We start from the raw sequence: 57671 nt of genomic DNA, 5'->3' as shown, positions 1-57671 counted from the left end.
TCGATGGCCTCCAGGAGGTCCGTGTTGAACCGCTTGCCCTTGTCCTGGATGGACACGTTCTTGTAGCGCTCGCGCAGCTCGGCGATCTTCTCGACCGCCGTCTTGATCGTCTGCTCGGTGCGGAACACCATGACGTTGGCGTCCATGGTCTCCTGGAGCTCGCGGCGCAGCGTGGCCACCCGCTCGTTGCCGGTGGAGTTGCGCAGCCGCTCGATCTGCTCGACGACCAGGGACTCCGGGTTCTCCGGCAGCTCGACGAAGTCGGCCGTGTGGGAGTACTCGGCGGCGGCGATGCCCGCGCGGCGCCCGAAGACGTTGATGTCGAGCAGCGAGTTGGTGCCCAGGCGGTTGGCGCCGTGCACCGACACGCAGGCGACCTCGCCGGCCGCGTACAGACCCGGCACGACGGTGGTGTTGTCCGCCAGGACCTCACCCTCGACGTTGGTCGGGATGCCGCCCATCGCGTAGTGCGCGGTCGGCTGGATCGGGATCGGGTCCGTGTACGGCTCGATACCGAGGTAGGTGCGCGCGAACTCGGTGATGTCCGGGAGCTTGGCGTCCAGCTGCTCCGGCGGCAGGTGGGTGAGGTCCAGGTACACGTGGTCGCCCTCGGGACCGCAGCCGCGGCCCTCGCGGATCTCCGTGTAGATGGAGCGGGACACGACGTCACGGGACGCCAGGTCCTTCATGACGGGAGCGTACTTCTCCATGAAGCGCTCGCCGTCCTTGTTGCGCAGGATGCCGCCCTCACCGCGGGCACCCTCGGTGAGCAGGATGCCCATGCGCCAGATGCCGGTCGGGTGGAACTGGAAGAACTCCATGTCCTCCAGCGGCAGGCCCCGGCGGTAGCAGGCGGCCTGGCCGTCACCGGTCAGGGTGTGCGCGTTGGAGGTCACCCGGAAGAACTTGCCGGTGCCGCCGGACGCGTAGATGACCGACTTCGCCTGGAAGACGTGGATCTCGCCGGTCGCCAGCTCGTAGGCCACGACACCGGCGGACTTCCGGACGCCGTCGACCTCGGTGATCAGCTGGTCCAGGACGTAGAACTCGTTGAAGAACTCCACGCCCTCCTTGACGCAGTTCTGGTACAGCGTCTGAAGGATCATGTGGCCGGTGCGGTCGGCCGCGTAGCAGGCACGGCGGACCGGGGCCTCGCCGTGGTTGCGGGAGTGACCGCCGAAGCGGCGCTGGTCGATCTCACCCTTGGGCGTCCGGTTGAACGGCAGGCCCATCTTCTCCAGGTCGAGGACCGCGTCGATGGCCTCCTTCGCCAGGATCTCGGCGGCGTCCTGGTCGACCAGGTAGTCGCCGCCCTTGATCGTGTCGAAGGTGTGCCACTCCCAGTTGTCCTCCTCCACGTTGGCGAGCGCGGCGGCCATACCGCCCTGCGCGGCGCCCGTGTGGGAGCGGGTGGGGTAGAGCTTGGTCAGGACCGCGGTGCGGCTGCGCTTCGTCGCCTCGATGGCGGCACGCATGCCCGCGCCACCGGCGCCGACGATGACGGTGTCGTACTTGTGGATCTTCATGATTCTCGCAGCCCCGTGCCTAGCGGATGTTCGGGTCGAAGGTGAAGATCACCAGCGTGCCCAGCAGGATGGTCCACACCGTGGCGGTGTACAGCAGGGCCTTCAGCCACATGCGGGACGCGGCCCGCTCGGCGTAGTCGTTGATGACCGTGCGCAGGCCGTTGGCGCCGTGCAGCATCGCGAGCCACAGCATGGCCAGGTCCCAGATCTGCCACCAGGGGGAGGCCCAGCGGCCGGCGACGAAGGCGAAGCCGACCTTGGAGACGCCGCCGTCCAGGACCAGCTGGATGACCAGGTGGCCGATGACGAGGACGACCAGCACGATGCCGGACAGGCGCATGAACAGCCACGCCGCCAGCTCGAAGTTGCCGCGGGTGGACTTCGGGGTCTTCTTGGTCCGCTTGCGCGGAGCCTCGATCAGCGGGGCCGGGTTGTCCACGTTGTAGACGGCGGCACCCTCGACGGGGCCGACCCCGGAGGCGGTGGTCTCAGTGGTAGACATCGGCGTCAGCTCCCGAACAGAACACGAGCGGCGTGGCCGAGCACGGGGTAGATCGCGCCGAGCATGAGCACGATCCAGACACCCATCACGGTCCAGAACATCTGCTTCTGGTAGCGCGGGCCCTTCGACCAGAAGTCGACGGCGATGACGCGCAGACCGTTGAGCGCGTGGAAGAGGATTGCGGCGACGAGGCCGTACTCCAGCAACGCGACGATCGGCGTCTTGTACGTGGCCACGACCTTGTCGTAAGCCTCGGGGGAGACACGCACGAGAGCGGTGTCCAGCACGTGAACGAACAGGAAGAAGAAGATGAGGACGCCGGTGACTCGATGAGCCACCCAGGACCACATTCCTTCCCGGCCGCGGTACAGCGTTCCAGCCGGCACGGAAGAACCCTCCGGGAGCGGGGACTAGGGCCGCGCCGGCTTCACTGTCGGTCGGGCCCGGCCGGGTACGGTCCACCGGCCCCCAGCATGGTATCGGTGTGGCGGGGCGAGGCTTACGGGGGGCCTACCTGTGTGATCAAACTGGCACGCGGTTGGGCTAGCCGGGGCGGCTGCCGGGGTGGTTCTGCCCCTTATCTGCCGGGTGCGGGGGTGTTCGGGCTGGTCGCGCAGCACCCCGCGCCCCTCAGATACGTGCCCAATCGGCCCCTTGCGAGGCGGCGGAGTTCGTCCGCGACCATCTCGCGTTCGTCGTCGGGATCGTTCGCCGATCGTGACTGGATGGCTTCCAGGACGTAGTCGGCGCTCTCGGGCGGCGGGACGCCGTCCAGCGAAATGACGAACACATGTCCGAATTTGGATTCGTAGGCCGCGTGGGCGGCGTCGAGAGCCACGAGTGCCGCGGAGTACGTGTTCTCCGGCAGTGCCGGCAGGGCCTCGTGGGACAGCGCCTCCGCGATGTCCGCCGGCGGCAGGTCGTACGCCGCCTCGTCCGCCGCGGCCAGGAGGGCGTCCAGGTCGGGGTAGGGGCGGTGGGCCGCCACGCGGTGGGACCAGCGCGGGCTGTGCAGGCAGTGCAGGAGGAGGGCCCGGGCCTCGGTGGCGGACGCCGCGTTGAAGGCGTCGAGGGGCCGGGGCAGCTGTGGGAGGCGGTGGGAGGGCAGCGTGGGTCCTCGCGTCACAGATCGTGTGTGGCAGGGGTGTGCTGTGAAAGGTGTGTCGTCAGGTTATCGAGAGTGGTAACTCTGTGTCCGCGTGATGCCTGGATTTCACCCGGACGGGAGAGTTTGCGAACGCTCGGGTGACCGTTCGAGCGGCGGAGGGCCTTACGTTGGGCGAGTGACCCAGCACAGGCGCCGGGCGTCGGCGCGACAGGTGAAGCGGAAGCGGACGACGGCGGCCGCCGCGGTGGCCGGGGCCGTCGCCCTCGGGACGGGGATCGGGGTGTGGGTCTCGTCGGGCGGCGGTGACCAGGGCTCCGCCGGGCAGGCGGCCGTCGCCGAGACGAGTCCCTCGCCCACCCGGTCGTATCCGATGTCCACGGCGCCGCGGACGATCCCGGCGGTCCGCTCCCACACCCCGGCGCGCGGGCCCGGCTGGCGCCCGCGGCCCGGCGACCGCGTGGTGATCGCCGACGCGGGCCTCGCCGACGAGGGCAGGCTGATAGCCGGCGAGCTGGGGATGAGCTACGCGGGCCGGAGGAACGACACCCGGACGGGCGATCTGCGGCTGTCCCTGGGCGGCGGGGGCGGCGGGGGCGGCGGCCAGGAGTCGTACACCATGACCGTCCGGGGCGGCCGGGTCGAGATCGAGGGGCCGGGGCAGGCGGGGGTCTTCTACGGCACCCGGACCCTGAAGCAGGAGGTGCACGGGGGCGGTACGGCCCCGGAGGGCGTCGTACGCGACGAGCCGGCCAAGCCGGTGCGCGGCTTCATGCTGGACATCGCGCGCAAGCCGTACTCCGAGTCCTGGATAGAGGACCGGATACGGGAGCTGGGGGATCTGAAGTACAACGAGCTGGGGCTGCACTTCTCCGACGACCAGGCGTTCCGGATCGAGTCCGGCACCCACCCGGAGATCGTCTCCCCGGACCACCTCACCAAGGCGCAGGTCAAGCGGATCGTGGCGCTGGCGGACAGCCGGCACATCACCGTCGTACCGGAGATCGACTCGCCCGGACACCTGGGCGCGGTCCTCGCCGCCCACCCCGACCTCAAGCTGCGCAACGGCAACGGCGTGGTGACCAAGGGCGCCATCGACATCTCCAAGCCCGGCTCGGCCAAGCTGGTCGACGACCTGCTGAACGAGTACGCGGGGCTGTTCACCGGCGGCCGGTGGAACCTCGGCGGCGACGAGTACCAGGCGCTGATGGCGAGCGACCCCCGGACCGCCTATCCGCAGCTGGCCGCGGCCGCCCGGCAGAAGTTCGGCGCGAACGGCAACGTCGCCGACCTCACCACCCGGTGGCTGAACGACCGCGCCGCCACCGTCCGCGCCCACGGCAGGACCCTGCGCGCCTGGAACGACGGCTTCTACCGCAGCTCCACCGCCGTGCCGCCCGCCGGCGATCTCCAGGTCGCGTACTGGACCGGCAAGGAGATCGGCGCCCGGCAGCCGGAGGAGTACCTGAGCGCGGGCCGCAAGCTCGTCAACTACAACGACGAGTTCCTCTACTACGTGCTCGGCCAGCCGCAGACCTTCGTCTATCCGACCGGCCGGCGGATCTACGAGCAGTGGAACCCGCGGGTGGTGCGCGGCACCGCCGCCGTCCCGGCGCGGTACGACGGCCAGATCCTCGGCGGTTCCTTCGCCGTGTGGGGCGACCTCCCGGACGCGCAGACGCCGGACCAGGTCGCGGCCGGCATCCGGATGCCGCTGCGGGCCACCGTCCAGAAGCTGTGGGACCCGGGCACGCCCGCGCTGTCCTGGACGGACTTCACGGCCCTGGCGGACCGGCTGGGCTGATCCCCGGCGGGACTGTGTGAACCCTGTGGACGCGGAGTGATCTTCGGACGTATCTTCCAGTGTTCATATTCCCGGCGGGTGCGTGCATGTCGTGCGCGGCCCGCCGGTCGCCGTTTCGCACCCCGGGGGAATCCACACCATGGCCACGCCCATGCCCGTCCCGCCCCAGCCCGCGCCGCCCCTGGCGCCTTCGTACGGCCACCTGCCGCGCTCGCCCGCCGGGCTCGGCCTGGCCGCGGCCGTCCTGCTGGGGCTGGTCGCCGCCGCCGACCTGTTCGCCTGCCTCGCGGACCAGATGGAGGTGAACGCCGCCCAGGACATGATCGGCGGCGGCATCGGCCGGGGCATGATCGACCGGGCCCACCATGCCGACACGTTCTACAACGCGGCGAGCGTCGCGCAGGGGATCACCCTGGTGGCCACCGTCGCCGTCTACCTGTGCTGGCTGTGGCGGGTGCGGACGAACGCCGAGGTGTTCGCGCCGCAGGGGCACCGCATGAAGCGCGGCTGGGCCATCGGGGGCTGGTTCGTGCCGATCGGGAACCTGTGGCTGCCGCGCCGGGTCGTGGTGGACGTCTGGCGGGCGAGCGTCCCGCCGGGCGCCCGGGTGCGGGCCACCCCGGTCAACGCCTGGTGGACGCTGTGGGTGCTGAGCCTGCTCCTGGGCAGGTTCGCCGGCCGGCAGTACGACGACGCCCACGCCCCCGATGAACTCGCCGATGCCGCCCGGCAGATGCTGTTCTCCGACGCGGTGGACGCCGCGGCCGCGATCCTCGCCGTGCTGGTCGTCGTACACCTGACCCGGATGCAGCGGGCCAGGATTCTCGCGGGCCCCGCCGCCATGCCCGTCTTTGGCTGAAACTCGACCGCTGTGACACTTCCGCACGGTTGCACGCAGTAAGGGGAAGTGCGGGCTCCGTGCCGGTCGGCGCCCAGACCAGGGAGGCTTCATGAGCCTTGAGGAACGGATCGCGCGGGCCGACGAACGGGGGCTCGCGGCCAGTGGGTTGGCCTGTTTGGATCGGTGCCTGCCCCTGCTCGGCGGCGACGAGGAACTGCTGCGCCCGCTGTGGGGGAGCCTGGCCGACGGGTCGGACTGGGACGCTCCCCTGGAGAAGGCGCGGGGCGCGCTGCTCGGTCTCGGCGAGGGGGAGGAGACGGGCGGGGACGCGCACGCGGAGGCCGCGCGGCTCGTCGCCCACATGCTGGACACCGCCCCGGCCGGGCGCACCGCCGAGGCGGTACGGCCCTGGGCCGAGTCCTGTTCCGAGGTCTCCCTGCGCGTCCACCGGCTGCTCGACCCCGCCGCCGAGGGCGCCCCGGACCTCGTCGGGACCGAGGAGCCGGGGCCGCTCGTCGCCGCCGAGCTGCGCCGCCAGCTCACCGTGCTCGAACTCCTCGAAGGCCACGGCAAGCAGGGCCTGCGCCGCGCGCTCGACGTGTCGGGCGAGGGGCGCCGGGTGCTGCGCGCGGTGGTCTCGCGGCGGGCGCGGGGCAGCGCGGAGAGCGGGGTGTGACGGTCGTGCGGTGGCGGTGGGGCGGTCCTGCGACGGTTGGCGAAACGCTTCCTCAGAGGGTGACGAAAGCTCCGCCCCACTCGCTCTTCCTTATGTGAACGCCCATGTGACAGCCCAGGTGAGGGCTCATACGACGACCGCCGCCGCGACCGCCCCGGACGGGACGGCCGCGCGGGAGACCAGGCCCCGTGCCGCCGCGAAGCCCGTGCGCTGGGCGGCGGACGCGGTCGCGACCATGCGCGAGGGCGCCCGGGTGCGGCTCGACTACTCGGCGCGCAGCCTGCGGCGGGTGGACCGCCTGATCGAGGAGATACGGCGCGAGGGGGCGCCCATGGAGGCGGTCGCCCGCGTGCTGCGCGGCTTCGGCGCGTACGCGGGCGAGGTGGTCGTCCGCCGCACCGGTGCCGAGTGGTGGGCGACCGGCGGCGAGCACTGGGTGCGCACCCCCGACGGCCGGCTCTGGGACCCGATGGAGGAGGCCCGGCGCTCCTTCCTGGGCCATGGCTCGCTGCGGCTGCTGTGCCGGGACGCGACGGCGGACGGCTGAGGGCGCGGCGGTCGTCGTCCGCCGGTACCTGACGGGCCGTTCGCCGGGACGCGTCCGCCGGGGCGTTCGCTGTGACACTTCTGTGCGGGCGGACGCTGAGGAGCGTGGAGGGCGAAAGACACGGCCGGAGCGTGTCGCACCGTGCGGACGCGCCGGCGGCCATGAACTCGGCACGACGGGGACGGTCTTGGGCCAGGGAGGGCAGCCCCGCGGCCGGCGGCCGCGGGACGGTGAGCTGGGCGCGGCCGTCGCGCGGGCCCAGGACGGCGACGAGAGCGCCTTCGCGGTCGCCTACCGGATCGTGCAGCCCGGTCTGCTCGGCTATCTGCGCGCTCTGGTCGGCGAGGAGGCGGAGGACGTGGCCGCCGATGCCTGGCTGGAGATAGCGCGGGACCTCGGGCGGTTCAGCGGCGACGGGGCGGCCTTCCGCGGCTGGACCGCGGTCATCGCCCGGCACCGGGCCCTGGACCATCTGCGCCGCCTCCGCACCCGGCCCCGGACCACCGCGCTCGACCAGGACGCGCTGGACCGGGCGGCCCCGCACAGCACCCCTGAGCAGGCCCTGGAGTCGCTTTCCACCGCGCGCGCCCTCGCACTGGTGCGCTCCCTGCCCCCGGACCAGGCGGAGGCGGTGCTGCTGCGGGTGATCGTCGGCCTCGACGGCCCCACCGCCGCGCGCGTCCTCGGCAAGCGCCCCGGCGCGGTCCGCACCGCCACACACCGCGGCCTCGAACGCCTCGCCCGCGTCCTGGCACCGGCCCGGCGCCCGACGACCGAGGCCCCCGGCACACCGGGAGAACCGGAGTGACCACCTCCACCACCGAAGCCCGCCTCGGCGACGACCGGCACCCCGCGGCTTACCGCGCGACCCAAAGTGCGGACAAGTCGGGCGAAAGCGGCACGGGTTCACATCGAGGTGACCGTAAGAAGTGAGCCAAGAAGGCGGGGCGAGCCGATCCGTGGGCCGCCTAGGGCAACGGCCGGGGCCGCCACCCCTGGTCCGTCGGAAACGCAGCAAAGCTCTGAGCAGGCATTTTGACGTCTGGGCTAGTGCCCTCGCCTATTGACTGATCCAGTCGTTGGCCAGGTGTTTCTGCCTGTTTCTGGCCGCTGTTGGTTACACGTTGGTCATACAACCCGGGCGCCGGCTCGCTCTACGAGCGGTACCAGGCATTCTCGGGCCTGCCGCCTGATCGCCAGGATGATTCCTAGTACGACGCTTTCGGTCGAAGTAGACTTAGACGAAAAGCGTCGTACTGAGGATGCGGGAGGGTGAGTGAAGAAGGGACTGCCGGCCAAGCCGGACGATGTGGTCGACCGGGACCGGGAGTGGGGTCTGCTCGCGGAGTTCCTCACCGATGCGGACCCGGCGATGCGGCTCGGCATTGTGTCGGGGCGGCGGCGGCATGGGAAGTCGTACCTTCTGCAGGCTCTGTCCGAGCAGGTCGGAGGTCTGTACGTCACGGCGGTCCGGGAAGAGGGGCGGCTGCCCGCGATCCAACGGTTCAGTGACGCGGTTGCTACGCATGCCGGTCTGAGGCCGGGCAGTCTGCGCCTGACCGACTGGCATGACGTGTTGTCCAATGCCCTTGATGTGACGTCCCGCTCGAAACATCCGCTCCTGGTGATCGACGAGTTGCCCTATCTGCTCCAGCACTCGCCCGAGATCCCGGGACTGCTTCAGCAGCTTTACGACGAACGCCAGCGCGGCGCCCGGCGTGGTGCCGGGCCGGGGCCGCGGCTGATCCTGTGCGGCTCGGCGATGAGCGTCATGCACGAACTGCTCTCGGGAACCAAGCCGCTGCGGGGCCGGGCCGTGGTCGATCTGCGACTGGGCCCCTTCGACTACCGAGACAGCCGGGACTTCTGGCAGATCGCCGATCCGCTGACCGCGCTGAAGGTGCATGCGGTCCTCGGCGGAGCACCCGGCTACCGACCAGTGGCTGGCCGTCCGCATCCGGACGACGGCTTTGACACGTGGCTCACTCGAACACTCCTCGATCCCGGCCGAGCGGTGTATTCGCGTACCGAGACCGAGTATCTGCTGCGCGAGGACCCAAGGATCACGCAGCACACCCTGTACTACGACATCCTCACCGCGATCGCGAACGGCGCCACCACGCCCAGCAAGATCGGTGCCGCCTTGGAGCGCCCGCGCAATGCCGTCGCTCACCCCCTGGGCGTGCTGGAGTCCACCGGCTACATCCGCCGGGAACAGGACATCCTCCGCTCCAAACACCCAGTGATCACCCTTGCCGACCCCGTCATCCGCTTCAACCAGCTCATCACCCTCCCCCAGGCCGCCGCCGTGGAACAAGGCTTCGCCGAGCAGGTCTGGCAGCAGGCCGCCCCGACCTTCAACTCCAAAATCCTCGGGCCGCACTTCGAGGATCTGGTGCGAGATTTCACTCGCCGCTACGCGCACACCTTGCTTCCCGGTGGGCTGCCCGGGCCGGTCGGCACCACCGAGGTTGCCGACCAGGCCGCCCGGACCAAGCACGAGATCGATGTCATCGCGCTGGCAGCGGGTGAGCGCCCGCAGGCACCCCGAGCGAGGATCGCGCTGCTGGGCGAAGCCAAGGCGACCGCCGCGCGCCGTGGGACCGGGGACCTGGAACGCCTGGAACGCATCCGCGGCCTGCTCGCAGATCAGGGGCACGACACCGCTGCCACCACTCTGGCCCTGTACTCCCTGCACGGCTTCTATCCCGACCTGGTCGACCTGGCCAATCGTCGCGACGACATTCTTCTGGTCGATCTGCCAGCCCTTTACGGCAGTTGACCCAGCCGGCCGACGCTCCTGCCCCGCCGCGCGCAGATGCGGCCGGATCGGGCGCCCTCCATGCCAGGGCGGCAGTGTCCTCCTAAGCTGCGTGAGCTATGCCCCTGGTGTCCGCTGCGGACGTTGCCCAGACGGCAGGGGGTGGGCACACATTCGGTTACCGGGGGACGACTGACTGTACCGCCAGGGCTGCCAGACGTGTGAGACTCGCTACGTGGATCTGCATACGGGGGAGGGACGTTGGCGAGCACTCATCCCATCGCGGACCGGCAGGAGAGCGCTGCGGCCATGCGCGTGCTCAAGGCCATCGTCGTTGCACACCTCCGCAACCAGCGCGCGCAGACGCTGAGTCTGACAGTCTCGGTCGCCTTGGCCGTTGCCGGCCTGCTGACCGGCTCGGGTTCGCGGTACGGCACCGCCATCACCCTCAGCGGCACGCTGTGGGCCGCGCTCTACATGGGAGTGATGGCACCCTGGGCCGAGCGGTACCTGCGGATCGCCGCGACTCTTCAGGAGATGTTCGACGCCGATGTACTCGGCCTGCCGTGGAACAGCGTGGCGGTCGGGAACCGGATCGGCGACGACGAGGTGAGCCGGCTCAGTCGGCGCTTTCGCGGCGCTGAGGACCGGCTGCGGGGCTACTACCTCTCGGTGGACGCCGCCGCGCCTTATGACGTGCTCTTCTGCTTGGAACAGAACCTGGCCTGGGGGTCCCGGATCCGGCATCGCTTCGCTCAGCTGATGCTCGGCGTACTGGTGCTGTGGTCCGCGGCGGGTGTCCTGCTGACCCTCGCCACTGGCGGGACGTTGAGCCGACTGGTCACCGGGTGGTTCGTTCCCTCGCTCGGCCTGCTGCTCCTGTGCCTGGAGATGTACCGCACGCAGATGACGAGCATTCAGGAGAGGCTCCGCGTCCTCGGGCTGGTGCGTGGGGTCATCGACGACCCCACGTCACCGGTGATCACCACACCGGACGGGTTGACCTGCTTCGCACGCCAGGTCCAAGACACGCTCTACCAGATGAGACGGCTCCAGCCGCGACTGCCGGCCTGGTACTTCCGGCGGTACCACGACCAGGACAAGGGCGATTTCCAGATCAGGATGCGAGAGCTGGAATCGAGGTTCCCCCGGCCATGACCGTCCTGGAGGAGTTGACCAGTGAGTTCGGAGACGCCGAGGTTGCTTCGGAGATCATCGAGTCGTTGCGCGACAACGGCTTCGAGATCCGCAGCGGCACCATCGAGGGACGCAGCCACGGCTTCAGCGGGGCGCGGCTGGCGAAGGTGCTGGTGGTCCACACCAAGGGCAAGCCCGAACCGCAGTGGTGTGTGATCAAATTCTGTCCTTCGGTGCCGTCGAAGCATCAGCGTGAGAACCAACGGCATTCGGATGCTCTGCAGGAGGCGCCCGAGGAATTCCGCCGACAGCACCTCGCCAAGATCGCTTTTCCGACGGTCAATTGTCCCCAGGACGCTTTCGTCGTCGGTCAGTTCCTGGCCGAGGGCACTCCACTGGGGAAGGTGGATCCAGACCAACTCGCCGACGCCTGCAAGACGATCTGGCGCAAAATGCTCCGGGGCTGGACCGGTGACGACTACGACAGTGAGCCGACGACGGTGGCCGGGTTGCTGACGTGCGAACTGGGGGACGGCTTCAAGACCGGCGGATGGCTGCACAGCTGGGCGCGAAAGCGCGGTCTGCTCACGCCCGACCTCCTGGAACTGCCGGGTGAGAGCGAGCCGTTGCCCAACCCGTGGCGGCTGTTCGCCAAGGACATGCCCGCGACACGGCGAAGGATCCACTGTCTGGTGGGCCGGACACATGGCGACTTGCACGGGGACAACGTCCTCGTGCCCGCGTACGACGAGATCGTCGACGCAGGCCAGTTCCGGCTGATCGACCTGGCCACCTACGACGGACGGGCACCGCTGAGCCGAGATCTCGCCACCTTGCTGATCTCGCTCTGCTGGCGGGAGATCGGGGAGTCCCCTGCTGGCACCCAGTCGACGTTTCTCACCTATCTGGAGCGTGACAAGCGCGACAAGCGCCTCGATAGTGGCATGCCGAGCAGGGTGCGAAAAATCATTGACGCGCTCCGTGAGCCCGCATTCCAGTTCGTCGTGGACAGACACGGGGATCCGGAGCAGTGGCACACGCAGCTGAAGGTGTCCCTGCTCGCCCAAGCGATGCTGCACAGCGCCTACGAGAGCGGTACGCCGGATGGCCGCCGTTGGTGCGCACGGCTGGCTGGGCGGCTCACCCGGGTCCTGCTGGGGCCGCTGGCCACGCAGGCGGGACGGCCGGAGCTCTTCGACGCGGGAGCGGACCTCGAAACGAGCGGCACGGTGGCGACGCGGCAGGCCGGCCGACCGGCGCGGGGCACATCCGCCTTCGTCGACCGCAAGAATCCGCGCAGTGATCTCCGTGCGGCGCTGGACGATCGGACCACCTCCGTCATCGTGGTCAGCGGCCCGGCCGGGATAGGCAAGACGGCGCTTGTGCGGGAGGTGCTGGCCGATCTGGGCTGGACGGATCCGGACTACGAGCCCTCGGTGGTCCGTTGGCACGAGGCCACTCCGTACGGGGAGATCGGCGTGACGACCCTGATCGAGGACATCGAGCCACCCGGGTTGGGCCAGGCAGCCGGTTTGTTCGCACGAGCACGCCTGGAGATCGCCCTGGACGGCCTCGATGCGACCGGCGGCTTCCGGCGGGTGATCGTGATCGACTCAGCGGAGAACCTCCTCAGGGACGGGTACGTGCTGCGTGATTCGGAGCTCGACCTGGCGCTGGAGACTGTGCAAGGCCGGCCTGACCCCCTCGTCAAGATCGTCTTCGTGACGCAGCACATACCTGAGGCGACGACAGGTGTGGCCTGGACGGAGAAGGCGGTCCATATCAGCCTCAGCGGGCTCAAGCCGCCTTGGCTGCGGAAGCATTTCGCCCTACTCGACCCAAATGACATGTATGGCTTGGCCGCCCTGCCGGAGAACGACCTAGGGCGCGTTCACGGTCGTCTGGCCGGTAACCCGCGGCTCGCAGAACTGCTCTCCGCGGTCATTAGCAGTGACCCGCGGACGCTACAGATCCACGAGGTCGGAGCGTGGCTGTCCTCCGTACCGGCGAGTGAAGTACATCTGCGTTTGGTGCACAAGTTCGTCGATCACCTTCCCGCCGAACAGCAGCGGGTGGCCGAGGGGCTGGCGGCGCTTGGCATTCCAGCCTCTACTGAAACCGTCATCGGCATTCTGGAGCCGTATGTACCGGCGCCACGGATCGAGCCGGCCCTGCGAGCGCTCGTGGCGGCCGGTCTCGCCCTGGAACACCGCGACGGCCGCCGGTACCTGCGAAAGAGCGAGGTCGAGGCGGTCCTCAGCCGCTTGGCCCCTGGTGACCGGCGGGCGGACGAAGGCGAACCGCTGACCCGGCGCGCCCTCCTGCTGCGAGCGGCCGTGGTGCTGCAGGGCATGCAGAAGGACGACGACGACGTCCACGGCATGGTCGATCTACACACGCACTTCGCGCGCGTCGATGTCTGGCTTCGGGCCGGACTGTACGACTGTGCATACAGTGTCATCGAGTCGATGGAGGATCTGGTGGACCGCTGGGGCAGCGGGACCGAACTGCGGGCCCAGCGGGAAGCCGTGCGTGGCCGACTCGGTGACGATCGGGAAGCCGAGATGGTGAACCTCGCCGCGCTGGGGGATATCTACTCGTACAGTGACGATTTCGTCTCTGCCCGGTCGGCCTACCAGATCGCGCTCAAGATGGCCCAGGAGGACCAGGACCGTGAGGCGATACGCGGTATCCACATCGGCCTGGGCGCCATGTTCTGGGAACACGGCCACCTTGGGGACGCCGAAAAGCACTATAGGTGGGCGTTGGGGCTGGCGGGTGAGGATGACGACGAAGGTGGCGACCGTGCCGCCGCGTTGACCGGACTGGCCGACTGCCGACAGCGGCAGGGCAACTACCGGCGCGCGATCGAGGCCGCCTTGTCGGCTTTCGAAGCCGCCTACGAGGTCGATCCCGAACTGGCGTCCGGCACCGCGCTGAGGCTGGCCCGGTGGTACGCCGAGCTGAACGAGATCCCGGACGCGCTGACGATGCTGGCCAGGTGCGACGAACTGGTCACGGGCCGCCCCGATCCATCGCTCCAGGCTGACCTGCTCACCGCCACAGCCGAGCTGCACCTCTATCAAGACAGATACGGCGAGGCGCGACGGGTGGTCGAGCGGGCCATCGGCATCGCGCGCGACCACCGGGACCCGATCAGCCTGCGGCGGTCGCTCACCGTGCTGGCCCTCACGCATGTGCACTTGGGTGACCTCTCGGCGGCCCGGAAGGCGATCGAGGAGTCGGCCCGCTACCGGGTGGCGGGCAAGGAGACCGTGGAACTCGCGCTGAGGGGGATCATCGCCCACCGCTGCGGTCTCCCGGGAACCGCGAGAGATCTCTTCCAGCAACTCGACGACGAGACCGGCCAGCGCACCAGGGCGGACGTGCACGACCTGGTCGCGTGGGACTTCACGGGTATCGCCCGGTGCTATTCGGTTCTCGTCGACGACGCGGAACCCTCGCGGGCGCTGGAGGCGTTCCATCAGGCACGCCCTGAGCCGTCCGAGCAGACGCCTGGGCTGGATGGTCTGCTGAGGTTCATGGTGGAGATCCTGGCCAACGGCGACCCGCGCCTCGAACCGGTACTCACCCAGCTGGCACGCATGCGACCGGGCCGTGCCCGCTAGCTAGTTCTCGAACCAGCCCTTGTCCTGCGCCAGCATGATGGCCTCCAGCCGGGTACCGACACCGATCCGCTGGTAGAAGGCCCGGAGCAGCCGGTACATCGCCCGCTCCGAATAGCCGGTGTCTGAGGCCAGCCGGGACACGGTCCAACCGTCGGAGAGCCGACGCAGCCAGGCGATCTGATCCGCAGAGGGGACCGGGCCGCGCGGGGCCCGGCCGCCCCGGCCGGCTACCAGGAGATCGGCCACCTCGGTCGGCATCACCGCTTCGCCCTCGAGGGTCGCGGAGACCGCCCGCTGCAAGGCCGAGACCGTCGCCTCGCGCGCCACTACCGACCGGGCACCGGCCCGCATAGCCCGCACGCCCAGGGAGGCGCTTTCAGCGGACGGCAGCGCGACGACAAGCGGGCGGGGCCGTATGCGGCACAGAGCGGTCAGCTGGTCCAGATCCTCTGCGGTGCGCAGGGTCAACAGAACTACCCCGCCGGGGTGTTCACGCAACCAGGCTTCGGCGTTCTCAGGTTCCTCGACGAGGTGCCCCACGCTCGACAACGACGCTGCGACGCCATGTCGGAACACCGGCAATGGGTCCAGGACCGCGACATGAACGGTCGTCGTGATCTCTGTCCCTCCCTGTGACCGCCGCGCTACCGGCGGGAACGCAGCCGACAGCTTAGGGCGGGGCAGGAACCCGCCAGTAGCGGGTCATGGGTGCGCAAGATCAGTCATGGACCTGCAACGCTCCGCTCCCCTAGCGTCGGATCACCCATCCACGCTTGGGGGGAGGCGCGCGTGGTCTACTCCGACAACTCCGGTCGCCGCATCCGTCGGCGCATCAAGCGCCGCAGGCAACCGGCCGGCAGCAAGCCCGACGAGGCCAAAACCCGGTACATCCGCCAGATTGCTGAGGAAAACCCGAGATTCACGCCCGAAGAGGTGTACCAGTACATCTACTACAACCGGGGCCGCCACGACATTTCCAAAGACATGGTGCGCAGGGTCCTCGGCATGCCTCGCCCTAAATTCCCGTTGTGGCCGTTCGGCCGACGATGATGGCCTGGAAGCCCTACGGCTTCCCGAATGGAGCGGCAGACGCTCGCGACCCGGGTATGGATGTCACTGCACCCGGGTAGGTCGGGGCGAGCAGTGCCTGACGTGCGGCGAAAGCCGCTGACAGCCTGTTCCGATCTTCTGCTACGGGGCTGTCAGTTGTTTGTCGGGTTCACTGGCCAGACCGCACTACTGCCCAGCACCGCGAGCGCCGAGACGAAAGGGCCCGAGAGCCGACATTCCGGGACGGTCCAGTGCCTCGTACTGGACATGATCACGCTAGGCTCGCGCCAGGCGTCCGGCCGGTTGGTCACGCGTTGGCCACGTTGGTCACGGAGTATGTGTATCGCCGCAGTTCAGGGCCCTGAAACCGAAGCAACGGCCGGGGCCGCCACCCCCCACAGGAGAGGCCCCGACCGTCGCTCTGAGGGCCGCTGGGCGACCCGTACTCTCTACAGCGTCGTGGGTGCGTTTTCTGTCACACCTCGGGCGCGTTCTGTCCTCACCCGGTGCTCACCCTGCGCATACCCGCACCCGGTCACGAGTTAGTTGCATCTTCTACAGACATGGACGGGGCGCGGTTTCACGCCGTAACGTGCCATTCGCGCCGACCAGAAGACAGGCGTAAAGGGAGTGCGGTGCTGGGGGACGACGCGGAGCTGACCGCCGCGGTGCGTGCGGCACAGGACGGTGACGAGAGCGCGTTCCGCGCGGTGTACCGCGCGGTGCACCCACGGCTGCTCGGGTACGTGCGCACGCTCGTCGGCGATCCCGACGCCGAGGACGTGGCCTCCGAGGCATGGCTGCAGATCGCCCGCGACCTCGACCGGTTCAGCGGTGACGCCGACCGGTTCCGCGGCTGGGCCGCCCGGATCGCCCGCAACCGTGCCCTGGACCACATCCGGATGCGCGGCCGCCGCCCCGCGATCGGCGGCGACGAGGCCGAACTGACCGGCCGCGCCGCCGAGTCCGACACCGCGGGCGAGGCCATCGAGGCGCTCACCACCGGCAGCACGCTCTCCCTCATCGCCCGGCTCCCGCAGGACCAGGCCGAGGCGGTCGTCCTGCGCGTGGTGGTCGGCCTCGATGCCAAGACCGCCGCCGAGACCCTCGGCAAACGCGCCGGCGCCGTCCGCACCGCCGCGCACCGCGGCCTGAAACGGCTCGCCGAACTGCTCGGCGACGACGCGGAGACGGCGGGCGTCCTCGACGCGCTGCCACCCCAGCGGGACCCCGAGCAGACACCCCGGCCGGGATCGGGACGAGCGGCCCGGCAGGACCCCGAGCGAGAACCGCGTGCCCGCGCGGTGACGTCCGCCACTGTGACGCATACGCGCGCGCGGACGCAGAAGGACATGTGATGGCCGACGAGCAGGACACGTGGCTCAACCCGGCGACGGCGGAACGCCTGTTGGACGGGGAGCCCCTGGAAGCCGTCGACCCCGCCACCCGTGACCAGGCCGAGCGCCTCGGCCGGGTGCTCGACGCGCTGTCCGCGCAGGCCGCCCCGGCCGCCTTCGAACTCCCCGGTGAGCAGGCCGCCCTGGCCGCGTTCCGCAAGGCCCGCGAGGCCGCCGCCGACGAGCGCACGGCCGCGCTCGCCGCGACCGCTCCCGACCACCGGACCGGCACCGGCCCGCACGGACCCGGCGCGGGCACCCGCGGCCATGACGCGGGGCTCGTCCGCATCGGCGCCCCCACCCGGACCGGCGCCGCCGCCCGCCGCCCCCGCTGGGGCCGCCCGGTACGGCTCGCGCTGGCCGCCGTGGTGGCCGTCGGCACCCTCGGCGGGGTCGCCATGGCCGCCGGGGGAGTGCTGCCCACGCCGTTCGACGTGGGGAAACCAGGTCCCGCCGTCACCACCACCGCGGACAACTCCGCCCGTCCGCCCGCCTCGGCCACCCCGCAGGCGTCCGGCAGCCTCAAGGTGCCCGGCGGCGGCGTGGACCCGGGCCCGGGTCCGGGCCCGGGCGACGGCTCCGCCTCCGCCGGTGCGACGGACGGCCGTACGGCTCCGAGCACCCGCCCCGGCACCTCCGCCTCCCCGGGCGGCGGCGGCCGCTGGGACAGTGCCGTCACCGCCTGCCGCGACCTGCGCTCCGGCGGACTGAACACCGACCGCCGACGCACCCTGGAGAACCTCGCGGGCGGCTCCGCCCGGCTCGGCCAGTACTGCAAGCTCCTGCTGGCCGCGACCGATCACTTCACCGGCAACCCCACCCAGGGCAGGGGCCGCGACTTCGGCGGCCGGGGCTCGGACCAGGGCCGCGGCCAGGGTCAGGGCCAGGGCAGGGGTTCCGGCCGGGGCGGTGAGGGAAAGGGCGGCGACGACGAGAGCCACCCCGGCACGGGCCATGGCAAGGGCCGGGGCAAGGGGCACGGCGGCGACCCCTTCGGCAAGGCGCGCCTCCGGCACCACGGCCCGGGCGCACCGGGCCCCGCGCCGACGCACGCCCCCGGACACACCCCGCCGCACGCCCCCGGACACACCCCGTCGCACGCTCCCGGGCACACCCCGCCGCACACCCCGCGCGGCCACGGCCGGACCGTGTCCGTGTCCGCCACCGCCCCCCGGCCGGCTTCCGGCACCCCCGCCGCTGATCGATCTTGATCGCCAGTACCCCTCTGACCTGGCATTTTCAGAAGTCGCGAAAGTTTTTCCGCACAGGGTGTGACACTTTCGGCTCCCTCGACGCAGTACTGAGTGAGCCGACTGGTCATCGGCCGTAGCACTGAGCCGGGGTTCCCCCCGTACCCACGGCTCGTGCACCTGGCGCGGGCGGGACACGTTCCCCCGGTCCCGCCCGCGCCCCAGCTCAGCCGCCCGGCCTCACCGGTACACCACGACCTTGTCGCCCACCCGCACGTGCGCGAACACCTGGGCGATCGCCGCCTCGTCCCGCACGTTCACGCAGCCGTGCGAGCCCCCGGCATAACCGCGCGCCGCGAAGTCGTACGAGTAGTGCACCGCCTCACCGCCGCTGAAGAACATCGCGTACGGCATCGGCGAGCCGTACAGGGTCGACACCTGGTGGCGGGACTTCCGGTACACGGGGAAGGCGCCCTCGCGGGTCGGGCTGCGCCGGGTGCCGAAGCGCACGGCCATCTCGGAGACGGTCCGCCCGTCGACCATCCAGCGCAGCGTCCGGCTGGTCTCGCTGACGCACAGCACCCGCCCGGTCAGACACCGCGGATCGGGCGCGGCGGCGGGCTGGCCGCCCATCAGATACAGCTCCCACTCGCCCGGCGGACGGGTCATCGCCACCAGCCGCCGCCAGGTCGCGGCGTCCGTGACCCCGGTGACCGGCAGCCCGCGCTTGCCCTGGAAGCCCCGTACGCCCCGCTCGGTGAGATCGTCGTACGAACCCGTGGGCCCGTCGAACAGCCAGTCCAGCTGCCGCAGCCGCGCCTGGAGTTCCCGCACGCCCGGTCCGCTGTCGCCCGGCCGCCACGGCGCCCCCGGGCCCACCGCGGACACCGGGCCCCCGCCCGGCGGCCGGCCGTCCGCGCCCAGCGGCCGCACGGTGCAGCCGCAGAGCGCGGCGAGGGCGGCGAGCACTCCGAGCCCGGCGAGGGTCCTGCCCCTGGTCCTCATCCCCGGATGCTTCCCCACGTGACCCCCGCCGAACGACGAGGCATGGTGAGGAGGTACGGAACGTACTGCGGAGGCATCCATGGCGCGTGAGTCGGAGTCGGGCCTGCCGATCGAGCCGGTCTACGGGCCGGACGCGCTGACCGGCTGGGACCCGGCCGAGCGTCTCGGGGAGCCGGGGTCGTACCCCTTCACCCGCGGGGTCTACCCGAGCATGTACACCGGCCGCCCCTGGACGATGCGCCAGTACGCCGGTTTCGGCACGGCGGCGGAGTCCAACGCCCGCTACCGGGAGCTGATCGCCCACGGCACCACCGGACTGTCCGTCGCCTTCGACCTGCCCACCCAGATGGGCCACGACTCCGACGCGCCCCTCGCGCACGGCGAGGTCGGCAAGGTCGGCGTGGCGATCGACTCGATCGAGGACATGCGGGTGCTGTTCGACGGTATCCCGCTGGACCGGGTCTCCACCTCCATGACGATCAACGCCCCGGCCGCCCTCCTGCTGCTCCTGTACCAGCTGGTGGCGGAGGAACAGGGCGTCCCGGCCGGCCGGCTGACCGGCACGATCCAGAACGACGTGCTCAAGGAGTACATCGCCCGCGGCACCTACATCTTCCCGCCCCGGCCCTCGCTGCGGCTGACGGCGGACATCTTCCGCTACTGCGCCGCCGAGATCCCCGGTGGAACACCATCTCCATCTCCGGCTACCACATGGCCGAGGCGGGCGCGTCGCCCGTGCAGGAGATCGCCTTCACCCTCGCCGACGGCATCGAGTACGTGCGCACGGCGGTCGCGGCCGGGATGGGCGTGGACGACTTCGCGCCGCGCCTGTCCTTCTTCTTCGTGGCCCGTACGACGTTCCTGGAGGAGGTCGCCAAGTTCCGCGCCGCGCGCCGGATCTGGGCGCGGGTGATGCGGGAGGAGTTCGGCGCGAAGGACCCCAGGTCGCTGATGCTGCGCTTCCACACCCAGACCGCCGGGGTCCAGCTCACCGCGCAGCAGCCGCAGGTGAACCTGGTCCGGGTCGCCGTCCAGGCCCTCGGCGCGGTCCTCGGCGGCACCCAGTCCCTGCACACCAACTCCTTCGACGAGGCGATCGCGCTGCCCACCGCCGCCTCCGCGCGGCTCGCCCTGCGCACCCAGCAGGTGCTGGCGTACGAGACGGACGTGACCGCGACCGTGGACCCCTTCGCCGGGTCCTACGCGGTGGAGCGGATGACCGACGACATCGAGGCGGCGGCCGTCGGACTGATGGCCCGCGTCGAGGAGATGGGCGGCGCGGAGGCGGCGATCGAGCGGGGTTTCCAGAAGGCCGAGATCGAGCGCGACGCCTACCGCGTGGCCCAGGAGACCGACTCGGGGGAACGGGTGGTCGTCGGTGTCAACCGGTTCCGGCTGGACGAGGAGGAGCCGTACGAGCCGCTGCGCGTGGACCCGGCCATCGAGGCCCGCCAGTGCGCACGCCTCGCAGCCCTGCGCGCCGGCCGCGACCGGGGCGCGGTCGACGCCGCCCTGACCGCCCTGAAGAAGGCCGCCGGGGGCGAGGAGAACGTCCTGTACCCGATGAAGGAGGCGCTGCGGGCGCGGGCCACGGTGGGCGAGGTGTGCGGGGCGCTGCGGGAGGTGTGGGGGAGGTATGTGCCGACCGACGCCTTCTGAGCGGGCGCCCGCGTCGGCCGTCCGAGCTTCCACCCCGGCCCCGACCCGTTGTCGTACCCCCGTGCGACACTCCTTCCCATGTTCGGTGTCATCCATCTCCCCACCTATCTCGCGGGTGTGGCCCTGATCGTGCTGCTTCCCGGGCCCAACTCGCTCTACGTCCTGTCCGTCGCCGCCCGCCGCGGGGTGCGGGCCGGGTACACCGCGGCCGCCGGGGTGTTCTGCGGGGACACCGTGCTCATGACCCTGTCCGCCGCCGGGGTCGCCTCGCTGCTCCAGGCCAACGCGCTGCTGTTCGGGATCGTGAAGTACGCCGGAGCCGGCTATCTGACCTGGCTGGCGTTCGGCATGCTGCGCTCCGCCCGGCAGCTGTGGCGGACCCGGCGGGAGCGGGCGGTGGAGGAGACGGCCGCGGGCGCGGCCGGCGCGGCCGAGGAGCGCCCCTACCGGCGCGCCTTCGTGGTCAGCCTCTTCAACCCGAAGGCGATCCTGTTCTTCGTCGCCTTCTTCGTGCAGTTCGTGGACCCGGGCTATGCCTACCCGGCCCTCTCCTTCGTCGTGCTCGGGGTCTTCGCCCAGATAGCCAGCCTGCTCTACCTGAGCGCGCTGATATTCGGCGGCACCCGGCTCGCCGACGCCTTCCGGCGCCGCAAGCGCCTGTCCGCGACGGCCACTTCGGCGGCCGGCGCGCTCTTCCTCGGGTTCGCGGTGAAGCTGTCGCTGGCCTCGTAGCCCGGCCCCCGGGGCCCGGCGGGGGCGGGGTTCAGCGGACGCCGACGCCGTCGAGGTAGGCCGCCAGGTCCTCCGTCGCCGACTCGCCCGCCCAGCCGACGTAGCCGTCGGGGCGGACGAGGAAGACGCCGGGGCCGTACGACTCGGGGGCGGTCGGCAGGGTCCGTACGCCCGCGCGCGGGGGAGCGGTCGCGCCCAGCAGGGTCCAGTGCGGGCCCCGGAAGAGGTCGAAGAGGCGCCCGCCGGGCACCTCGGCGTCGGGTGCCCGGTCGCCCGCGCGCACCGGCCCCGGCTCGGTCCGGGTCTCGGTGCTGAGCGACGACTCCCAGTAGCCGACGCCGAGTTGGACGGTGGCCCGGCCCCGCTGGACCTCGCCGCGGTGCACACCGGTGGACAGCTCCAGCATGGCCGCGGCGTTCGCCCGCCGCTCCTCCTCGTACGTCTCCAGCAGGGACTCGGGGGCGTCCCCCGTCAGGACGGCCGCCAGCTTCCAGCCGAGGTTGTAGGCGTCCTGGACGCTGGTGTTCAGGCCCTGTCCGCCGGCCGGCGAGTGCACATGCGCGGCGTCGCCCGCGAGGAAGACCCGGCCCACCCGGAACCGGTCCGCGAGCGCCGCCCGGGGCCGGAACTCCGAGGCCCAGCGCACCTCGGCCACGTCCTCGGCGGCCAGGTGGGTGTACCGGGCGACCAGCTCGCGCACGCCGTCCTCGGTCACGTCCGGCTCCGAGCCCTCCGGCAGCCGCGCGGCCAGCTGGAACTCCTCGGTGCCGGCCAGCGGGCACAGCCCGAGGACGCTGCCGTCCGCCGCCGGGAAGGCGTGCCAGTACACCCGGTCCAGGCCCCGCACCCGCAGATCGGCCACCACGAACGGCGCCGGGTCGACGGTCTCGCCGGTCATGCCGACGCCGAGGGCCCGCCGGATGACCGAGCGTCCGCCGTCGGCCGCCACCACATGGCGCGCGCGGACCGTCGTACCGTCGGCGAAGGTCACGTCCACGCCGTCCGCGTCCTGTGTCAGGCCCGTGACCTCGCGGCCGAAGGCGACCTTGCCGCCCAGTTCGGCGAGGCGGGCGTACAGGATCTCCTGGGTGCGCCACTGCGGGATCATCCGCGGCGCGGGGTAGGGGGTGCCCGCGTCCGGCTCGAACCGCTCGAACATGGACTCCTCGCCGACCCGCTCGCCGTCCCGCCACACCATCCGGTCCGGGTAGGGCCCGCTCGACGCGAGGACCGCGTCGATGACGCCCAGATCGTCGAAGACCTCCTGGGTGCGGGGCTGGATCCCCTTGCCGCGCGAACCCGGGAACAGGGCGTCCTCGCGCTCCACGAGCCGGGCCGCGACCCCGCGCCGGGCGAGGTCGATGCCGAGGGCGAGGCCGGTGGGGCCCGCGCCCACGATCAGGACATCGGTCGTATCCATGGCCATATCTCCTTAACGCCGTTAAGTGTCATCGCTCATGAGCGTGCCCTTAACGCTGTTAAGCTGTCAAGTGTGAGTGCGGAACGACGATCGCCCCTGGACCGTGCGCGGGTCGCCGACACGGCGCTGCGGCTGCTGAACGAGGTCGGCCTCGACGGGCTGAGCCTGCGTGCCATCGCGAAGGAGCTGGACGTCAAGGCGCCCGCCCTGTACTGGCACTTCAAGGACAAACAGGCGCTGCTGGACGAGATGGCGACGCAGATGTTCCGGCGGATGGGGGCCGGTGCGGGGCTCGACCCCGCCGACACCTGGCGGGAGCGCCTGCTGAAGGTCAACCGCGGCCTGCGCGCCGCGCTGCTCGGCTACCGCGACGGCGCCAAGGTCTTCAGCGGCTCACGCTTCACCGGCACCGACCACGGCCCCGCCCTGGAGGCGAACCTCCGCCTGCTGACGGACGCCGGGCTGACCCTCGCCCAGGCCGTCGACGCGGGCCGCACGGTCCACGCCTACACCATCGGCTTCGTCACCGAGGAGCAGGGCATGCGCCCGCTCCCGGGTGACGAGAAGGCCCGCACCGACATCGCCGACCGCGCCCGCCGCCTGTCCGACTACCCCCTCGCGGCGGCGGCCGGCGAACTCCTCTTCGACGACTACGACCGCCAGTTCGAAGAAGGTCTGGCGGTCGTGATCGCGGGCGTCGGGGCGCGGTACGGGATCGCGTCCTAGGCGCCGGAGAGGTTCCGGGTCTTCAGGGCCCGCCTGAGCCGGGGGCCGAACGGTTTCTCCACGAAGCGGTGGATGAGCCAGGCCAGGGCCAGCATGGCCAGGACGGTCACCCCGAGGGTCGCCGCCGAGGGGAGTCCGAGGAAGCGGTGCAGGACCCGGATCGCGAACCAGCCCAGGTGCTCGTGGACCAGGTAGAAGGGGTAGGTCAGCGCGCCGGCCGTGGTCAGCCGGCGCCAGGACGCCCAGCGGGTCCAGCCCACGGCGACCGCGGCGACGACGGCGAAGGAGAGGGTGACGATCAGGACGACCACATAGGGGTCGCGGTGCAGATCGGAGTGGCCGGCGCGGTGCCACAGGCCCCGCGTGGCCTCGCTCTGGCCGAGCAGCAGGGACACCGCGACGATGCCCCACAGCAGCAGGTCGCCGCCGAAGCGGTGGATCAGATAGAGCGCGAGACCGCCGATGAAGAAGGGCGCGTACTCGGGCATGAGGACCTGGTCGGTCAGCGCGTTGCCGGTGGTGCGGCAGAGCACCAGCGCCAGGGTCCACACGGAGCAGAAGAGCACCACCCGGCGGTAGGTCACCCCCCGCACCACCACGAACAGGGCGAACAGCGCGTAGAAGCGGACCTCGGCCCACAGCGTCCAGCACACCCCGAGCACCCGGGTGGCGCCCATCGGCTGCTGGAGCATCGTCAGATTGACCAGGAACTCGTCCAGCCGGACCGGCGCGATGACGGCCGGCAGGACGAGGGACGCCCCGGTGACCAGGACCAGCGCCACCCAGTAGGCGGGGTAGAGCCGGGAGACCCGGGAGCGGAAGAAGTCCCCCAGGGTGCGGCCCCAGCTGCTCATACAGATCACGAAGCCGCTGATCACGAAGAAGAGCTGCACCCCGAAACAGCCGTAGACGGCCGCCCGGGACAGGGTCGGGAAGACCACGAACGGGCTCTGGTGCCAGGACTCGGAGATCGTGCCGCCGCGCCCGGTGTAGTGGTAGAGGCAGACCATCAGCGCGGCCACCAGCCGCAGCCCGTCGAGGGCGAGGAGGCGGCTGCCGCGTCCGGTGGGCGCGGGCGCGGCGGTCCCCTCCGGCGTGGGTATCGGGACGTCGTCGAGGGCGGGGGAGGAGGTGGTCATCCGCTCAGCTCCGTACCGTCCTGCGCAGGCTGCGCGCCTTCTTCGCCACCCTGCGCACGGTGGCGTTGCGCGGGATGAACGCCAGCTGCGCGGGAATCCCGCCGGGCAGCGCCAGCGAGGTGAGCCGGCGGCGCTTGAAGTAACGGGACGTCCGCGGGCCGAAGTTCGCCGCGAGCCACGCCTCCGCCTCGGCGCGCAGCCTCGGCAGGATCTTCGGCTGCATCGCGAAGCCCACCGCCCGCACCAGCGCGCCCAGCCGCTCCGCGTCCATGCCCGGGCGCCGCGCGGTGACCGCGGCCCCGTCCGCCAGATCGGGCAGCAGCGCGTCCACGACGGTCACCGGAATCCGGTTGCTGTTCTCGTACGGCGCGAGCCGCTCCAGCAGCAGCTCCGTGCCCACCCGGGCGACCGGCAGGCCGTAGAGCGCGGAGGCCGTCAGCAGGGCCGTGGAGAAGCAGCCCACGACCAGCGCGGGACGCATCCGCTGGTACAGCACCTCGGCGAGCACCGGGGTGTCCACGACGGTCAGTTCGACACCGAGCCGCTCCGCCTCCTGCTCCAGCGAGCGGGTGTAGCGGGCCAGCGCGGTGGGGTGCGGCTTGAACACGACGGTGGTGTGGCCCAGTTCGGCGGCGCCCTTCAGCATCCGCACATGCAGGTCCTCCTCCTGCTCGGCGGTGAGGATGTCCAGCGCCGACAGGTACTGCCCGAGCAGCAGCGCGGGCTCCTCGACGGTCGGCAACTCCTCGGCCACCGGCGCGAGTTCCGCGAGCACCTTGGTGAAGGCGGAGGTCGGCACCAGTTCGCCGGGCACCCCGAACTCGGTCAGCAGCAGCGGGGCGAGGCCCGGCACCAGGTCCAGGTGGAGCACCCGGTCGACCCGGGTGCCGACCAGCGGGTCGATCTTGTTGCGGGTCGGGCCGTAGGACATCAGGCCGTCGGCGTAGACCGTGACCGGCGCGCCGTTGAAGATCTGCCCGAGCGCCAGCGCCGGGTTGACCTGGATCGACTCCACAGCCAACTCGACGTCCTCGGCGCCCAGTTCCCACTCGTGGCGCAGGAAGCGTTCCCACAGCGGCATGTCGTCGACCCGGGGGGCCCAGCCGCCCGGGTGGAACGGGAAGATCGTCTCGTTGTACGAGATCACGTCGTCGAACCGGTCGCGCAGCCGCTCGAACCCGGGCATCTCGTCCGGGCCCGGAGCGGTCTCGGGCGTCGCCGCGTTGTTGCAGACCAGCAGGATCCGCCGGTCGGCGGAGTCGAAGCAGCCGGAGTCCAGGGCGGCGGCGAGGGTGGCGATGCCGTACAGCGTGGACGCCTGGAAGATCTGGGTGGTCACGCGGCGGCTCCCGCGGCGGCGGGGCGGCGGCGCAGCCGGCGCAGCTTGGTGGCGCGCAGCAGGTCCATGGAGTCCAGCGCCTCCTCCAGCACGTCCTGCGGCATGCGGCGCAGTGCGGCGGCACTCAGGGATTTCAGTTTTTTCGCCACCGCAGGCTCGAACCTTTCGATGGATCCCAGATGATGGGAAATGATGGCGCAATAGGTACGGACCGCCTTCGGCAGCAGTGCGTCCGCGTCCCGGTCCTTCGCGGTTTCCGCGATCACCTGGTCGAATGCCCGGATGAAATCGAGCTGGCGCACATCGCCGATCTGGGTGAGTGAGGAGGCGACCCCGCGCCGGTAGAACACGCCGAGCAGGCTCACCGCGGCGAATGATTCCGCCTCCCGGTGCAGCTTCCAGATCCACGGCCGGTCCTCGGCCGTGCGCAGCCCGTCGGTGAAGTGCAGCAGGCCCTGGTCGACCAGTCTGCGGTGGTAGGCGCCCGCCCAGGCGAACGCGTAGTCCACCGAGGTGGAGCGGTCCGCGGGCAGGATCGCCTCCCGCGGGCTGAGCACCTGGCCCCGCCGGCCGACCGGCACACGCTGCACCTGGCGGGCCCGCGCGGTGCACTGCACATGGTCGGTGCGGATGAAATCGACGCCCAACTCCTCGATGGCGCAGACCAGTTGGGAGAAGTAGCCGGGGGCGAGCCAGTCGTCGCCGTCCAGGAACGTCAGATACTCGCCGCGCGCGCGGTCGATACCGGTGTTGCGCGCGGTCGCCAGACCTCCGTTCTGCTCGTGCCGGACGAGGACCGCTCCGGGCAGCTCGCGCTCCGCGCGCGCGAGAATCTGGGGCGTCCCGTCGCGGGAACAGTCGTCGACGAGAATGAATTCGAAGTCCTCACGCGCGTTCGCCTTCAGGCTCCTGAGCGTGTCGGGTGCGTATTGCTGCACGTTGTAGAACGGCACGATGACGGAGAGCTTGACCACGTCAGGGACGTTAGGGGGGATGCCCGTCATTCGTCTTGACGCCTTGCTTGATACTGGGTGAATGGCACGTGGCGAAGCTGTGAACCGGGCCTTTTCCGGGGCCCGCCGCGAGCCGATTCGTCATTCGGCGATGTGCTGTTAACCGTTTGTTGCATTCGGGTTGGGCGGAACGGCGGAATGGCTTCCTAGCGTCTTGGACGTGCCAGCAAGTGCTACGAAGTCCCTGCGGGTCGCCGTCCTCGCGGACTCCGACACCCGATGGAAGTGGGGCGCGCTCACCGCGCGGCGACTCACTCCGGCGGCTGCCGAGGTCCGGCTCGACGGCTACCTCCTGCGCGGACGAGCCACCCCGACCGCCCGCCAGCTCCAGGAGGTCGGCGTCCGCGCCGACTCCCTCAGCGAGGTCACCGGCGTCGAGTTCCTGCACGCGATGAGCCAGGAGCCGTACGACGTACTGGTGGTGGCGCTCGTCGGCGGCGGAGTGCAGGCCATGCTGCACGGCCTGCGAGGCGCGTGGGGCACCGGCCCCCGGCCCGTCGTCGTCACCGGCTACGTCGGCGTCGTCTACGAGAAGCTCGCCGACGGCCTGCTGCTGCGGCACGGCGCCGACCTGGTCCTCGCCAACTCCCGCCACGACGCGGACCGGTTCCGCGCCGTGTACGAGGGGGTCGGCGCGGACGCCGGCTCGGTCACCGAGGTCGCGCTGCCCTTCCTCGGTGGGGCGCCGTACACCGGTGAACACGAGCCGTACACCGTGGTGTTCGCGGCCCAGCCGTCGGTCCCGGACAACCGCCGCGACCGCGCCTACCTCCTCGACCGCCTCATCCGGCACGCCCGCACGCACCCCGAGCGGGAGGTGCTGCTCAAACTGCGCTCCAAGCCCGGCGAACACACCACCCACATCGAGGAGCTGCCCTACCAGAAGCTGGTCCAGGGCAAGGACGTACCCGACAACTTCCGCCTGGTGTACGGCCACATGGGCGAGGTCCTCGACCGCACCGACCTGCTGGTCACGGTCAGCTCCACGGCCGCCCTGGAGGCCCTGCACCGCCGGGTCCCCACGGTCGTGCTGACCGACCTCGGGGTGCGTGAGGCGCTCGGCAACCACCACTTCACCGGCTCCGGCTGCCTCGCCTCCTGGGACCAGCTGGACGCCGGGCACCGGCCCGCCCCCGACGCGGAGTGGGTGGCCCGCCAGGGGGTCGCCGCCGAGGGCTCGTACGAGACCGCCTTCGACGCGGCCCGCGAGCGCATCACCACGCTGCTCGGCCGCCCCGGCGGCCTGCCGCCCCTGACCCCCTACTACACCCCCGAGACCGCGCCCGGCTATCTGCCCGGCATCCTCGCCCGCCACCACCTCGGCCCCGACGGCGCCCCGCTGCCCGGCGCGCCCACCGCCGACAAGGCGCCGGGGCCCGTGCGCCAGATCGTGCGCCGGGCCGCGCGCGGCGCCTACCGGCACGGCGTCCAGCGGGTCGCCCCGGTGATCCGGCGGATGGGGGAGCTGTGACCTCTCAAGGAGATCGGATGTCCCACCCGCAAGCGAGCCAGGGCGCGACGGTGCGCCGGGTGCTCGCGGTGATCCCCGCCCGCGGCGGCTCCAAGGGCGTGCCCGCGAAGAACCTCGCCCCGGTCGGCGGCGTCCCGCTGGTGGCCCGCGCCGTGCGCGAGTGCCGCGCCACCCGTCTGGTGACCGATGTCGTGGTCTCCACCGACGACCAGGCCATCGCCGCCGCCGCCCGCGCGGCGGGCGCCGAGGTGGTGCTCCGCCCGGCCGCCATCGCCGGGGACACCGCCACCTCCGAGGCCGCCGTGCGGCACGCCATGGACGCCCACGAGGCACTGCACGGCGCGGCCGTCGACGTCGTCCTCCTCGTGCAGTGCACCAGCCCCTTCATCGTCCGCGAGGACATCGACGGGGTGGCCGGCGCGGTGGTGGAGAACGGCGCCGACACCGCGGTGACGGTGGCCCCCTTCCACGGCTTCGTCTGGCGCGAGAGCGACACGGAAGGCGGGAGCGGCACGGGAGGCGAGCGGGGCACGGGAGGCGAGCGCGGCACCGCGGGCGAGGGCGGCGTCGGGGTGAACCACGACAAGTCGTACCGCCCCCGCCGCCAGGACCGCCCCCAGGACTTCCTGGAGACCGGCGCCGCGTACGCGATGGACGCGGCCGGCTTCCGCGCGCACGGGCACCGCTTCTTCGGCCGCACCGAACTGGTGCGCACCGACCCCGCGCGGGTCCTGGAGATCGACGACCCGCACGACCTCGCGCGCGCCCGCGCCCTGGCCCCCTCTTCGACGCGGACCGCCCCGGTTCGCTCCCCACGGCCGACGACATCGACGCGGTCGTACTCGACTTCGACGGCACCCAGACCGACGACCGGGTGCTGATCGACTCCGACGGACGGGAACTCGTCTCCGTGCACCGCGGGGACGGACTCGGCATCGCCGCGCTGCGCAGGAGCGGCCTGCGGATGCTGATCCTGTCCACGGAACAGAACCCTGTGGTCGCCGCCCGCGCCCGGAAGCTGAAGCTCCCCGTGCTGCACGGCATCGACCGCAAGGACCTCGCCCTCAAGCAGTGGTGCGAGGAGCAGGGCATCGCGCCGGAGCGCGTGCTCTACGTCGGCAACGACGTCAACGACCTCCCGTGCTTCGCCCTCGTGGGCTGGCCCGTGGCGGTCGCGAGCGCTCACGACGTCGTACGCGGCGCCGCACGCGCGGTCACCGGCCTGCCCGGCGGCGACGGCGCGATCCGAGAGATCGCCAGCTGGATCCTCGGCCCCTCTCTCGATTCCCTCCCCAAGTAAGGACCCCCTGATGAGCACCAACTCCCGTCTGCGTACGTTCGGTTCGCGCGAGGTCGGCCCCGGTCGTCCCGTCTACATCTGCGGCGAGATCGGCATCAACCACAACGGTGAGCTGGAGAACGCCTTCAAGCTGATCGACGTCGCCGCCGAGGCCGGCTGCGACGCCGTCAAGTTCCAGAAGCGCACCCCCGAGATCTGCACCCCGCGCGACCAGTGGGACATCGAGCGCGACACCCCCTGGGGCCGGATGACCTACATCGACTACCGCCACCGCGTGGAGTTCGGCGAGGACGAGTACCGCCGGATCGACGCGTACTGCAAGGAGAAGGGGATCGACTGGTTCGCCTCCCCGTGGGACACCGAGGCCGTCGCCTTCCTGGAGAAGTTCGACGTCCCCGCCCACAAGGTGGCGAGCGCCTCCCTGACCGACGACGAGCTGCTGCGCGCCCTGCGCGGCACCGGCCGCTCCGTCATCCTCTCCACCGGCATGTCCACCCCGAAGCAGATCCGCCACGCGGTCGAGGTCCTCGGCTCGGACAACATCCTGATGTGCCACGCCACCTCCACCTACCCGGCGAAGGCCGAGGAGCTGAACCTCCGCGTGATCAACACGCTGGAGAAGGAGTTCCCGAACGTCCCGATCGGCTACTCCGGCCACGAGACGGGCCTGCAGACCACGCTGGCCGCCGTCGCCCTCGGCGCCACCTTCGTCGAGCGCCACATCACCCTCGACCGCGCCATGTGGGGCTCCGACCAGGCCGCCTCCGTCGAGCCCCAGGGCCTGACCCGCCTGGTGCGCGACATCCGCACCATCGAGTCCTCCCTCGGCGACGGCGTCAAGAAGGTCTACGACTCCGAGCTCGGCCCGATGAAGAAGCTGCGCCGCCACGCCGGTGTCGTCGCCGAGGCGGAGATCGCGGCCGCCGCCGGCGAGCCGGTCACGGTGTGAATCCAGGTCACTGACGACGGGACGGTCGCACCCCGATGAGCCCCCGCACCGGCCGCACCGGCCACCCCACCCGCACGCTCGCCTTCGTGGAGAGCCCGGTCCAGCTGCTCAACGTGCTGGAGTGGGCGCATCTGCACGGGCTGCGCGGCGCGGACGCCCGTCCGGTACCGGGTGGGAGCGCCCGGCCGGGGGCGGGGCGCCGGGGGGTGCGACCGCCCCGCCGGACCCCGGCCCACCGGCCTCCGACGGGCCACCGGCACCGGGACCATCCCAGGGACCGGCACCATCCCAGGGACCGGCACCGGCGCGGGACCAGACACCGGCGTCCGTACCGGCCTCCGGCCCGCTCTCCTCCGTCCCCGCGCAGGTGCGGCGGACGGTTGCCGGGGCCACCGCCGTCCCGGCCGACGCCGATCTCACGGTCGTCGTCCTCGCCCCGACCGACCCCATGACCCGGGGCCAGCTGCGCCGCATGGCCGATCTGGCCCGGGACGAGGGGCACCGGGTGCGCTGGGAGGAGGCCCGCGGCGGCCCGACCGCGCCCTTCGCCACCATCGGCGGCCTCAGCGGCCTGCTGCGCCGCGCCGACCGCGTGGTCATGGGCGACCCCTTCTCCCGCTACGTCCAGCTGCTGCTGACCATCACCCGGGCGCGCGACCTGGTGGTGGTGGACGACGGCACCGCGACGATGGAGTTCGTCGCCCAACTCGCCCGCGGTGAACGCCTGGTGCGCTGGCACCGCAAGGGAGGCCGCCCCGGCCCCCGCGATCTGCTCTTCGCGCCGGTGTCCTCCTCGGCCCGCCGCCGGCTGACGCCCAGCGCGCGCCGCCGGGTGGAGGTCTTCTCCTCGATGCCGGTGCGCGAGACCCCCGAGGGCGTCACGGTCACGGCCAACGACTTCTCCTGGACCCGGGCCCGCTTCGGGCCGCCGCGGATCACCAGGAGCGCCGACATGGTGGGCACGTCCCTGGTGGAGACGGGCGTGGTCGACGGCGATGCCTATCTGGAGGCCGTCCGCACCCTGGCCAAGGCGCACGGCACCACCCGCTACTTCGCCCACCGCCGTGAGAGCACGGAGAAACTCCACCGCCTGGCCAGGGAGACCGGCCTGGAGATCGTCCGCCCGGACCTGCCCCTGGAGCTGATCGCCCGCCGCGGCCCCATCGGCCGTACGATCCTCAGCTTCCCCTCCACCGTCGTCCACACCCTCCCGCTGGCCCTGGCCGGCACCGGTGTCCGCGTCGCCGTGTGCGACATCGACCCGGCCTGGCTGACGGAGAACGCCTCCCCCCGCGCCCAGGGCTTCCTGTCGGGCGTGACGGGAACGGCCCGCGACGTCCACCGGCTGACATCGGTGAGCCTCGCGTAGCCCGCTCAGGGTGAGAGCTCGTTCAGAACCCCTACCCACCGCCCCGCCGCCTCACGGCCGCCTGGCCAGGATGAACGTCCGTGCCCTGCTCTCCCCCCCCCACGGGCTCCCGACACACGGGCGCGGCCAGCACCGGACCCGGTGACTCCTGTGCCCGCGGGAAGTCCTCGCTCGTCTCGGGCCCGGCTCGCGACCCTAGTGGCTGCGGGCCGAGTGGAGGTCCGGTTCGTGGACATGGCGAGCGTGACCCGGCCACGGCGTGGTATGCGTGGAAGAAGAAAAAAGTGGTTTTACCCAACACAGTCCACAGTCATGCGTCCAGCGGTCAGATTTTCTTCCCCTAACGGGCTGAACTTTTGTTGATCCAGGGGCAGTTGACCACCCGGGCGTCCTACCCTTCAGAGGGTGAAGCAATTGATGTCCCTAGAGCCCGAGTCCGGCCTCCCGGGGGATGTGCTCCCCGGCGTGCTGAGCGAGTCCCTGCACGCCGAACTGGTCGCCTTCCGCCGCGACTTGCACATGCACCCCGAGCTGGGCAACCAGGAGTTCCGCACGACCGCCGCGATCAAGGAGCGGCTGGAGAAGGCCGGGCTGCGCCCCCGCGTCCTCGCCACCGGAACCGGGCTCGTGTGCGACATCGGCGTAAAAGAGGGCGAGCGCCCCGTCGTACCGGTGCTGGCGCTGCGGGCCGACATCGACGCGCTGCCCATCCCGGACACCAAGACCGACTGCCCGTACCGCTCCACCGTGCCCGACCGCGCGCACGCCTGCGGCCACGACATGCACACCACCGTGGTGCTCGGCACCGGCCTCGTCCTCGCCGACCTGCACGAGAAGGGGCTGCTCCCCCGTCCCGTACGGCTGATCTTCCAGCCCGCCGAGGAGGTGCTGCCCGGCGGCGCCCTCGCCGCCATCGCGGACGGCGTGCTGAGCGGGGTCGGCCGGATCCTCGCCGTGCACTGCGACCCCCGCGTCGACGCCGGCCGCGTCGGGCTGCGGCACGGGCCCATCACCAGCGCCTGCGACCGCCTGGAGGTCGCCCTGGACGGCCCCGGCGGCCACACCGCCCGCCCGCACCTGACCACCGACCTGGTCACCGCCGCCGCCCGCGTCGCCGTCGACGTCCCCGCGTTGATCGCCCGCCGTGTCGACACCCGCGTCGGCCTCGCCCTCACCTGGGGCCGTATCGAGTCGGGCCACGCCCCGAACGTCGTACCGCAGCACGCCGAGCTCTCCGGCACCGTGCGCTGCCTGGACCTGGAGGCGTGGCGGCAGGCGCCCGACATCGTGCACGCGGCCATCGACGAGGTCGCCACCATGCACCGGGCCAAGTCGGAGATCAATTACGTACGGGGGGTGCCGCCCGTCGTCAACGACAAGGGCTCCGCCGACCTGCTGCGCCGCGCGATGGCCGCCCGCCGGGGCCGGGACTCGGTGGAGAGCACCGAGCAGAGCCTCGGCGGCGAGGACTTCTCCTGGTACCTGGAGCACGTCCCCGGCGCCATGGCTCGCCTCGGCGTCCGCCGCCCCGGCGAACGCACGGTGCGCGACCTGCACCAGGGCGACTTCGACGCCGACGAGCACGCCATCACGGTCGGCGTGGAGATGTTCACCGCGGCCGCGTTCCTGGACGACAACGACGGCTGACGGGACCGACGGAGCCGGCCCCGGGGAGACAGCCCGCGGCGGTGGCCGGCCCAGGCGGCGGGCGGGCAGCCCCGCCTGGGCCGGACGCTTCCACGGGTCCCGGCCCACCGCCGCCGCTCCGGCCCGCGTCTCGGCCGCACTCCGGCCCGCACTCCGGCCGCTTGCCCCGGCCTACGTCCCGGCCGCATCCCGGTCGTGCCCCTGCCGCCCCGCGCCCTTCCGTGCCCGTCAGCCCCACCGGTCCTGCCCCGCCGCCGCGCCCCCGCCCGCGCCTCGGGCCGCATCTCTGCCGCACCCCTCGCCCTGCGGTCTTCCCCGCCCGCCGGCCCCACAGGCCCGCCCGCCGCCGCGTCCCGGCCGCCACTCCGGCCGCGCCCCCGCACCCCCCGGGCCTTCCCCGCTCTCCCGCTCTCGCGCCCTCCCGTCCCAGGCCAGCCCTAGCCTCCCGCCCCGGCCCGCGCAACAGACCCGCAAGCCAATCGTTCGCCGGACGCAGCAGCCGCGTGAGAGGACTCGGGGAGCGAGTTCAGATGCTGTTTGCCTCGAATCGATAACGGCTTCGAGAGGGGGTTTTTTGCGACATCTACGCGCGTTACGATGCCGCGAAGCCGACGCCGCCGGGGTGTTCGGCTCAAGCGCCGACATGGCGCTCAGGTCAGGTGAAGGAGCCTTCCCGTGCGCCGGGTAGCCAAGCTTTCCGCTGCGTGTCTCGCCACCGCAGCCCTCGCCCTTTCCGCCACCGCGTGTGGCAAGACGTCCTCCGACGACGCCAGCTCTTCCTCTTCGGGTGGCGCCAAGGGCGGAATCAAGATCGGTCTCGCCTACGACGTCGGCGGCCGTGGTGACCGGTCCTTCAACGACTCCGCCGCGCGCGGTGCCGACAAGGCCGAGAAGCAGTTCGGCAGTTCCATCAAGGAGCTGACCGCGAAGACCTCGGACACCGAGGCCGACCGCGAGCAGCGCCTCCAGGACCTCGCGGATGCCGGTTACAACCCGATCGTCGCCGTGGGTTACGCCTACGCCCCGTCGGTGCAGAAGATCGCCGCGAAGTACCCGAAGACCAGCTTCGGCATCGTCGACTCGGTCGTGGATGGCAAGAACGTCGACAGCATCACCTTCACCGAGGAGCAGAGCTCCTACCTGGCCGGTGTCGCCGCCGCGCTGAAGACCAAGAAGACCCACGTGGGCTTCATCGGCGGCGTCGACAACCCGCTGATCAAGAAGTTCCAGGCCGGTTACGTGCAGGGCGTGCACGACACCAACCCCAAGGTGAAGGTCGACGTCCAGTACCTGAGCCACGGCCAGGACACCTCCGGCTTCTCCAGCCCGGACAAGGGCCAGCAGGCCGCCCAGGGCATGCTCGACAACGGCGCCGACGTCGTCTACTCCGCGGCCGGCTCCTCCGGCACCGGCGCCATCGAGGCCGTCAACGGCGTCAAGGGCGCCTGGGCGATCGGCGTGGACTCGGACCAGTACAACATCCCGGGCATGTCGAAGTACAAGAGCTCCATCCTGACCTCCGCGGTCAAGAACGTCGACGTCGGCGTCTTCGACTTCATCCAGTCCGTCAAGAACGGCAAGCCGCTCGCGGGCAACAACGTGTACTCGCTCGCCAAGGGCGGTGTCTCCCTGGCCACCAGCGGTGGCTACCTGAAGGACATCCAGCCCAAGCTGGACGCCGCGAAGCAGAACATCGTCGACGGCAAGATCAAGGTCAAGACCACCCCTTGATCCGGCCTGAGTGCCAGGCATCCGGCCTGAGCAGCAGGTAAGGGTCCGGCCCGACCGGACCTCGGCTCGGCGCGGGGAGCCGTTCGCGCTCCCTTCGCCGGGCCATAACAATGTGTCAACTCTACGCGTGTAGCTAAGAGTTGCCGCGCTAGCGTCGCCGACGCCTGCCCTCCCTCCCCTTACGCAGCCCCTTTCCCCGAGGAGAGTGCGCCATCAACGCGTCCAGCCCTCCCGCTGCCGTCGAACTGCGCGGCATCACCAAGCGTTTCCCCGGCGTCGTCGCCAACCGAGACATCGACATCACCGTCGCCAAGGGCACTGTCCATGCCCTGTGCGGTGAGAACGGCGCCGGCAAGTCCACCCTGATGAAGATCCTCTACGGTATGCAGCAGCCGGACGAGGGCACCATCACGATCGACGGCGACCGGGCCGTCCTGAGCAACCCCGGCGACGCCATCGCGCGCGGCATCGGCATGGTCCACCAGCACTTCATGCTCGCCGACAACCTCACCGTCCTGGAGAACGTCGTCCTCGGCGCCGAGAAGCTCCACGGCATCGGCGGCAAGGCCCGCGCGAAGATCAAGGAGATCTCCGACGCGTACGGCCTGAACGTGCGCCCCGACGTCCTCGTGGAGGCACTGGGCGTCGCCGACCGCCAGCGCGTGGAGATCCTCAAGGTCCTCTACCGCGGCGCCCGCACCCTCATCCTCGACGAGCCGACCGCCGTGCTCGTGCCGCAGGAGGTCGACGCGCTCTTCGACAACCTGCGCGAGCTGAAGGCCGAGGGCCTCACGGTCATCTTCATCTCCCACAAGCTGGGCGAGGTGCTGTCCGTCGCCGACGAGATCACCGTCATCCGGCGCGGTACGACGGTCGGCACCGCCGAGCCGGCCTCCACCACCCCCCGCCAGCTCGCGGAGATGATGGTCGGCAGCGAGCTGCCCACCCCGGAGACCGAGGAGTCCACGGTCACCGACGTCCCGATGCTCACCATCGAGGGCCTGCACCTGGGCCAGACCGACCTCGACGGCATCGAGCGCGTCATCCTCGACAAGGTCTCGCTGACCATCCACAAGGGCGAGGTCCTCGGCATCGCCGGTGTGGAGGGCAACGGCCAGTCCGAGCTGGTCGAGGCCATCATGGGCATGCGCCACCCGGACGCCGGGACCATCACCCTGGACGGCGCCGACATCTCCCAGCGCGCCACCCGGCAGCGCCGCGAGGCCGGCATCGGCTACATCCCCGAGGACCGCCACCGCCACGGCCTGCTGCTTGAAGCCCCGCTGTGGGAGAACCGCATCCTGGGCCACGTCACCGAGAAGCCCAACTCCCGCGGCGTCCTGCTCGACAACAAGGCCGCCCGTGCCGACACCGAGCGGATCGTGGCGTCGTACGACGTCCGCACCCCCGGCATCGACGTCACCGCGGCCTCGCTGTCCGGCGGCAACCAGCAGAAGCTGATCGTCGGCCGCGAGATGAGCCACGCCCCCAAGCTGCTCATCGCCGCCCACCCCACCCGCGGTGTGGACGTCGGCGCGCAGGCGGCCATCTGGGACCACATCCGCGAGGCCCGCCGCGAGGGCCTGGCCGTGCTGCTGATCTCCGCCGACCTGGACGAGCTGATCGGCCTGTCCGACACCCTGCGGGTGATGTACCGGGGCCGCCTGGTCGCCGACGCCGACCCCGCCACCATCACCCCCGAGGAGCTGGGCTCCGCCATGACCGGTGCGGCCACCGGCCACCTGGAGCACGCGGAGGACGACGCCCGATGAACAAGCTGACCTCACGGATCGACAAGGAGCGGCTGCTCCTCGGGATCGCGGCCCCGCTGCTCGCGATCGTCGCCGCGCTCGTCATCACCGCCCTGGTGATCCTCGCGACCGGCAAGAACCCGGGCCCCGCCTTCAGCGACATGATGACCTACGGCTTCGCCAGCGACAGCCAGGTCTACATCCTGAACAAGGCGACCACGTACTACCTCGCGGGCGTCTCGGTGGCCATCGGCTTCCGGATGAACCTGTTCAACATCGGTGTCGACGGCCAGTACCGGCTCGCCGCGTTCTTCGCCGCCGTCCTCGGCGGGGCGCTGACCCTGCCGGGCTGGCTCTCCATGCTGCTCATCCTGATCTGCGCCATGGCGACCGGCGCGGTGTGGGCGGCCATCGCCGGTGTCCTCAAGGTGACCCGGGGTGTCAGCGAGGTCATTTCGACGATCATGCTGAACTCGATCGCCACCGCGATCATCGGCTACCTGCTCCAGCCCGGCAAGCTCGCCCACCTCTACCAGGGCGGCACCGTCGTCGCGACCAGGCCGCTCCCGTCGGCCTCGCACTTCTTCCTGATCAACACCGGTCCGGGCGGCGACCTGGATGGCTTCATCGTCGTCGCCGTGCTCGTCGGCATCGCCTACTGGTTCGTCCTCGGCCGCACCCGCTTCGGCTACGACCTGCGCACCGTCGGCCAGTCCGAGAGCGCGGCCACCGCGAGCGGTGTCTCGGTGAAGAAGATGGTCGTCACCAGCATGATCATCTCGGGTGCGGCGGCCGGTCTGATCGGCATGCCGACCCTGCTCAACGAGAGCTACCAGTTCAGCAGCGACTTCCCGACCGGTATCGCCTTCACCGGCATCGCCATCGCGCTGCTCGGCCGCAACAACCCGATCGGTATCGCGCTCGGCGCCCTGCTGTGGGGCTTCCTGGAGCGCACCACCAACCACCTGGAGTTCCAGGGCTACGACAAGGAGATCCTCGGCGTGATCCAGGGCGTCATCGTCCTGTGCGTCGTGATCGCCTACGAGGTCGTGCGCCGCTACGGCCTCAAGCGCCAGCAGCAGAAGGTCGGCGCCGAACTCGCCGCCCAGGCCGCCGCCCCGACGAAGAAGCTGGAGGTGGCGTGATGACTGCCACGATGACCGACGCGCCGCCGCCGGCGGCGCCCAAGGCCGCGGGCGCCGGGGCGCCCAAGGGTTCGAGCCGCTCCCTCGGCCAGATCCTGGTGCTCGTCGCGGGCGGCCTGCTGCTCCTGGCCGCGGTCCGGGTGATCACCGGCTCGCAGGACCTGGACTCCGCGGGCCAGGTCAGCGCCGCCCTCGGGCTCGCCGTGCCGATCGGCCTCGCCGGTCTCGCCGGTCTGTGGTCGGAGCGGGCCGGCGTGGTCAACATCGGCCTCGAAGGCATGATGATCCTCGGCACCTTCGGCGCCGGCTGGGCCGGCTGGCAGTCCAGCCCCTGGCTCGGCCTGCTGTGCGGCATCGGCTTCGGTGTCCTCGGCGGTCTGGTGCACGCGGTCGCCACCATCACCTTCGGCGTCGACCACATCGTCTCCGGTGTCGCGCTCAACCTGCTCGCGCTGGGTGCCACCCAGTACCTCGCCAAGCTGAGCTTCACCGGCGACGCCGCGGCCAACGCGGGCGGCAACCCCAAGCAGTCCCCGCCCGCGGACGCCCTGCCGGACATCACGATCCCCGGTCTGTCCGACGGCCTCCAGACGCTGGAGCAGCACCACTGGTTCCTGGTCTCCGACCTCGCCGGCGTCATCGGCGGCCTGGTCACCCACCTGTCCGTGGTGACCATCCTGGCCGCGGCCCTGTTCGTGGGCAGCTGGTGGCTGCTGTGGCGCACCCCCTTCGGGCTGCGGCTGCGCTCCTGCGGCGAGAACCCGGTCGCGGCGGAGTCGCTGGGCGTCAACGTGTACACCTACAAGTACGCGGCCGTGGCCGTCTCCGGCGGTCTCGCCGGTCTCGGCGGCGCCTTCCTCGCGCTGGTCACCTCGCACACCTACCTGGAGGGCCAGACCGGCGGCCGCGGCTACATCGGTCTCGCCGCGATGATCTTCGGCAACTGGCGGCCGGGCGGCCTCGCGATGGGCGCGGGCCTGTTCGGCTACTCCGACGCCCTCCAGCTGCGCAACGGCGGTACGACCGTGCACGCGCTGCTGCTCCTGCTGGTCGTCCTGCTCGTCGCCCTGGCCGCCTGGAAGGTGTACCGCAAGGCCGCCTGGCACGGCGCGATCAGCCTGGTCGTGGCGGCGGTCGTCCTGGTCTGGTACCTGTTCACCGACGAGGTGCCGAGCGACTTCGTGGGCGCCACGCCGTACGTCGTCACGCTGCTGGTGCTGTCGCTGTCCGCGCAGCGCCTGCGGATGCCGAAGGCGGACGGCATGCGGTACCGGAAGGGCCAGGGCAAGTGACGAAGAACGCGGCCGGATTCGACTGGGAGGCGCTGCGCGCCGAGGCCCGGGAGGCGATGGCGCACGCCTACGCCCCCTACTCCGGCTACCCGGTCGGCGCGGCCGCCCTGGCCGACGACGGCCGCACCGTCACCGGCTGCAATGTCGAGAACGCCTCGTACGGCCTCGGCCTGTGCGCGGAGTGCGGCCTGGTATCGCAGCTCCAGCGCACCGGCGGCGGCCGGCTGACGCACTTCACCTGCGTGGACGGCGAGGGCGCGCTCCTCGTGCCGTGCGGGCGCTGCCGTCAGCTGCTGTTCGAGTTCGGCGGCCCGGAACTGCTCCTGGACACCCCCGCGGGCGTCCTGCCGCTGTCCGAGATGCTGCCCCAGGCGTTCGGCCCGGACCATCTCACCAAGTAATTCCCGTACGGCCCTCCTGCCGCGCCCGCGCGCAGGGGGGCCGTACTCCTTGCACCTCCCGGAAGGAAGCCACCAGCCATGGCCATGGACGCCATCTCCGTCATCCGCACCAAGCGGGACCGCGGCGAGCTGACCGACGCGCAGATCGACTGGGTCATCGACGCGTACACGCGCGGCGAGGTCGCCGACGAGCAGATGTCCGCGCTCGCCATGGCGATCCTGCTCAACGGCATGGACCGGCGGGAGATCGCCCGCTGGACGGCGGCCATGATCGCCTCCGGCGAGCGCATGGACTTCTCGGCGCTGTCCCGCCCGACCGCCGACAAGCACTCCACCGGCGGCGTCGGCGACAAGATCACCCTGCCGCTGGCCCCGCTGGTCGCGGCCTGCGGCGCGGCCGTGCCGCAGCTGTCCGGCCGGGGTCTCGGCCACACCGGCGGCACCCTGGACAAGCTGGAGTCCATCCCCGGCTGGCGCGCGCTGCTCTCCAACGAGGAGATGCTGAACGTGCTCGACGGCGTCGGCGCGGTGATCTGCGCGGCGGGCGACGGTCTCGCCCCCGCGGACAAGAAGCTCTACGCCCTGCGCGACGTCACCGCCACGGTCGAGGCCATCCCGCTGATCGCCTCCTCCATCATGTCCAAGAAGATCGCCGAGGGCACGGGCTCGCTGGTGCTGGACGTGAAGGTCGGCACCGGCGCCTTCATGAAGAACCTGGCGGACGCCCGTGAACTGGCCTCCACCATGGTGGGCCTGGGCACCGACCACGGCGTGCGCACGGTCGCGCTGCTCACCGACATGTCCACCCCGCTCGGCCTCACCGCGGGCAACGCGCTGGAGGTCCGCGAGTCGGTGGAGGTCCTCGCGGGCGGCGGCCCGGTGGACGTCGTCGAGCTGACCCTCGCCCTGGCCCGGGAGATGCTGGACGCGGCGGGTCTGAAGGACGCCGACCCGGCGAAGGCGCTGGCCGACGGCTCGGCGATGGACGCCTGGCGCCGGATGATCGCGGCCCAGGGCGGCGACCCGGACGCGGCGCTGCCCACCTCCCGCGAGCAGCACGTGGTCACGGCCCCCTCCTCGGGCGTCCTGACCCGCCTGGACGCCTACGACATCGGCATCGGCGCCTGGCGCCTCGGCGCGGGCCGCGCCCGCAAGGAGGACCCGGTGCAGGCGGCCGCCGGCATCGAACTCCACGCCAAGCCGGGCGACACCGTCACCGCGGGCCAGCCCCTGCTGACCTTGCACACGGACACCCCCGAGCGCTTCGACTACGCCCTGGAGGCCGTGTCGGGCTCCTACGACATCGCCGCCGAGGGCACGGCGTTCTCGGCGACGCCGGTGGTGCTGGAACGTATCGCCTGACCTGCGATTCCCTCATAAGGGCGAACGGGACCGGTGGACCTGCACCGGTCCCGTTCGGCATGCCGGGACCGGTGACGCACCGATAGGAGATCGCCAACGACATCGCTGACCTTGTGCAGCGGAGCCTGTACGAGGTGATCCCCAAGAACGAACTCGTCGTGGAAATCACCTCCAGGGCGAATGCCGGGAACGATCGGATCAAGAAGGCGGCCGGGTACGCGCAGGCGGGAGTTCCGCTCTGTCTCCTCATCGACGACTGGGCCCCGGGCGGACCCACGATCACGCTGTACGGCGAACCGCGGGGCGACGTCTACCGAGTCCCGCGCGCTGTGAAGTTCGGGGATCGGATCGCTCTGCCCGAGCCGTTCGACGTGACCATCGACACCGCCGAATTCCCGGTCGGCCGACCCTTACCCCAGCACCGCCGCCACCCCCACCAGCACCGGTACCGAGACCACCGTCGACAGCAGGATCGACTCGCGGGCCAGGGACTGGGCGACGTGGTAGCGGTTGGCGTAGGTGAAGAGGTTCTGGGCGGCGGGGAGGGCGGAGGTGACGACGACGTCGAGGAGGGGGGCGCCGTGCAGGTGGAAGAGGCAGACGGCGAGGGTCCAGGCGGCCAGGGGCTGGCCCAGGGATTTCAACGCCACCGAGAGCAGGACCAGTTGGCGGTCCCGGCCGCGCCAGGGGGCCGCGCTGCCGTGCAGGGACATGCCGAAGGTCAGCAGGGCCGCGGGGACGGACATGTTGCCGATCAGGGTGAGCGGGTCCATCACCGGGCCGGGCAGCTTCCAGCCCGCCGCGGCGACCACCACGCCGGACAGTGAGCCCACCGCGATCGGATTGCGCAGCGGGGTCAGCAGCCGCTGCCCGAGTGTGCCCTTCTCGCCCGTGCCGGACAGGTCGAGGACGGTCAGCGCGATCGGCGTGACCAGGACGACCTGGAAGAGCAGCACCGGCGCCACCAAAGACGCGTCGCCCAGCACGTACGCGGCGATCGGGATGCCGAGGTTGCCCGAGTTGACGTAACCGGAGCACAGCGCGCCGATCGTCGTACGGCCGACCCCCCACCCGCGGACCACCCCCGCCGCCACGAACACGGCCGAGACCGCCGCCGTGGCCAGCGCCGTCACCAGCAGGCGGGCGGAGAAGAGCACCGACAGGTCGGCCCTGGCCAGGGTGGTGAACAGCAGCGCGGGACCGGCCACCGTGAACGCCAGCCGGGTCAGTACGTCCATGCCCTGCGCGCCGAGCGTGCTGCGCCGCCCGAGGACGTAGCCCACCCCGATGACGATCGCGATCACCGCGAACCCGCTCAGTACCCCCGTCACGGCCTCAACCCTCCAGCGTGGCGGAAGAGTTGGTCAATGTGATTCATGTGATGCCGGTGGTTTCCGGCGGGGCGCGGCGGTGCGATGAGTTGTGCCCGCGGCGGCCGTCTATCCCGGTGTGGACACCGAGGAACCTCCCGTGCTGGTGCTGCCCCGGGCCGCCGGCCGCGGCGAGACACCGGCGCTCTGCGACGCCGTACGGTCCGCGCTGGAGCGCACCGGCGCCCGCGTCGTCATCTGCGACACGGCCGCGTTCGGACCGCCGGGGCTCGCCCAGGTGGACCTGCTGGCCCGCCTGGATCTCGCCGCCCGCCGCTCCGGCGGCCGCATCCGGCTGCGCGCCCCCGCCCCGGCGCTACGCGCGCTCCTCGCCGCCGTGGGACTCCGCTTCCAGCTGGAGGGGCAGCCCGAAGAGGGGGAACCAGCGCCGGGTGTCGAGGAAGCAGTGGAAACCGGTGATCCGGCCCTCTGACAGCTCCAGCACCTGCACCGCCCACGGGCTGAACCCGCCGTTCTCCGGGTCCGGCTTGTAGTGCGCGAAGGCGGGCAGTCCGTTCGCCCGCACCGGCACCAGCCGGGAACCGGCGCAGGACGCGCCGATCGTGGACATGAAACCGGTGATGTCGGCCGGGCCGCGCAGCCAGAGGTCGAACGGCGGCATCGTCATGGCCGCGTCCTCGTGCAGCAGCGCCGTCAGCGCCGCCATGTCGTACCCCTCGAACGCCTTCACATAGCGTTCCAGCAGCTTCTGCTGCTCCTCGTCCAGCGGATCGCAGACCTCGCCCGCGGTGCCCGCGGCCGCCCGCTCGGCCAGCGTGGCCCGCGCCCGCTGCAACGCGCTGTTGACCGAGGCGACCGAGGTGTCCAGCAGCTCGGCGACCTCGCTCGCCCGCCACGCCAGCACCTCGCGCAGGATCAGCACCGCCCGCTGCTTGGGCGGCAGTTGCTGGAGCGCGGCCATGAACGCCAGCCGGATCGACTCCTTGGCCACCGCCGCCTCCGCCGGATCGTCCACCGCGGGCAGCACCCGTGCGTCCGGCACCGGCTCCAGCCAGGTGTGGTCCGGACGCGGGGACAGCGCCGCCCGCGCGAGCGGGGTCGCGTCGGTCAGATCCATCGGCCGGGCCCGCTTGCCGCCCGCCGTCAGCATGTCCAGGCATACGTTCGTCGCGATCCGGTACAGCCACGAGCGCAGCGAGGACCGCCCCTCGAACCTCTCGTGCCCCCGCCAGGCCCGCACCAGGGTGTCCTGCACCGCGTCCTCCGCCTCGAAGGCGGAGCCGAGCATCCGGTAGCAGTACCCGGTCAGCTCGGTCCGGTGCTTCTCCAGCGCGACATCGATCCCCGCCGTCGCGGTGTCCTCACCCATCGCCCACCCACCCTGCGGCCGTCCCGTACGCGCCTTCACGCCCAGTACGTCGCAAGCTACCGCAGCCCACTGACAATGACCGCCGGAGCGAGAAGGAGCGAGAAAGTGACCGGATTGGGTCCGATCGTGATCGGTTCTGGATGCGCCGGAGGGGCACGGGACCGTACGGCCCGTACCCCTCAGGGACGCGTCAGATACGCGGGAGACTCAGTGCGCCGCGACCGGCCGCGCCGCCACCCGTGCCGCCCGCGAGCCCAGCACCGTGATGGTCACGACGCCCAGCACGGCCAGCAGGCCGACGGTCACCGTGCCCGGCCAGCCGTTCGCGTGGAAGGCCAGGGCGCCGACCGTGCTGCCGACGCTGGAGCCGATGTAGTAGGCGGACTGGTAGAGCGCGGACGCCTGGGCGCGGCCGTGGGTGGCGGTCTTGCTGACGGCCGAGGAGGCGACCGCGTGACCCGCGAAGAAGCCCGCGGTGATCAGCACCAGGCCGAGCAGGACGAGAGGGAGGGACGCGGCGAGGGAGAGCAGCAGGCCCGCCGTCGTCGTACCGCCCGCCAGGTACAGCGCGCCGCGGCGGCCGAGCCGGCCCACCAGGCGGCCCGCCGTGGACGCCGAGACGGTGCCCACCAGGTAGACCAGGAAGATCGAGCCCACGATGCCCTGCGGCAGTCCGAACGGCGCGCCCGTCAGGCGGTAGCCGATCACCGTGTACACACCGCCGAACACCGTCATGAACAGCGCGCCGATCGCGTACAGGCGGCGCAGCAGCGGGTCGGAGAGGTGGGTGCGGACCGTGCCGAGCAGCACCCGCGGGCGCAGCGAGCCCGCCGTGAAGTGCCGCGGCGCCGGCAGCAGCAGCCGGAACGCCACCGCGCACCCGACCGCGATCACCCCGATGACGCCGACCGACACCCGCCAGCCCCACATCTGCGCCACCCAGCCGGTGATCACCCGGCCGCTCATGCCGCCCACGCTGTTGCCCGCCACGAACAGGCCGATCGCGGTGACCAGCGCGCGCGGGCGCACCTCCTCGGCCAGATACGCCTGCGCCGAGGCCGGCAGCCCGGCGAGGGCCGCGCCCTGCACCGCGCGCAGCGCGACCAGCGCGCCGATCGACGGCGCGAAGGGCACCAGCAGACCGACGGCCACCGCGACCGCCAGCGAAGCCGTCATCACCGTACGACGCCCGAAGCGCTCCGACAGGGCGCTCATCGGCAGCACGAACAGCGCGAGCCCGCCGGTCGCGGCCGCCACCGTCCAGCTCGCCTCGCTCGCCGCGACCCCGAAGTCGTCGGAGATCAGCGGCAGCAGGGCCTGGGTGGAGTAGAGAAGGGCGAAGGTCGCGACCCCGGCGAGGAAGAGGGCGAAGCTCATCCGGCGGTAGCCGGGGCCGCCCGGGGTCAGCCGGGTGTCGGGGGAGGGGGTGCTGACGGGGGACGCGGCGTCCAGGGTGGCGGACGCCCCGGTACTTGCGGGAGACATGCTTCGACCGTAGGGACACTCCCCTCATCCGTCCAATGCATGGAATCGCCATAATCGTTCCCATGGAGCATCAGCGAAGGTCAGCGGCCCGCCTGTCACCATCCGGTGACACAGAAGACATGGCGCTGTTGCTGGCGCCCCGCCTCGCCTGCTTCGCCGGCGTGGCCCGCCACGAGCACGTCACCCGCGCCGCCCAGGAGCTGAACGTCCCCCAGTCCACCCTCTCCCGCGCGATGGCCCGCCTGGAGCAGGACCTCGGGGTGGAACTGTTCGCCCGCCGCGGCCGCACCCTCGTCCTCACCACCGCCGGCCGCACCTTCCTCGCCTCCGTCGAACGCGCCCTCGGCGAGGTGGAACGCGCCGCCGAGGAGGTCCGCGCCGACGCCGACCCCGCCACCGGCAAGGTCGCCTTCGGGTTCCTGCACACCATGGGCGCCGAGACCGTGCCCGGACTGCTGGGCGCCTTCCGTGCCGAGCACCCGCGCATCCGCTTCAGCCTCGTCCAGAACTACGGCGAGGCCATGCTGGAGGGCATGCGCGCGGGCCGCCTCGACCTCTGCCTGACCTCGCCCGTCCCGGACGCCCCCGACCTCGTCGTCCGCCGCCTGGACGAGCAGAAGCTCCGCCTCGTCGTGCCCGCCGAGCACCGGCTCGCGGGCCGCCGCCGGATCCGGCTGGCCGAGGCCGCCGAGGAGAACTTCGTGACCCTGGAACCCGGCTACGGCCTGCGGCGGATCACCGACGCCCTGTGCCGGGAGGCCGGATTCGCGCCCCGGATCGCCTTCGAGGGGGAGGAGGCCGAGACGCTGCGCGGCCTGGTCGCGGCCGGGCTCGGGGTCGCGCTGCTGCCGCCGCCGACGGTGCCGAGACCCGGCGTGGTGGAGCTGACCGTCACCGCGCCCCGCGCCGTGCGCGAGATCGGCGTCGCCTGGCCGGCCGACCGCCCGGACACCCCGCCGGTCGCCGCCTTCAAGAAGTTCCTGCTGTCGCGGCGCGGCAACCTGCTCCTCTCCTGAACCCCCTTACGGGGCCAGCTGGTTCACCGCCGCCGCAGCGACGTGCCGAACCCCACCGCCAGCGGCATCCGCAGCCCGATCGGCGGCGGCGCCGCCAGCGCGTCCTCGACCGGCCGGGACACCGGGTGCCCGAACAGCGCGCCCCGCATGAAGTCGGCGGCCAGGCACTCCACTTCGTCCCGGTGGCCGTGCAGCCGGTGTCCGTCGGAGTGCACCTCGAACCGGCACACCTCCCGGTTCACCTTCTTCGCCCGCGCCGCGAGCCGGAACGACAGCTCCGGGTCGCTGCGCTCGTCGTTCGTGCCGTGCACGATCAGCACCCGCCGCCCCACCAGCTGCTTCACCGGCTCGACGGGCGCGGCCACGTCCTCCTCGGGCAGCCAAGGGGCGAGCGCCACCACCGAGTTGACGGCCTCGTGCCCGCCCGCGCGCAGCGCCGCCCGGCCGCCCATGCCGACGCCGACCAGGCACACCGGGACATCCCCGTACCGCCGTACGATCTCGTCCGCCGCCCATTGAGCGTCGGCGGCCAGATGCGCCTCGCTGCCGTTCCAGCCCCGGTACCGGTAGCGGACGGTGTGGACGGCCAGCCCCTCGCCCTTTCCGGTACGGACCAACCGCCGGCCCAGCGAGCGCACGAACACCGTCGTCCCCATCGGAGACGGCCTGCGCGCGGAGACCTCCTCCCCGCCGGGCAGCAGCAGCACCGCCCCGCACACCGAGTCCGGTACCGTCCCGACCGCCCTGCCCAGCCCGGCCGTTCGGACCGGCGTCGCTTGCTGTCCCATGACAGAACAGTGTCAGAAGCCGCGGTGTACGAAACCCGTCCGCGCGGTCACCGTTGGGTCTCGACGTAAAGGAGACGGAAAGCAGACGGAAAACGTCCGGCCGCGTCCGCTCACCGGGCCGGAGCTTTCTACGCGCGTAGGCAGTACAGTGCGGAAATGACGAGCCAGACTGCACCGAAGGGGACCGTCCCGGCGAATGCCGCCGGGCATGTACCGACGCCGGACCAGATCCGCCGGGCGCCCAAGGTTCTGCTGCACGATCATCTGGACGGCGGGCTGCGGCCCAAAACCGTCGTCGAACTCGCCCGGGACGCCGGGTACCCGGAGCTTCCCGAGACCGATCCCGAAAAACTGGGGATCTGGTTCCACGAGGCCGCCGACTCAGGGTCGCTGGAACGCTATCTGGAGACCTTCCGGCACACCGTCGGCGTGATGCAGACCCGGGAGGCCCTCGTCCGGGTCGCCCGGGAGTGTGCCGAGGACCTCGCCGAGGACGGGGTGGTCTACGCCGAGGTGCGCTATGCGCCCGAGCAGCACCTGGAGCGGGGGCTGACCCTGGAGGAGGTCGTCGAGGCGGTCGACGAGGGGTTCCGGCAGGGTGAGCGGCTCGCCCGGGAGAACGGGCACCGGATCCGGGTCGGCGCCCTGCTCACCGCGATGCGGCACGCGGCCCGCTCCCTGGAGATCGCCGAACTCGCCAACCGCTACCGGGACTCCGGCGTCGTCGGCTTCGACATCGCCGGCGCCGAGGCCGGGCACCCGCCCACCCGGCACCTGGACGCCTTCGAGTACCTCAAGCGCGAGAACAACCACTTCACCATCCACGCCGGGGAAGCCTTCGGACTGCCGTCCATCTGGCAGGCGTTGCAGTGGTGCGGCGCCGACCGGCTCGGGCACGGGGTGCGGATCATCGACGACATCGAGGTCGGGCCGGACGGGTCGGTGCGGCTCGGGCGGCTCGCGTCCTACGTCCGGGACAAGCGGATCCCGCTGGAACTGTGCCCCAGTTCCAATCTCCAGACGGGGGCCGCGTCCTCCTACGCCGAGCATCCGATCGGACTGCTGCGCAAGCTGCTGTTCCGGGCCACGGTTAATACCGACAATCGTCTTATGTCGCACACCAGCATGAGCCAGGAGTTCGAGCATCTTGTCGACGCGTTCGGTTATACGCTCGACGACCTTCAATGGTTCTCTGTCAATGGGATGAAATCAGCGTTCATTCCTTTCGATGAACGTCTTGCGATGATCAATGACGTCATCAAGCCCGGATACGCCGAACTGAAATCCGAATGGCTGTTTCGCCACACGCCTCCCACCAGCGGTTCTGTGAGTTCCGGGGGGTGAGCTGACGCCGCTCGCGGTACGGAATGCGGACGCGCTTTCGCGAGGCGTCCGCATTTTGGTGATTGCGGGTCGGGGTGCGGCGCGTTTACGGTCATGGACCGCTCCTGAAGTTTTCCGTCTCCGCATTCAAGGACGCATTCACCATGAAGCAGTCTGCCGTCAAGACCCTCGGTGTCGCCGCCCTCGGTGCCGCCTTCGCCGCCGTCGGCGCGGGCGCCGCCAACGCGGCCCCCGCCGCTCCCGACGCCACGCAGGTCGCCAAGGCGCTGCCGGGGACCGTCGAGGGGCTCACCCAGGGGCAGGGCGCCGTGGCCTCCGGCGTGGCCGCCGCGAAGCCGGCCGTGCAGCGTGTGCTCGCGCAGGGGCCGACCGGGCTGCTCGGCGGACTGCCGCTCGGCAGCACGGGCCTGCCCACCCACGGCATGGGCGTCAACGGGATCCCGCTCGGCTGACGCCACCACCCCGACGCCGCCGCGGTGTTCCGGCTCCGACCGGAGCGCCCCGGCGGCGCGGTGCGTCACCAGTTGCCGACGCGGGCCTTGTCCTCGGACGGCAGCAGGATCCACAGGGCTATGTAGAGCAGGAACTGAGGACCCGGCAGCAGACAGGACAGCACGAAGATCACGCGCATCGTGGTGGCGGAGGTACCGAAGCGGCGGGCCAGGCCCGCGCACACTCCGCCGATCATGCGGCCGTGGGTGGGTCGGGCAAGGGCGGTCATGGTTTCCTCCGTGGTCGTCGGCCTGATCGTCGGTCTGCTCGATCAGCTGTCTACGACGATACGGACACGAAGGGGATGAAGCGTCACTCTAAGGAGCGATTCCGACCCTGGGAATCGTCGGGGTCCGCCCCTGAGAAAGCCCCTCCTGAAAGCTGACCGGCTCCGCCTCCAGACCCTCGTGCACCCGCTCCCACCTGCGCAGACGCGCACGGGCCGCCGGTACGACGAGCAGATGGGCCAGGATCGCCCCGGCCGTGTTCAGCAGCAGCGAGTCGACGTCCACCACCCGGCCCGGCACCCCGGTCTGCAGCAGGGCGATGCCGAGCGAGATCAGGCAGACCGCGGCGGCGGTGCGCAGCAGCGAGGCGAGCGGGGAGACGGTGAGCCGTCCGTGCGCCATCGGCAGCAGCACCCCGAGCGGCGCGAGCAGCGCGAGCCCCTCACCGAGCGGCTTCACCGCGCCCGGCCACCCGAGCGCCAGGTCGGCGCGGATACCGGCCAGGGGGTGCAGGTTGGGCGGTGTCACCCAGGGCACGTCCAGTGGCCGCAGCATCAGCCAGGCGACGAAGACGATGTCGGCGAGGAGGAGGATGCCCCCTGCCGTCCGGACGCGGATGGCGGCGACGCCGCCGAAGTCCTCTTGACCCTGCACGCCCCCCAAGACGCGCGGGTTCGTACGATCGGTTCCGCATCCGGATGTGAGCCGGTCCTCGAACGTCCGGTCGAGTCGAAGAAAGGGCCGCGCCGCGCGCCGCATGAAGCGCCCCGCCGCCTTGAGCCGGGCCACGGCGCCGATGAACTCCCCCCACGCCGATTCCCCCCGGCACCGGGCCGTCACTTTGCCCCCCCCGGACGGGTACGGCACCGGGGACGCGGCCGGTGACCTCGACGCAGGCGCCGCCGCCGAACGCCTTCGGTGAGCACGACAGGGGCGAGCCCGGTCGGGTCGGCCTAGCCCCTTCCCTCCGGGACCGCGCTCGTCGGTGGGGCTGTTGTGGCCGGGTGGTTGCGGACGTCGTCCGTGCAGGCGTAGCGGCGTAGCGGGGCGGGGGCGGGGCCGCCCAGGATGACGGAGCCGTCGCCCTCCGTCGCGGCCGAGTCCGAGAGGGTGCAGACCAGTTGGGCCAGGGCGGACGCGGGGAGGCGGGAGGGCGGGGTGCTCAGGCGGAGGGTGTCCTCGGGGTCGTGCGGGGCGGGCCCGGAGACGGTCAGGCCGCCCGGCACGTAGGTGGCGTAGCCCGCGGAACGCTCCGCCGAGGAGGGGGCCGTGGCCAGCTGGTCCAGCAGGCCCTGGGCCACCATCACCCGGCGGCGGGCGTCAGGGGTGCCCTCCGGGACCCGTACCGTGCGGTCCATGGTCACCAGGGACGCCCCGCACAGCAGGAAGACCTGGACGGGAACGCCCTGCTGCGTCGCCTGGCCCGAGCCCGTCAGGGAGCACGGGACCCGTGAGGGCGCCGGGCCGAAGTCGGTCGGCACCTGGGTGGCGCGGATGCCGCAGCCGGTGAGCAGGGCGCCCAGGAGGGGCAGGGCGAGCCAGCGGCGCCCGTGTCGTGGTCGTCGTACCGTCGTCATCGCCCCTCCTTCCCCCGCGTCGTGCTGCCGTCGCCGTCCTTCTTCGCATCCTTCCCGCCGTCTTCGTCCGGTTCCTCCGTCAGCTCCGACGCGTCCCGGGGCAATCGGAGGGTGAACACCGCTCCGCCCTCGGGGGAGTTGGCGGCCGTGATCTCGCCGCCGTGGATGTGCGCGTTCTCCATGGCGATGGACAGGCCGAGGCCACTGCCCTCCGAACGGGGGCGCGAGGCGCTGGCCTTGTAGAAGCGGTCGAAGACGTGCGGCAGGACGTCCTCGGGGATGCCGGGGCCGTGGTCGCGGACCTGGATGACCACCGAGTCGGACGCCTCGCGCACCGCGACCCGGACCGGCGAGCCGCCGTGCTTGAGGGCGTTGCCGATCAGGTTGGCCAGGATCACGTCGAGCCGGCGCGGGTCGAGGCGGGCGTGGATGCCGCGCGCGGCGTCCAGCTCCACCGCGTCCAGCCAGGCCCGGGCGTCGATGCAGGCGGTGATCTGGTCGGCGACGTCCACGTCGTCCAGGACCAGCCGGGCGGTGCCCGCGTCGAAGCGGGTGACCTCCATGAGGTTCTCGACCAGGGTGTTCAGGCGGCGCGTCTCGCTGACGACCAGGCGGACGGCGGGCTCGATCATCGGGTCCATGCTGCCCGCGTCCGCGTCCAGCTCCTCCTCCAGCACCTCCGTCACGGCGGTGATGGCGGTGAGCGGCGTCCGCAGCTCATGACTCATGTCGGCGACGAAGCGCCGGGAGGCGTCGTCCCGCGCGGCCATGTCCGCGACCCGCTTCTCCAGCGCCTCCGCCGCGTTGTTGAACGTCCGGGAGAGATCGGCGAGTTCGTCCGTCCCGGACACCCGCAGCCGGGTGTCCAGCCTGCCCTCGCCGAGGCGGCGGGCGGCGACGCCGAGGCGGTGCACCGGCTTCAGCACGGTCGTGGCGGCGGCCTGCGCGAGCAGCGCCGCGCCGATCAGCGCGAGGCCGGTGGCGATGCCCAACGACCAGGCCAGCGAGTCGAGATCCTTCGCCTCCGGCTCCAGGGACTTCGCCATGTAGCCGGTCGGACCGCCGCCGATCACCCGCGTACCGGCGACCAGGAACGGCGTGCCGTGCTCCACGACGCGCTGCCAGTACAGGTGGTACGACTGCTTGTCGGTGTCGCTGGTCTCCTGCTGCCGGCCCACCGCCGTACGCAACGACGCGGGCACGTCCTCCAGGGAGAACCCGTTGATGCCACCGGAGTTGCCGTACACCGTCTTGCCGTGCGCGTCCTGGCCGACCAGGAGCACGCTGAAGCTCTGGCTGCTGGACGCCATCTGCCCGGCGGTGCGCTGGAGTTCGTCCTGGGTCGGATGGACGGGCAGCGCGCCCGCGCGGTTCTGCATCTCCTGGCGGAAGTCGCGCAGCACCGCGTCCTGGGCGCGGGTGAGCACCGCCTCGCGGTTCAGCCAGTAGGCGATGCCCGACGCCGACACCGCGGCGGTGAGCGCGACCAGGCCGAAGACGACGACCAGCCGCAGCCGCAGACTGGTGAACCTGAGCCGGGACAGACCCCCCTTGCGCCCCGCGGACCAGCCGCGCGGCCCCCCTCGCGTATCGCTCACGAAGGAGTATCCAGGCGGTAGCCGACACCACGGACCGTACGGATCAGGGTCGGGGACGAGGGCACGTCCTCCACCTTGGCGCGCAGCCGCTGCACACACGCGTCCACCAGGCGGGAGTCACCCAGGTAGTCGTGCTCCCACACCAGCCGCAGCAGCTGCTGGCGGGACAGCGCCTGGCCGGGCCGCCGGCTCAGCTCCAGCAGCAGCCGCAGCTCGGTCGGGGTGAGCTGGAGGTCTTCGCCGTTCTTCGTCACGGTCATCGCCGAGCGGTCGATGACCAGGCTGCCGAAGCTCGCCGAGTCGCTGGACTCGCGCTCGCCGCGCCGCAGCACGGCCCGGATCCGGGCGTCCAGCACCCGGCCCTGGACCGGTTTGACCACATAGTCGTCGGCGCCGGACTCCAGCCCGACGACCACGTCGATGTCGTCGCTGCGCGCGGTCAGCAGGATGATCGGCAACTGGTCCGTGCGCCGGATGCGCCGGCACACCTCGAACCCGTCGATACCGGGCAGCATCACGTCCAGCACGATCAGGTCCGGCCGCTGCTCGCGCAGCAGCTTCAGACCGTCCTCGCCGCTGGCAGCGGTGGCCACACGGTGTCCCTGGCGCGTCAGTGAGAGCTCCAGGGCCGTCCGGATGGCGTCGTCGTCCTCGATCAGCAACAGGGAAGGCACCCGCTCATTCTGGCCCATGGACGGGCTGTCGTACGACCTGTCGGCCACAGCCCCGCAGTATCCCCACGACCTGCCCCGCACCACCGTCACCCCCCTGCCCCCTGTCCGCGCTAGCGCGACCGGCTGGGCACTTCCTGTGACGGCGCCGAGGGCCGGGGGCCCTGTGACAGGTCTGTGACAGTCGGGGGACACACCGATGAAGTCACCCCGGCAGGCTTTTCGTCACGGGCACGGCGAGCAGCCGGATCCGGCCGAACTGGCCGGAACGGCCCGGAGCACGACCGGGCGAAGGCCCGGAGCAGGACCGGGTGAAGACCCGGAGTACGGCCGGGTGAAGACCCGGAGCAGGACAGAAGCACCGGAAGTCCACGACGGGGAGCGCGAGATGAACACGCTGCACAGCATCAGCACCAGCGCAGTGGTCACGCGTCTGCACGACGTGCACCGGGGGTCGGAGAAGTCCGGTGCCGATGGGGGTACCTCCCGCGCGAGTGCGTTCGAGCGCGGGGGAGCACGGGGGTGTGCTCGCGGTGCCGGGCGTCAGCACGGCGGGTACGGGCAGCAGCCCTACATGTCGGTGATCGACGCGCGCACGGGGGACACGCACGGGGGAAGCGCGTACAAGGAGGGCACGGGGGAGCGTCGCTCGCTGACGGAGGCGGAGTTCACCGCCTACGTCCGGGAGCGCCGCGCCTCCCTGTACGCCACCGCCTACCACCTGACCGGCGACCGTTTCGAGGCCGAGGACCTGCTCCAGAGCGCGCTGTTCTCGACCTACCGGGCGTGGGAGCGGATCAGCGACAAGGCGGCCGTCGGCGGCTACCTGCGGCGCACGATGACGAACCTGCACATCAGCGCCTGGCGGCGGCGCAAGCTCAACGAGTACCCGACCGAGGAACTGCCCGAGACGCCCGGCGAGACGGACGCGATGCGCGGCACCGAGCTGCGCGCGGTCCTGTGGCAGGCGCTGGCGCGGCTGCCCGAGCTCCAGCGCACCATGCTGGTCCTGCGCTACTACGAGGGCCGTACGGACCCGGAGATCGCGGACATACTCAACATCAGTGTCGGCACGGTGAAGTCCAGCATCTGGCGCTCGCTGCGCCGGCTGCGCGAGGACGAGGTCCTCAGCTTCGGCCGTGACGAGGAGAACGCCTTCGGCGAACTGGTCGCCTGAGGTACGGGGGAAGCACGGGGGACGTAGGGGGAACACGGGGAACGGGGACCCGGGCCGCTGGGGGCGGCTCGGAAAGCACGGGGGAACGACGGGGGAACGACGGGGGAGTACGGGGCGACGGGGAGCACGGGGTAGCCGCTGTGGGGGTGGTGGCCCGTGGCCCGTCGGTCCGTCGGCTCATGGGGGAGGAGCGACGGGGGAATCAGGGGGATACGGGGGAAAGCGGGGAATCACGGGGGAGGAACCGGAGAGGGGCTGATCGGACCGGGGGGTCCGGGCGGCCCCTCTTTGCCGTTCCCCTTCGCCGTTCCCCGCGCTCTACCGTCCCGCTTCCCGGTGCCGTCGCCCGGCGGTGGTGTACTTGCCGGCCCACTCGGCGACCGTGAGCCGGCGCAGGGCCTCGTCCCGGTCGCACGGGTAGGCCCCCAGGGCCACCTGGCGGGCGACGATCGTGCGCTCGGCGCGCATCAGCCGCCAGCCGCGGCGCAGCAGGAACGGCACCGACTTGCGGCCCTCCTTCAGGTCGCGCACGAAGCGCCGCCGGAAGGTGGTGACCGCGCCGCGGTTCAGGCAGAGCGCGTCGGCGAGGACGCCGAGTTCCCGGCAGCGTTCGACGATCTCCGCGGCGAAGATGCCCTCCGCGATGAACAGGGGTGTACGGTCCAGCCGCAGCGTCTCCTCGCCGGTACGGGCGCTGAGCGAGATGTCGTACACCGGCACCGGCGTCGAACCCGTGGCGCACAGGCGGCTGATGGCGTCGAGCGCGACCTGCGCGTCCCAGGATTCCGGGTGGTCCCAGTCGATGTCCGAACTCCCCTCCACCAGAGGCAGAGTCGGGTCGTCGGCCTCTTTGTAGAAGTCGTCCAGGCGCAGGACGGGCAGCCCGGAACGGGCGGCGACCAGGGACTTGCCCGAACCCGAGGGGCCGCACAGCAGCACGACACGGGCGGGGGGCGGGGGATGAATGCTCACGGAACACCAGTTTGACGCATGGCGTGGCACCTGCCGACCCCGCGGTTCGCTTTTGAAGCGCGGGTCACTTCTCAACTACCCTGTGTCGCGACATCATTACCCTGCGCACCAGAAGGTGGCACCAGCGATGGCCCGACACAGCAAGCCCCAGCACCCCACCGCGCGCCGTGCCCTGTTCGCCCTCGTGACCGCCGGCGCGGCGCTGGGCGCGGGCGCGGCGACGGCCCACGCGGACACGGGCGCACCGCTCGTGCACGTGCCGTGGCGGCCGACCTCCCTGGGCAACATCGACCCCCAGGCGGGCCTCACGGTCCTCACCGGCACGCTCGGCTACGTCACCGGCCCGGTCGCCGGCCTCAAGCCCAACCCCCTCGCGGGCACCGGCGTCGACCCCCTCGACAACGGAGTGGGCACCCAGATCGCCGACTTCAAGCCGGTGGGCTCCCAGATGCTGACCGCCCCGATCGCCGAGGCCCAGTCCCTGGGCAGCCTCCCGGTGGTGGGCCAGGTGCTGTCGGGGCTGAGCCACTAGGGCGCCTTGCAACGGGGCGCGGGGAACCGCGCGATCGGCCGAGTGCGACCCGCACCCGGCCGACGGCGACGGTTCCCCGCGCGGACCCCGTCAGCAGCCAGTCGGTAGTCCGTCACCAGTCCGTCAGTACGACGAACCCGCGGCGCCCAGTGCGCCCGTCGTGTGCCACACGGTCTTCGTCTCCAGGAAGGCCGTCAGGCGTTCGGTGCCGGGGGTCGCCGTGAAGTCGACGTCCCGGGGGCGCAGGACGCGCTTCAGGTTGTCGGCGGCGGCGATCTCCAGTTCCTTGGCCAACTCCTCGTCCGCGCCCGCGAGATCGATCGCGTTCACGTCCTGGTGCGCGGCCAGCGAGGGGGCGATCTCGGACGGGCGGCCGGAGAGGATGTTCACCACGCCGCCCGGGACGTCGGACGTGTCCAGCACCTCGGCGAGGGAGAGCGCCGGGAGCGGGGCCTTCTCGGCGGCGATGACGACGGCCGTGTTGCCGGTGGCGATCACCGGGGCGAGGACCGAGACCAGGCCGAGGAACGACGACTCCTGGGGGGCCAGTACGGCGACCACGCCCGTCGGCTCCGGCGAGGAGAGGTTGAAGAACGGGCCCGCGACCGGGTTCGCGCCGCCGACCACCTGGGCGATCTTGTCGGTCCAGCCGGCGTACCAGACCCAGCGGTCGATCGCGGCGTCCACGACGGCGGCGGCCTTGGACTTCGACAGGCCCTCCGCCTCGGCCACCTCGCGCACGAACTGCTCGCGGCGGCCCTCCAGCATCTCCGCGACCCGGTACAGGACCTGACCGCGGTTGTACGCGGTCGCGCCGGACCAGCCGCCGAACGCCTTGCGGGCCGCGACCACCGCGTCCCGGGCGTCCTTGCGGGAGGACAGCGGTGCGTTGGCCAGCCAGTTGTTCTTCGGGTCCGTCACCTCGTACACCCGGCCGCTCTCGGAACGCGGGAACTTGCCGCCCACGTACAGCTTGTAGGTCTTGAAGACGGAAAGTCGTGCGTCAGACATCGAGGTACGCCTCCAGGCCGTGGCGACCGCCCTCGCGGCCGAAGCCCGACTCCTTGTAGCCGCCGAACGGCGAGGTGGGGTCGAACTTGTTGAACGTGTTGGACCAGACGACACCGGCGCGCAGCTTGCTCGCGACGGCCAGGATGCGGGAGCCCTTCTCGGACCAGATGCCCGCCGACAGGCCGTACTGCGTGTTGTTCGCCTTGGCGACCGCCTCGTCCGGGGTGCGGAAGGAGAGGACCGACAGCACCGGGCCGAAGATCTCCTCGCGGGCGATGGTGTGGGCCTGGGTGACGTTCGTGAAGAGCGTCGGCGCGAACCAGTAGCCGGCGTCCGGCAGTTCGCAGGCGGGGGACCAGCGCTCGGCGCCCTCCGCCTCGCCCGCGTCGGCCAGCGCGGTGATCCGGGCCAGCTGCTCCGCGGAGTTGATCGCGCCGATGTCGGTGTTCTTGTCCAGCGGGTCGC

General features: G+C 71.5%; 51 protein-coding genes and 3 pseudogenes (2 of these 54 only partly in view). 32 read left to right on the top strand and 22 right to left on the bottom strand.

Translation table 11 applies throughout. The annotated features are described in order from the left end of the window. From sdhA to GHR20_RS14270, 4 genes are all read right to left on the bottom strand, one after another. Positions 1-1526: the 5' portion of a succinate dehydrogenase flavoprotein subunit gene (gene sdhA, locus GHR20_RS14285; protein ID WP_111586700.1), read on the bottom strand. It extends 229 nt beyond the left edge of the window; only the first 1526 of its 1755 coding nucleotides appear in the window; it begins with the start codon at positions 1524-1526; the stop codon falls past the left edge of the window. Between the two features lie 19 nt (positions 1527-1545). Continuing rightward, entirely contained in the window at positions 1546-2028 is a 483-nt protein-coding gene (locus GHR20_RS14280) for a succinate dehydrogenase hydrophobic membrane anchor subunit (RefSeq protein WP_037656035.1), read from the bottom strand. A gap of 5 nt (positions 2029-2033) precedes the next feature. Continuing rightward, a complete protein-coding gene (sdhC, locus tag GHR20_RS14275; protein ID WP_145483083.1) occupies positions 2034-2414 on the bottom strand; it encodes a succinate dehydrogenase, cytochrome b556 subunit in 381 nt (126 codons plus the stop codon). A gap of 191 nt (positions 2415-2605) precedes the next feature. Next, the gene (locus GHR20_RS14270) at positions 2606-3154 is read right to left on the bottom strand and encodes a 2-oxo-4-hydroxy-4-carboxy-5-ureidoimidazoline decarboxylase (protein WP_153813388.1); all 549 of its coding nucleotides are present in this window, start codon (positions 3152-3154) and stop codon (positions 2606-2608) included. Positions 3155-3347: 193 nt separating this feature from the next. On the opposite strand from GHR20_RS14270, the gene GHR20_RS14265 reads away from it, so the two are divergent. The 8 genes from GHR20_RS14265 (at position 3348) to GHR20_RS14230 (ending at position 14528) form a co-directional block, all read left to right on the top strand. Further along, a complete protein-coding gene (locus GHR20_RS14265) occupies positions 3348-4937 on the top strand; it encodes a glycoside hydrolase family 20 protein (RefSeq protein ID WP_243878349.1) in 1590 nt (529 codons plus the stop codon). Between the two features lie 139 nt (positions 4938-5076). Next, positions 5077-5796: a DUF4328 domain-containing protein gene (locus GHR20_RS14260; RefSeq protein ID WP_153813386.1), complete on the top strand. Its 720-nt coding sequence runs from the start codon at positions 5077-5079 to the stop codon at positions 5794-5796. A gap of 91 nt (positions 5797-5887) precedes the next feature. Beyond that, positions 5888-6454, top strand: a complete 567-nt coding sequence (locus tag GHR20_RS14255) for a hypothetical protein (RefSeq protein WP_153813385.1) — start codon at positions 5888-5890, stop codon at positions 6452-6454. 118 nt (positions 6455-6572) lie between these two features. Next, on the top strand, positions 6573-7001 hold the full coding sequence (locus GHR20_RS14250; protein ID WP_241670906.1) for a hypothetical protein: 429 nt from the start codon (positions 6573-6575) through the stop codon (positions 6999-7001). A gap of 187 nt (positions 7002-7188) precedes the next feature. Next, entirely contained in the window at positions 7189-7809 is a 621-nt protein-coding gene (locus GHR20_RS14245; RefSeq protein ID WP_153813384.1) for an RNA polymerase sigma factor, read from the top strand. A gap of 468 nt (positions 7810-8277) precedes the next feature. After that, positions 8278-9783 carry an ATP-binding protein gene (locus GHR20_RS14240; protein WP_153813383.1) on the top strand — a complete coding sequence of 502 codons (1506 nt, stop codon included), beginning with the start codon at positions 8278-8280 and terminating at the stop codon, positions 9781-9783. Between the two features lie 240 nt (positions 9784-10023). After that, positions 10024-10920 carry an S-4TM family putative pore-forming effector gene (locus GHR20_RS14235; RefSeq protein ID WP_275549663.1) on the top strand — a complete coding sequence of 299 codons (897 nt, stop codon included), beginning with the start codon at positions 10024-10026 and terminating at the stop codon, positions 10918-10920. Then, positions 10917-14528 (top strand): hypothetical protein, encoded by a 3612-nt coding sequence (locus GHR20_RS14230; RefSeq protein WP_153813381.1) that lies wholly within the window; start codon positions 10917-10919, stop codon positions 14526-14528. The genes GHR20_RS14235 and GHR20_RS14230 overlap by 4 nt, the downstream gene beginning before the upstream one ends. Here GHR20_RS14230 and GHR20_RS14225 read toward each other — a convergent pair whose 3' ends face one another. Further along, a complete protein-coding gene (locus GHR20_RS14225) occupies positions 14529-15068 on the bottom strand; it encodes a response regulator transcription factor (protein WP_208446849.1) in 540 nt (179 codons plus the stop codon). 249 nt (positions 15069-15317) lie between these two features. Here GHR20_RS14225 and GHR20_RS14220 point away from each other — a divergent pair, with 249 nt between their 5' ends. The 3 genes from GHR20_RS14220 to GHR20_RS14210 all read left to right on the top strand — a co-directional run bounded on the left by GHR20_RS14220 (position 15318) and on the right by GHR20_RS14210 (position 18186). Then, positions 15318-15578: a hypothetical protein gene (locus GHR20_RS14220; protein WP_153813379.1), complete on the top strand. Its 261-nt coding sequence runs from the start codon at positions 15318-15320 to the stop codon at positions 15576-15578. A gap of 635 nt (positions 15579-16213) precedes the next feature. After that, a complete protein-coding gene (locus tag GHR20_RS14215) occupies positions 16214-16936 on the top strand; it encodes an RNA polymerase sigma factor (RefSeq protein ID WP_148026633.1) in 723 nt (240 codons plus the stop codon). Next, positions 16936-18186 (top strand): hypothetical protein, encoded by a 1251-nt coding sequence (locus GHR20_RS14210; RefSeq protein WP_194858881.1) that lies wholly within the window; start codon positions 16936-16938, stop codon positions 18184-18186. The genes GHR20_RS14215 and GHR20_RS14210 overlap by 1 nt, the downstream gene beginning before the upstream one ends. Before the next feature lie 219 nt (positions 18187-18405). On the opposite strand, the gene GHR20_RS14205 is transcribed toward GHR20_RS14210, so the two are convergent. Next, on the bottom strand, positions 18406-19170 hold the full coding sequence (locus tag GHR20_RS14205) for a L,D-transpeptidase family protein (protein WP_153813378.1): 765 nt from the start codon (positions 19168-19170) through the stop codon (positions 18406-18408). A gap of 79 nt (positions 19171-19249) precedes the next feature. Here GHR20_RS14205 and GHR20_RS14200 point away from each other — a divergent pair. Together GHR20_RS14200 and leuE are read left to right on the top strand one after the other, a co-directional pair. Beyond that, positions 19250-20829: pseudogene (locus tag GHR20_RS14200) on the top strand (methylmalonyl-CoA mutase family protein). A 78-nt stretch (positions 20830-20907) separates the two neighbouring features. Continuing rightward, positions 20908-21561, top strand: a complete 654-nt coding sequence (leuE, locus tag GHR20_RS14195; protein WP_111586684.1) for a leucine efflux protein LeuE — start codon at positions 20908-20910, stop codon at positions 21559-21561. 31 nt (positions 21562-21592) lie between these two features. On the opposite strand, the gene GHR20_RS14190 is transcribed toward leuE, so the two are convergent. After that, on the bottom strand, positions 21593-22981 hold the full coding sequence (locus GHR20_RS14190) for an FAD-dependent monooxygenase (RefSeq protein WP_153813377.1): 1389 nt from the start codon (positions 22979-22981) through the stop codon (positions 21593-21595). Positions 22982-23053: 72 nt separating this feature from the next. On the opposite strand from GHR20_RS14190, the gene GHR20_RS14185 reads away from it, so the two are divergent. Then, entirely contained in the window at positions 23054-23707 is a 654-nt protein-coding gene (locus GHR20_RS14185) for a TetR/AcrR family transcriptional regulator C-terminal domain-containing protein (RefSeq protein ID WP_153813376.1), read from the top strand. Here GHR20_RS14185 and GHR20_RS14180 read toward each other — a convergent pair. The 3 genes from GHR20_RS14180 to GHR20_RS14170 are packed head-to-tail and all read right to left on the bottom strand — an operon-like array spanning position 23704 to position 27159. After that, on the bottom strand, positions 23704-24846 hold the full coding sequence (locus GHR20_RS14180; RefSeq protein WP_153813375.1) for an acyltransferase: 1143 nt from the start codon (positions 24844-24846) through the stop codon (positions 23704-23706). The two genes, GHR20_RS14185 and GHR20_RS14180, sit on opposite strands and share 4 nt — an antisense overlap. Positions 24847-24850: 4 nt before the next feature. After that, entirely contained in the window at positions 24851-26185 is a 1335-nt protein-coding gene (locus GHR20_RS14175; protein ID WP_153813374.1) for a polysialyltransferase family glycosyltransferase, read from the bottom strand. After that, a complete protein-coding gene (locus tag GHR20_RS14170; protein WP_153813373.1) occupies positions 26182-27159 on the bottom strand; it encodes a glycosyltransferase family 2 protein in 978 nt (325 codons plus the stop codon). Before GHR20_RS14170 ends, GHR20_RS14175 begins: the two co-directional genes overlap by 4 nt. A gap of 199 nt (positions 27160-27358) precedes the next feature. Between GHR20_RS14170 and GHR20_RS14165 the strand changes: the two genes are divergently transcribed. From GHR20_RS14165 to GHR20_RS14110, 12 genes and pseudogenes are all read left to right on the top strand, one after another. Beyond that, positions 27359-28669: a DUF6716 putative glycosyltransferase gene (locus tag GHR20_RS14165; RefSeq protein ID WP_153813372.1), complete on the top strand. Its 1311-nt coding sequence runs from the start codon at positions 27359-27361 to the stop codon at positions 28667-28669. Positions 28670-28686: 17 nt separating this feature from the next. Further along, a pseudogene (locus GHR20_RS14160) lies at positions 28687-29969 on the top strand (N-acylneuraminate cytidylyltransferase). Between the two features lie 10 nt (positions 29970-29979). Beyond that, the gene (locus GHR20_RS14155) at positions 29980-30918 is read left to right on the top strand and encodes an N-acetylneuraminate synthase family protein (protein ID WP_153813371.1); all 939 of its coding nucleotides are present in this window, start codon (positions 29980-29982) and stop codon (positions 30916-30918) included. A gap of 367 nt (positions 30919-31285) precedes the next feature. After that, positions 31286-32287 (top strand): hypothetical protein, encoded by a 1002-nt coding sequence (locus tag GHR20_RS14150; protein WP_243878022.1) that lies wholly within the window; start codon positions 31286-31288, stop codon positions 32285-32287. 417 nt (positions 32288-32704) lie between these two features. Further along, on the top strand, positions 32705-33934 hold the full coding sequence (locus GHR20_RS14145) for an amidohydrolase (protein ID WP_181516668.1): 1230 nt from the start codon (positions 32705-32707) through the stop codon (positions 33932-33934). 675 nt (positions 33935-34609) lie between these two features. Next, positions 34610-35665, top strand: coding sequence for a BMP family ABC transporter substrate-binding protein (locus GHR20_RS14140; protein ID WP_153813370.1), 1056 nt, complete (start codon positions 34610-34612; stop codon positions 35663-35665). Positions 35666-35910: 245 nt separating this feature from the next. Further along, positions 35911-37437 carry an ABC transporter ATP-binding protein gene (locus tag GHR20_RS14135; protein ID WP_243878347.1) on the top strand — a complete coding sequence of 509 codons (1527 nt, stop codon included), beginning with the start codon at positions 35911-35913 and terminating at the stop codon, positions 37435-37437. Then, positions 37434-38561, top strand: coding sequence for an ABC transporter permease (locus tag GHR20_RS14130; protein WP_148026645.1), 1128 nt, complete (start codon positions 37434-37436; stop codon positions 38559-38561). The genes GHR20_RS14135 and GHR20_RS14130 overlap by 4 nt, the downstream gene beginning before the upstream one ends. Continuing rightward, positions 38561-39853 (top strand): ABC transporter permease, encoded by a 1293-nt coding sequence (locus tag GHR20_RS14125; RefSeq protein WP_153813368.1) that lies wholly within the window; start codon positions 38561-38563, stop codon positions 39851-39853. Before GHR20_RS14130 ends, GHR20_RS14125 begins: the two co-directional genes overlap by 1 nt. Beyond that, on the top strand, positions 39850-40254 hold the full coding sequence (locus tag GHR20_RS14120; RefSeq protein ID WP_111586671.1) for a cytidine deaminase: 405 nt from the start codon (positions 39850-39852) through the stop codon (positions 40252-40254). The genes GHR20_RS14125 and GHR20_RS14120 overlap by 4 nt, the downstream gene beginning before the upstream one ends. A 78-nt stretch (positions 40255-40332) precedes the next feature. After that, positions 40333-41616: a thymidine phosphorylase gene (locus GHR20_RS14115; RefSeq protein ID WP_153813367.1), complete on the top strand. Its 1284-nt coding sequence runs from the start codon at positions 40333-40335 to the stop codon at positions 41614-41616. Positions 41617-41765: 149 nt separating this feature from the next. After that, a pseudogene (locus GHR20_RS14110) lies at positions 41766-42017 on the top strand (Uma2 family endonuclease); the annotation flags it as partial. Between the two features lie 9 nt (positions 42018-42026). Here GHR20_RS14110 and GHR20_RS14105 read toward each other — a convergent pair. Further along, entirely contained in the window at positions 42027-42947 is a 921-nt protein-coding gene (locus GHR20_RS14105; RefSeq protein ID WP_153813366.1) for an AEC family transporter, read from the bottom strand. A gap of 139 nt (positions 42948-43086) precedes the next feature. On the opposite strand from GHR20_RS14105, the gene GHR20_RS14100 reads away from it, so the two are divergent. Next, entirely contained in the window at positions 43087-43419 is a 333-nt protein-coding gene (locus GHR20_RS14100) for an STAS domain-containing protein (protein WP_243878346.1), read from the top strand. On the opposite strand, the gene GHR20_RS14095 is transcribed toward GHR20_RS14100, so the two are convergent. Beyond that, entirely contained in the window at positions 43303-44316 is a 1014-nt protein-coding gene (locus tag GHR20_RS14095) for a sigma-70 family RNA polymerase sigma factor (RefSeq protein ID WP_153813365.1), read from the bottom strand. The two genes, GHR20_RS14100 and GHR20_RS14095, sit on opposite strands and share 117 nt — an antisense overlap. 207 nt (positions 44317-44523) lie before the next feature. Beyond that, complete coding sequence (locus tag GHR20_RS14090; RefSeq protein WP_153813364.1) at positions 44524-45801, bottom strand: MFS transporter; 1278 nt, start codon at positions 45799-45801, stop codon at positions 44524-44526. Positions 45802-45863: 62 nt separating this feature from the next. Here GHR20_RS14090 and GHR20_RS14085 point away from each other — a divergent pair, with 62 nt between their 5' ends. Continuing rightward, positions 45864-46817, top strand: a complete 954-nt coding sequence (locus GHR20_RS14085; protein WP_153813363.1) for a LysR family transcriptional regulator — start codon at positions 45864-45866, stop codon at positions 46815-46817. A 23-nt stretch (positions 46818-46840) separates the two neighbouring features. On the opposite strand, the gene GHR20_RS14080 is transcribed toward GHR20_RS14085, so the two are convergent. Beyond that, positions 46841-47605, bottom strand: coding sequence for an alpha/beta hydrolase (locus GHR20_RS14080; protein ID WP_148026650.1), 765 nt, complete (start codon positions 47603-47605; stop codon positions 46841-46843). A 156-nt stretch (positions 47606-47761) separates the two neighbouring features. On the opposite strand from GHR20_RS14080, the gene GHR20_RS14075 reads away from it, so the two are divergent. Then, positions 47762-48949 carry an adenosine deaminase gene (locus GHR20_RS14075; RefSeq protein WP_153813362.1) on the top strand — a complete coding sequence of 396 codons (1188 nt, stop codon included), beginning with the start codon at positions 47762-47764 and terminating at the stop codon, positions 48947-48949. A gap of 143 nt (positions 48950-49092) precedes the next feature. Beyond that, positions 49093-49401 carry an ATP-binding protein gene (locus GHR20_RS14070; RefSeq protein WP_153813361.1) on the top strand — a complete coding sequence of 103 codons (309 nt, stop codon included), beginning with the start codon at positions 49093-49095 and terminating at the stop codon, positions 49399-49401. Positions 49402-49466: 65 nt separating this feature from the next. On the opposite strand, the gene GHR20_RS14065 is transcribed toward GHR20_RS14070, so the two are convergent. The 5 genes from GHR20_RS14065 to afsQ1 form a co-directional block, all read right to left on the bottom strand. Then, a complete protein-coding gene (locus GHR20_RS14065; RefSeq protein WP_153813360.1) occupies positions 49467-49670 on the bottom strand; it encodes a PspC domain-containing protein in 204 nt (67 codons plus the stop codon). A gap of 88 nt (positions 49671-49758) precedes the next feature. Further along, positions 49759-50322 (bottom strand): VanZ family protein, encoded by a 564-nt coding sequence (locus GHR20_RS14060; protein WP_241670894.1) that lies wholly within the window; start codon positions 50320-50322, stop codon positions 49759-49761. Between the two features lie 299 nt (positions 50323-50621). Continuing rightward, positions 50622-51245: a hypothetical protein gene (locus GHR20_RS14055; protein WP_153813359.1), complete on the bottom strand. Its 624-nt coding sequence runs from the start codon at positions 51243-51245 to the stop codon at positions 50622-50624. Continuing rightward, positions 51242-52843, bottom strand: coding sequence for a HAMP domain-containing sensor histidine kinase (locus GHR20_RS14050; RefSeq protein WP_153813358.1), 1602 nt, complete (start codon positions 52841-52843; stop codon positions 51242-51244). Before GHR20_RS14050 ends, GHR20_RS14055 begins: the two co-directional genes overlap by 4 nt. Continuing rightward, complete coding sequence (afsQ1, locus tag GHR20_RS14045) at positions 52840-53517, bottom strand: two-component system response regulator AfsQ1 (protein ID WP_086809919.1); 678 nt, start codon at positions 53515-53517, stop codon at positions 52840-52842. Before afsQ1 ends, GHR20_RS14050 begins: the two co-directional genes overlap by 4 nt. A gap of 385 nt (positions 53518-53902) precedes the next feature. Between afsQ1 and GHR20_RS14040 the strand changes: the two genes are divergently transcribed. Beyond that, entirely contained in the window at positions 53903-54691 is a 789-nt protein-coding gene (locus GHR20_RS14040) for a SigE family RNA polymerase sigma factor (protein WP_153813357.1), read from the top strand. Between the two features lie 318 nt (positions 54692-55009). On the opposite strand, the gene GHR20_RS14035 is transcribed toward GHR20_RS14040, so the two are convergent. Further along, the gene (locus tag GHR20_RS14035) at positions 55010-55663 is read right to left on the bottom strand and encodes a uridine kinase (RefSeq protein WP_153813356.1); all 654 of its coding nucleotides are present in this window, start codon (positions 55661-55663) and stop codon (positions 55010-55012) included. A gap of 127 nt (positions 55664-55790) precedes the next feature. Here GHR20_RS14035 and GHR20_RS14030 point away from each other — a divergent pair, with 127 nt between their 5' ends. Next, positions 55791-56195, top strand: a complete 405-nt coding sequence (locus GHR20_RS14030) for a hypothetical protein (RefSeq protein WP_111586475.1) — start codon at positions 55791-55793, stop codon at positions 56193-56195. A gap of 123 nt (positions 56196-56318) precedes the next feature. Here the strand turns inward: GHR20_RS14030 and GHR20_RS14025 are convergent, their stop codons facing one another. After that, positions 56319-57206, bottom strand: coding sequence for an aldehyde dehydrogenase family protein (locus GHR20_RS14025; RefSeq protein WP_153813355.1), 888 nt, complete (start codon positions 57204-57206; stop codon positions 56319-56321). Then, positions 57199-57671, bottom strand: partial view of an aldehyde dehydrogenase family protein gene (locus tag GHR20_RS14020; RefSeq protein ID WP_111586477.1) — the 3' end only. It continues 970 nt past the right edge of the window; only the last 473 of its 1443 coding nucleotides appear in the window; the start codon falls outside the window, past its right edge; its stop codon occupies positions 57199-57201. Before GHR20_RS14020 ends, GHR20_RS14025 begins: the two co-directional genes overlap by 8 nt.

The sequence above is a fragment of the Streptomyces sp. SUK 48 genome (assembly GCF_009650765.1).
GTDB lineage: Bacteria > Actinomycetota > Actinomycetes > Streptomycetales > Streptomycetaceae > Streptomyces.
The sequence above is the reverse complement of the archived record's forward strand: the minus strand, read 5'-3'. Positions and strand labels throughout refer to the sequence as shown.

Excerpts from the sequence above, each read along its gene's own strand:
- GHR20_RS14210 (WP_194858881.1), top strand. The coding sequence starts at position 16,936 with ATGGCCGACGAGCAGGACACGTGGCTCAACCCGGCGACGGCGGAACGC.
- GHR20_RS14115 (WP_153813367.1), top strand. The coding sequence starts at position 40,333 with ATGGCCATGGACGCCATCTCCGTCATCCGCACCAAGCGGGACCGCGGC.
- GHR20_RS14155 (WP_153813371.1), top strand. The coding sequence starts at position 29,980 with ATGAGCACCAACTCCCGTCTGCGTACGTTCGGTTCGCGCGAGGTCGGC.
- GHR20_RS14025 (WP_153813355.1), bottom strand. The coding sequence starts at position 57,206 with ATGTCTGACGCACGACTTTCCGTCTTCAAGACCTACAAGCTGTACGTG.
- GHR20_RS14125 (WP_153813368.1), top strand. The coding sequence starts at position 38,561 with ATGACTGCCACGATGACCGACGCGCCGCCGCCGGCGGCGCCCAAGGCC.
- GHR20_RS14065 (WP_153813360.1), bottom strand. The coding sequence starts at position 49,670 with ATGACCGCCCTTGCCCGACCCACCCACGGCCGCATGATCGGCGGAGTG.
- GHR20_RS14190 (WP_153813377.1), bottom strand. The coding sequence starts at position 22,981 with ATGGATACGACCGATGTCCTGATCGTGGGCGCGGGCCCCACCGGCCTC.
- GHR20_RS14230 (WP_153813381.1), top strand. The coding sequence starts at position 10,917 with ATGACCGTCCTGGAGGAGTTGACCAGTGAGTTCGGAGACGCCGAGGTT.
- GHR20_RS14085 (WP_153813363.1), top strand. The coding sequence starts at position 45,864 with ATGGAGCATCAGCGAAGGTCAGCGGCCCGCCTGTCACCATCCGGTGAC.
- leuE (WP_111586684.1), top strand. The coding sequence starts at position 20,908 with ATGTTCGGTGTCATCCATCTCCCCACCTATCTCGCGGGTGTGGCCCTG.
- GHR20_RS14130 (WP_148026645.1), top strand. The coding sequence starts at position 37,434 with ATGAACAAGCTGACCTCACGGATCGACAAGGAGCGGCTGCTCCTCGGG.
- GHR20_RS14280 (WP_037656035.1), bottom strand. The coding sequence starts at position 2,028 with ATGTCTACCACTGAGACCACCGCCTCCGGGGTCGGCCCCGTCGAGGGT.
- GHR20_RS14090 (WP_153813364.1), bottom strand. The coding sequence starts at position 45,801 with ATGTCTCCCGCAAGTACCGGGGCGTCCGCCACCCTGGACGCCGCGTCC.
- GHR20_RS14080 (WP_148026650.1), bottom strand. The coding sequence starts at position 47,605 with ATGGGACAGCAAGCGACGCCGGTCCGAACGGCCGGGCTGGGCAGGGCG.
- GHR20_RS14070 (WP_153813361.1), top strand. The coding sequence starts at position 49,093 with ATGAAGCAGTCTGCCGTCAAGACCCTCGGTGTCGCCGCCCTCGGTGCC.
- GHR20_RS14040 (WP_153813357.1), top strand. The coding sequence starts at position 53,903 with ATGAACACGCTGCACAGCATCAGCACCAGCGCAGTGGTCACGCGTCTG.
- GHR20_RS14055 (WP_153813359.1), bottom strand. The coding sequence starts at position 51,245 with ATGACGACGGTACGACGACCACGACACGGGCGCCGCTGGCTCGCCCTG.
- GHR20_RS14205 (WP_153813378.1), bottom strand. The coding sequence starts at position 19,170 with ATGAGGACCAGGGGCAGGACCCTCGCCGGGCTCGGAGTGCTCGCCGCC.
- GHR20_RS14145 (WP_181516668.1), top strand. The coding sequence starts at position 32,705 with ATGTCCCTAGAGCCCGAGTCCGGCCTCCCGGGGGATGTGCTCCCCGGC.
- GHR20_RS14260 (WP_153813386.1), top strand. The coding sequence starts at position 5,077 with ATGGCCACGCCCATGCCCGTCCCGCCCCAGCCCGCGCCGCCCCTGGCG.
- GHR20_RS14180 (WP_153813375.1), bottom strand. The coding sequence starts at position 24,846 with ATGACCACCTCCTCCCCCGCCCTCGACGACGTCCCGATACCCACGCCG.
- GHR20_RS14095 (WP_153813365.1), bottom strand. The coding sequence starts at position 44,316 with ATGGGTGAGGACACCGCGACGGCGGGGATCGATGTCGCGCTGGAGAAG.
- GHR20_RS14075 (WP_153813362.1), top strand. The coding sequence starts at position 47,762 with ATGACGAGCCAGACTGCACCGAAGGGGACCGTCCCGGCGAATGCCGCC.
- GHR20_RS14030 (WP_111586475.1), top strand. The coding sequence starts at position 55,791 with ATGGCCCGACACAGCAAGCCCCAGCACCCCACCGCGCGCCGTGCCCTG.
- GHR20_RS14255 (WP_153813385.1), top strand. The coding sequence starts at position 5,888 with ATGAGCCTTGAGGAACGGATCGCGCGGGCCGACGAACGGGGGCTCGCG.